Origin of the sequence: Escherichia sp. WS2035, assembly GCF_046487065.1 — a bacterium.
Classification (GTDB): domain Bacteria; phylum Pseudomonadota; class Gammaproteobacteria; order Enterobacterales; family Enterobacteriaceae; genus Escherichia; species Escherichia coli.
Map to the genome: position 1 here is coordinate 115343 of NZ_JBJQKD010000003.1, position 57192 is coordinate 172534.

Genomic DNA, 57192 nt, shown 5'->3' on the forward strand with positions numbered 1-57192 from the left:
CCGCGTGAATGAAAAAGATCTCGCTGAACTGGATCTTTCCTGCTGGCGCGTCGCTGGTATTGGCGCAGAACCGATCTCCGCAGAACAACTCCATCAATTCGCTGAATGTTTCCGCCAGGTTAACTTTGACGATAGCGCCTTTATGCCCTGCTACGGGCTGGCAGAAAACGCGCTGGCTGTCAGCTTCTCTGATGAAGCCTGCGGGGTTGTGGTTAACGAAGTGGATCGCGATATCCTCGAATACCAGGGTAAAGCCGTCGCGCCGGGTGCTGAAACACGCGCCGTATCGACTTTCGTCAACTGCGGTAAAGCGTTGCCGGAACATGGCATTGAAATCCGCAATGAAGCAGATATACCTGTCGCGGAACGTGTGGTAGGCCATATTTGCATCTCCGGCCCCAGCCTGATGAGCGGGTACTTTGGCGACCAGGTTTCGCAAGACGAGATTGCCGCGACGGGCTGGTTAGACACCGGCGACCTTGGTTATCTGCTGGACGGTTATCTGTATGTCACCGGACGCATTAAAGATCTGATTATTATTCGTGGCCGTAATATCTGGCCGCAGGATATTGAATACATTGCGGAACAGGAGCCGGAAATTCATTCTGGCGATGCGATTGCTTTTGTTACCGCCCAGGAAAAAATCATTTTGCAGATCCAGTGTCGGATCAGCGACGAAGAACGTCGGGGGCAGCTTATCCACGCGCTGGCAGCTCGGATCCAAAGCGAATTTGGCGTTACCGCGGATATCGATCTGTTGCCGCCCCACAGTATTCCCCGAACATCCTCCGGCAAGCCTGCCCGTGCGGAAGCGAAAAAACGTTATCAGAAGGCTTATGCTGCCAGTCTTCATGTGCAGGAATCCATGGCATGAATCAAACTGTCGCGGTGACGGGCGCTACCGGGTTTATCGGTAAATATATTATTGATAACCTGCTCGCCCGCGGCTTTCACGTTCGCGCATTGACGCGTACTGCCCGCGCTCACGTCAATGATAATCTCACTTGGGTGCGCGGTTCGCTGGAAGATACACATTCGCTTAGCGAACTGGTTGCCGGAGCCAGCGCGGTGGTCCATTGCGCCGGGCAAGTGCGCGGGCACAAAGAAGAGATTTTTACCCGCTGCAACGTTGACGGCAGCCTGCGCCTGATGCAAGCGGCAAAAGAGAGCGGCTTTTGCCAACGTTTTCTGTTTATCTCTTCGCTGGCGGCGCGCCATCCCGAACTCTCCTGGTACGCAAATTCCAAACACGTCGCCGAACAACGGCTGACTGCAATGGCTGACGAAATTACGTTGGGCGTTTTTCGCCCGACAGCCGTGTATGGTCCCGGCGATAAAGAGTTAAAACCGCTGTTTGACTGGATGCTGCGCGGTCTGCTGCCACGACTTGGCACGCCAGAGACACAGCTCTCTTTTCTTCACGTCACCGATTTTGCGCAAGCAGTGGGTCAGTGGTTAAGCGCCGAAACTGTACAGACGCAAACCTATGAATTATGCGATGGCGTCGCCGGAGGTTATGACTGGCAACGTGTCCAACAGCTTGTTGCCGATGTCCGCTGTGGTTCCGTGCGGATGGTCGGTATTCCTCTGCCGCTACTCACCTGCCTTGCGGATATCAGTACCGCGTTGAGCCGTCTGGCGGGTAAAGAACCGATGCTGACTCGTTCGAAAATCCGTGAATTAACTCATGCCGACTGGTCGGCAAGTAATAACCGTATTTCTGAAGATATTAATTGGTTTCCCGGGATTAGCCTGGAACACGCATTACGCAACGGGCTATTTTGATTGTCTTGTTTAAAGGTGTGTTAACGTTTCTATGGTAAATCGTGAAATAGTAATGGATTACATCCTTTCCTGTTTACAGGATTTGGTCGAAAACGGTGTGGAAATTAAGCCCGACAGCGATCTCGTCAACGATCTTGGCCTGGAGTCGATCAAAGTGATGGATCTCTTAATGATGCTGGAAGACAGATTCGATATTTCCATTCCTATTAATATTCTGCTGGATGTCAAAACCCCTGCGCAATTAATGGAAACTCTACTTCCATGGCTGGAGAATAAATAATGGGGCTATACGATAAATATGCGCGCCTTGCTGGTGAGCGCCTGCAATTTAGTGACAACGGGTTAACACCATTTGGCACCTGTATTGATGAAGTGTATTCCGCCACCGAAGGCCGGATCGGCAATAAAAAAGTGATTCTGGCCGGGACCAATAATTATCTCGGTTTAACCTTTAATCATGATGCTATCCGCGAAGGTCAGGCAGCGTTAGCGGCCCAAGGCACTGGCACCACCGGTTCTCGTATGGCAAACGGCAGTTATGCACCGCATCTGATGTTAGAGAAAGAGATTGCCGAGTTTTTCAATCGCCCTACCGCTATCGTTTTTTCAACCGGTTATACCGCTAATTTAGGTGTCATCAGCGCACTTGCCGACCATAACGCCGTGGTGTTACTGGATGCCGACAGCCACGCCAGTATTTATGACGCCTGTTCTCTCGGCGGCGCGGAGATTATTCGTTTCCGCCATAATGACGTCAACGATCTGGAACGGCGCATGGTCCGCCTCGGTGAACGGGCGAAAGAGGCGATTATTATCGTTGAAGGCATCTACAGTATGCTCGGTGACGTTGCGCCGCTGGCAGAAATTGTTGATATCAAACGTCGTCTCGGTGGTTATTTGATTGTCGATGAAGCACATTCGTTTGGCGTGTTAGGCGCAACGGGGCGCGGACTGGCCGAAGCTGTCGGCGTTGAAGATGATGTGGATATTATCGTTGGCACCTTCAGTAAAAGTCTGGCCTCGATTGGCGGTTTTGCTGTCGGTTCGGAAGCGATGGAAGTGCTGCGCTACGGCAGCCGCCCGTATATTTTTACCGCCTCTCCTTCTCCGTCCTGCATTGCGACCGTGCGCTCGTCGTTAAGAACCATTGCCTCACAACCAGAGCTGCGGCAAAAGCTGATGGATAACGCCAACCATCTGTATGACGGTCTGCAAAAACTGGGTTACGAGTTAAGTTCACATATTAGCCCGGTAGTGCCAGTAATAATCGGTTCGAAAGAGGAAGGTTTACGCATCTGGCGCGAGCTTATTTCGCTGGGCGTTTATGTGAATCTTATCCTGCCACCTGCCGCGCCTGCAGGCATCACGCTGCTGCGCTGTAGCGTAAACGCGGCCCACAGTCGTGAGCAAATCGATGCCATCATTCAGGCATTTGCTACTCTGAAGCAGTAATGTGAACCCGCCGTGGTGTTGCGCCACGGCGGGTTTAATGTTGTCTGTCATACCAATACACCAGGCTCAACGCCACCAGCACAAACGCTACCGGTAAACCGAGCGCGGTAACAGGTGCGCTCAACGCAAATAGCAATCCCAGATTGACCATGATTTGATAGCTGATCCAGGTGAGTAAACCAACGATGACCCCTACAGCGAGACGGCTACCCATCCCCGGCGAGCGCGGGGCACTAAAGGTAAACGGCACAGCCAGCAAAATCATCGCCAGGGTTAAGATGGGTTGCCCCAGTTTTTCCCACAGTGCAAGGCGGTATTCGCTGCTGGGTTGCCCGGTTTCCTGCAAATAATGGATGTAATGATTAAGCTGACGGACAGAAAAAGTATTCCCCGGCATCGATAACTCTTCAAGATTCATACTGGTGAAGGTCGATTGCCAGGCAAGATTATCAGATGTTTCCAGCGTTTCTTTGCCATTCAGCCATTTTTTATGATTCACACCATGCAGGATCCACGTTTTGTCATCTTCAATGGTGGCACTGCGCGCATAAATGTAGGATTCGAGCGAGAGATCGTCGCGGTAATGAAAAATCTCCACGCCCACCGGCTGGCCCTGCTCGTTCAGCGATTTCACCGTCACAAATTCATTACCGCGCCTGGCCCAAAGCATATTGCCGGTAATGTCATCGTCCTCCCCTAACGCAGTGGCGGTCGATTTGATTTGCAGCGCCTGTTGCTGCAATGGCGACGCCCCCCACTCATCTATCGCGCCTAACGAAACAGTCCACAGTATCCCGGCAACCAGCGCCACCAGTGCAATACGGAAGATAGAAAACCCCGTGCTGCGAATGGCGGTAAGCTCACTGTTTTTCGATAGCTGCCCGAGACCGACAATACCTCCCAATAAAGCGATAAACGGCGAAAGTTCGACCAGTGTGCGCGGTAAGGTCATCAGCACCACCAGCACCGCCTGGGTCCAGCGATAACCGCCCGGGCTGACATCATCCAGTTCGTTAATCAGGTTGAAGGTGGTAAAAAGCGGCAGTAATAGCCCTGCGGCGGCGGCAAAACCGAGAAAGAGGTGACGGATTAAATAGCGACTGAAAACATTCATCGGGAAAATTTCTGCAGCAAAGAGAAGTCGCGTGCGACCAGCATCAGCAGGCCCATTAGCATGAGTCCGGGTACTAACCACAAACCAGGAATGAGGGGAATCGCGCCGTTAGCCACCAGCGTACGGCAGACGTCGCCGCCATAAAAAATGGCAACAAACAGCAACGTCAGTGGCAATAACGTTGAAAATCGCCCCTGCCGCGGTTTTACCCGACTTAATGAAATGGCCAGCAGCGCCATCAACAATGCTGTCAGGCCACGGCTTTGTCGCCATTGCAGTTCGGCATGATCGGCTGGAAAGACGGAGCGCGCCAGCTCTGTGACCGATTTTGCTTTGCGTTTGACGTTGGCACTTTGATCCAGCGGATTGAGATGCAATTGCAGATTACGGTAGATCTGTTCGTTGTCGTCACGCCCCTGATGATCGAGAAGATAGGCGGTACCGTTATGCAACATAACGGTCGGTTTCTCGGGTGATGGGTCAACCACATCAACCGAACGGGCGCGGAAAATGCGGGTTCGATTGGCAGTAGAAGTATAAATCAGCGCGTCAGTCAGGCGATTATTATCCTGATCAACCGTCTGCGAAAGAATCATTCGTCCGTTATCGTTAGTGTTAAATTTCTTTGCCCGCAACTGGCGAACATCCAGCTCCGACTGCGACTGTTGCTCCAGTTGATAAATCTGCGCATAAGCCCACGGACGACCATACATCGACAGAAGGGTGACAAAAATACTTAGCGGTATCGCCAGATAAAGAACGGCTTTGTACAAACGTCCCGGACTGCCCCCCGCCGCGGAGATAGCGGTAATTTCCGAGTCGGTATACATTTGCCCTAGCGTCACGCCAACTGACGCATACAGTCCAACAGGTAACAGCATCTCCAGTGCAATCAGCACTTTGTAGAAAACGATATCCAGCACAACATCAAGAGCTAATGTCCCATTTGCCGCTTCGGTCAGATAACGCTGTGCGGAGTAGCTGGCGAAAATAAAGATCAGAAAACCGACGATAATCAGCACCAGACGGCGCGTACCACGCATGATGTAGTGTTCAACCAGCTTCATCTCGCTAACGCCCTCAATCCTTTGAATTTTTTATTCATTGATCAGTTTCTGCGCCAGCGCAATGACATGATCTACCTCTTCCGGTGTCAGGCTGCCGTCCTTTGCCCACTGAATTCGCCCGGCTTTATTCAATACCAGAATGGTTGAACTCTGCTCCGGCAATTGCCAGGCAACGCGTCCCAGACCATTGCCGTCAATAACGAATTGCGCCCACGGATAGCGGCGTTTATTTTTTTCGATTTTGCCAACGACAAAATAGCCAGTACCAAAGATGGCATCATCGGTGTTCACAATGGTGGTGGGCTGAAAACGATCCTGCGAAAAGTTTGCCGCTTCAACCGCTTTAATTAACAGTGAGTTCTTTTTCTTCGCAGACTTACGTCCGGCGATATACTGAATAATGCGGACTTTTCCCGCCAATTGTGTGCTGTTCCACTTTTGGTAGTGAATTTCGTCGTCGCTATTCAGAAGCAGCTCACCACCTTCCTGGATATAAACAGGGGTAACCGTTTTGCCAGTGACGAAATTGTGTGCCGCCGCGCCTGGCGCTAAGAGTGCGATGATCAGAGCGAAAATCCAACGAGATGGCATTATTGCTCCGGATAGAGTGGGAAACGCGAAATAAGCAGTTCTAAACGCTGGCGAATATCGCTATCCAGCGCCACCGGTGCATCATATGACCGGCGGTTCTCCATATCATCCGCCACCATGTCGTCGTGCTTATCCCCCATCAGACCATTAATGGCGGCGAGAAAACGGGAAATCAGTAACGCCTCTTTATTTTCAGGATCAAGCGATCTTAAGGTGTCGTAATAAGAAACCTGCTGGCTGATGATTTTTCGCACATCATGAAATTCCCTGCCAGTTAGTTGCGGTTTAGCAATAATCTCTTTCAGGATGTACATTTGCTTCTGGCGGTAGGCGATAAAACCGTTCACGGTTTCTAACTGGCTATGGCGCAATGAATAGTTCACCAGCCACCAGACAGGGGAGCTCAAATAAACACGTAACAGGTTACCGTAAAACGACACAATATTTTTCTTACCGTTACGAAAGCCATCCTGAAAATGCCCAAGAAAAACGGTCGTTTTGCCGAATAAAAATCCTGCCTGATGCTTCTTTAAATACAGCCGTTGCGCAAAACGCAGATGCTTGTAGCGCGCTCGCATGTATTTAAACTGTTTGCGCTCGTCTGTCGTCAGCTCATCGCCTTTCGCCTGTTTGCGGATTAAACGCAGTAACTCCTGACGATTAACACCATCCAGCCAGAATTTCAGGCATAACGCGTAATTATCATGGATGATTTCGGTGGTACAACTTAGTGCGATAATCGGCGGCAAACTGACCTGTGCATCAACAACATCATCTTCTTCAATCGCAACAAATAGACGCTCGCTCGCCTCAAGCGGGAAATATTTTCTCATCATCAGGATTTCTCTCCGGCTGAGTTATAAAGCAAGGAATGGCGCTGAAAAAATGCCTTTAAGGTCGGAATTAGCGAGAACACCACATCCAGACATTGCCCACCGAAGTAAGCAAATGCAGCCCCCAGCACGCCAAACAGATGACAGAACATGAACAGCAATACGATGTAGCCGATTGAGGCGATGGTTTGCGCCACGAGAAAAGCGCGCTGTTTTCCCGCCATCAATAGCAATGACTCCTGTGGGAAGCCCAGCATCGAAATCACAATTGCGCCCAGCATCACCTGAATCAGGTCATACGCTTCGAGATACTTAACGCCAAACACCAGCGAAATGAGCGGCTTGCCGACGATCAACACCGCGAGCGCCACCAGAATACCGATTCCGCCCGCCAGTAAAGCGGACTTCACGCCTAACAACCACGGTCTGGTGGTGCGTGGATCTAAACGCATCACCTCTGGGTAAAAACTTTTGCCCAGTAAACCCGCTGGCGTTCCGGCGGCATCGAAGAATGTCATGGCGATTTTAAATAACCCGGCGGCAGCGGGTCCTAACACGATCCCCACCAACACTGTGCTGCACGAGTTACGCGCCGACCAGATGGAGTGCGCAATGTTGGTTGACCAGACAAAACTCCACGCACCTTTAATGTGACGGGCAGACTCAAACAGATTCAATTTGAAGGCGTTATGGATATTTCTGCGGCGTAATTCGCGCGCGGCAAACCACCAGTACATGGTGCCGCCAACCAGATTCGACACATACCAGGCAATAACAAAACCCGCAAAACCAAAGTCAAAATACCAGGCTACGACGCTCCCCGCTGCGCGCAGAAAAGGTTTCGTCGCCTGCTGTACAGCAATCAAATCAAAGCGATCTACCGCACGCAGAATGCCGGTCGGCGTGGAGGAAGCCATTGAAGGAATGAGCGTGCAATAGAGCGCCGCCAGCCAAAAGCTTTGGTCATCCAGACCTAATGAATGGGAAAGGAATGGCAGTAAGGCAATGCCGCCGACAATCGCCACCGCGCCGCTGACGATATCCAGCGAGAAGGAAAATGAGACAACATTGCGAAATTGCTGCGGATTATTGTTGGTCAAGGCCGGCGTTCCGTACTGAACCACCAGTTGCCATGTCTGAAACTTAATAAAATCGCTGATCGATTTGGCGTACGATTGCACAATTACCAGTACGCCAAACATGGCGGGCGTCATCCCTTTACCGGCACACGAGAGCGCCAACAGCCCCAGCAAAGCGCTCACAACATTACTGGAGCCTAACCAGGCGCTATTGCGAATAATGGTGCGAAACGCGCCATCTGCAAACCAATGTTTGATGTTAAAAACCGCCAATTCAGCCTGACCTTATCGTTGATAGTAAAAAGTATCCCGCCTGCCTTAAGTTAAACTTCGGCGGTCAGAAACGATGGCAACCAGAGAAACCGCCTTTTGTGCCTGTTCCAGCACCTCGCTGTAAGGCGCTCTGGAATCAATCTCAAGAATTTTTGTGCCGTTATAACCAATCGTCGACATGACGCCGATTTTGTCCTGCAGCTCGGCATAGTCATGGTCAGGCTTGCGGGAGATGGCAGTATCAATATCAATCCCCAAGCGAATGATTAATTCAGGACGGTATTGCGCCATTTTTTGGTATAAACGCCGTTCACGCTGCGCCAGAAACCTGCTGATTTTCCCGGTCGCACGTTCGACGCCAATCCCCGGTCCGTCATAATAAAATCCCGAAATTTCAGCCTGCGGGAAGCGATCGCTAACCACCAGAACGCCACTTTGCGCCAGTCGCTGAACCTTGCGTAGATTCGCCATTCTTCGCAGCGAGAAGCAGTACATAATCACCGCCGCCCATAGCGCCGGAGATTTGGTTTTCATGCTTTGGGTTTTCGAGGATTTGGCCGCCAGTCGCCGTTCGAGCCAGACACCAACCAACGGCAATCGTTTGATTTTGTCGCCGTCTTCGCCGGAGAGCAGCCCCAGATAGCGCCGCTCGGTTTGCCAGTGTTGTTGCAGCGATTTCACCAGGTCATTGGTCAGTGTGGATTTACCGGTGCCATCACACCCGACCACCGCAATCAGCCCCGGAATGTAGTTGGGCTGCGGCGCGGTTGTACTCTTAACAGTTTGTGTTTGTAGTGCATCCATTCGTTTAATCATCCCCTATCCATTTTGGTGATCAGGAAAGCGCGGCGTGAATTGCGCGTAGTGACGCTTGCAGAATTTCATCGGCTGGTTGCCGACCATCCAGTTCAAGGATCCTGGCGCCATTGAATGTCAGTTGCGGCGTAACGGCGATTTTTTCCTGTAACGCTGCCAGTTGGTGGTCAGGTTTACGCGCAAACGCGGTTTGTTCATCAATGCCAAGACGAATCAACAATACGGGCAAATAAGACGCCATCCATTGGTACAGCTTCAGCTCGCGCTGCCTTAACATTTTTATCCAACCGTTACCGCCCGTGGTTTTTGCCAATTGCGGGCCATCAAAGCGGAAACCCGGCACTTCAACCTGCGGGTAGCGGTCGGTGATGAGCAGATAGCCTTGCTGGTTTTTACACAACATTTTGCGAAACTTGTACGCCCGCCAGCAGGAAAGCAGATAGATAACCAGCGCAGTAATATTGCCAGGCGGTGTTGAGGGCTTTTCGTGCACATGTGCCGCTTTACTTCGCAAATAACGCCCAAAAGGTGCGCCAATAACAGGTAGCTGTGAAATCCATTCGCCAATTCGCCCGGACGATTGCCCGAGATAAATGTGTTCTGTTGGCATTCTTGATGCCAGTTCATTTACCAGGCTTGCCGTGAGGGTCGATTTACCTGAACCATCACATCCTACAATGGCAATAACACGCACTGGCGTGGAATTAATTATTGACATATTACGTTGATTCACGAAAAACCCGGCAGCAAATAATGTATTGAATATTACGTGGTCCGTGCTCAGAATATCCGTTCAACCTTATTGTGACAATGGTTAATTGTGACATTGACCTGAATTACGCTTTCATCAAAAACATATTAGCCAAATAAATATTTTGGATGGATATTTAAATTTAAGGATATATTCATGCAGTCAATAATACCTCCATTAATTGCCGTTATTGGTAGCGATGGTTCAGGCAAGTCAACGGTGTGTGAACATCTTATTACCGTTGTCGAAAAATATGGTGCTGCCGAAAGGGTTCATTTAGGAAAACAGGCCGGAAATGTCGGTCGTGCAGTGACAAAATTACCGTTGATGGGAAAATCCTTACATAAAACAATTGAACGAAATCAGGTGAAAACAGCAAAAAAATTGCCTGGACCAGTTCCGGCGCTGGTAATTACAGCGTTTGTCGCCCGTCGCTTACTGCGCTTTCGTCATATGCTTGCCTGTCGTCGTCGCGGGTTAATTGTTTTAACCGACCGTTATCCGCAGGACCAGATTCCGGGCGCTTATGATGGTACGGTGTTCCCGCCTAACGTTGAAGGTGGTCGTTTTGTCTCATGGCTGGCAAGCCAGGAACGTAAAGCGTTTCACTGGATGGCGAGCCACAAGCCTGATCTGGTCATCAAACTCAATGTTGACCTTGAAGTTGCCTGCGCGCGTAAACCTGACCATAAACGGGAATCGCTGGCGAGGAAGATTGCCATAACGCCACAGTTAACCTTTGGTGGTGCACAACTGGTTGATATCGACGCCAATCAGCCACTGGAAAAGGTGCTGGTTGATGCAGAAAAAGCGATTACGGATTTTATGACCGCGCGTGGTTATCACTAGTGAAAAATGGAAATGCCCGATCGCCAGGACCGGGCATTTTCAGGAAGGTTAAATCAACTGCAATGCTATCCAGTACAACCCACCAGAAAGAAAAATCGCCGCCGGTAAAGTAAACACCCACGCCATCAGGATGCTGGTTACCGTTTTACGCTGTAACCCACCGCCGTCCACCACCATCGTCCCTGCTACTGCAGACGAGAGTACATGTGTTGTGGAGACGGGCATCCCAATATAACTGGCAAGGCCGATAGACACTGCCGCCGTCATTTGTGCCGCCATGCCTTGCGCATACGTCATGCCGCGCTTACCAATCTTCTCACCGATGGTCATCGCCACGCGACGCCAGCCAATCATGGTGCCAATACCGAGTGCTAAAGCCACTGCCATGATGATCCATACCGGTGCGTACTCAATGGTGCTTAACATATCGCTGCGCAGTTTTTTCAGCAGGTTCTGGTCTTCTTTACTGACGCCTGGCAGTTTCGCCAGCTTCGCGGAGGTATCAGAGATGCACAGCATAATGCGGCGCAGCTGGCTGCGCTGACTCACGCTTAACGGCTCGTAACTTTCCATATTGCCTGGCAGCATCGTTTTAACGCGCGCAATCGCATCAAAGGTATTTGCCGGATGACAGTGAAACTCCGTTACTTGTGTGCCATCAGTCGATGTCGCAGGCAATGGAGGTTCCATCGTAATCAACTTCTGCGGCAGTTCAGGATGCTGTTGCAGGTAGTGTTCGAAGTTGGTGACGGCATCGCGGGTACGGGTAATTTCATAGCCGGACGCGTTCATATTGACGACAAACCCGGCGGGAGCAATCCCCACCAGCACCAGCATCACCAGACCAATTCCTTTCTGCCCGTCATTCGCACCATGTGAAAACGCCACGTCCGCAGCGGAAACAATCAGGGCAATACGCGTCCAGAATGGCGGCTTACGTTTGCCTTTTTTCTTTTTGCGATCTTCCGGAATACGATGAATACGGTCACGCTTTTTCGTCCCGCTCCAGTAGCGACGCAGCAGGAAAATCAAGCCTCCCGCAATGACCAGACCGACAATTGGGGAGACAATCAGCGAGGAGAAAATCTTGGTCACTTCACGCAGGTTTAACGCATCCATCACCGATGAGCCGGTTAACAGCGCGTTGGTTAAACCGATGCCGATAATCGCACCAATCAAGGTGTGCGAACTGGAGGCCGGTAAACCAAAGAACCACGTTCCCAGGTTCCAGATAATCGCCGCCAGCAGCATGGAAAAGACCATCGCCAGGCCGTGAGTTGACCCCATATTCAGCAACAAATCGGTTGGCAACATATGGACAATGGCATAGGCAACGCTAAGTCCGCCTAGCAATACGCCAAAAAAGTTAAAAAATGCCGCCATCACCACGGCAAGCTGTGGCTGCATGGCACGAGTATAAATAACGGTTGCCACCGCATTCGCCGTATCATGAAAACCATTGATTGCTTCGTAGAACAACACAAATGCCAGAGCAAGTAATAACAAAAGCCCTGTGTATATATCAAGGCCAACAAATAAATTTAGCATATATTAGATTACGCCATTTTGAATTTACGAACGGACGCATTATCAGTGACTTTAACGGCGTGGGCAAAGTGAAATATCATTTTTTAACGATAAAAAGAGTGTTATTTCTTGTGTATCAGACAATAAGCCTTCATTCAAAACCTTTAGAAATAATCAAAACACAGGTATTCTACTTGTTAATATATTCATATATGAAATGAATAAATATTGAAATATATAAATATTGAATATTTTGATTAATCCCCGTACTGATTATTCTTCATAATCAGTACGGGGTTGCTACAACATGTATTACTCTTTCACCACAATTAACGGTTCAATATCACTCTCTTTTTTGATGACCAGTGATTCATCACCGCGCAAACACGTCCCACCGTAGTTGCCACCAACGGTGAAGGTACATACCTGAATGTATTTACCGTCCACTTTCGGCAAACACCACAGTTGCTGATAGATGTTTTTCTGCTCGGCAAATTTACCGCTGGTTTTGTCCAGCACCTCTTCATGATGGCTGACGAGGTCGATGTTACTGCCACAGCGACCGGCGATCGGTTTCACTGCGTAACCGGTTTTCACCAGTTCATCATTCACGGTGAAATCAGTATCCAACAGATAGCGGTGGTGCGGAAACAGCGACCAGAGGATCGGCAGAATCGCTTTGTTGCCAGGGATCACCGTCCACAGCGGCTCAAAGACCAGCACTTCCGGTCGCAACAGAACGTCTATCAGTCGCACTTCATTTTGCGGATGACCGGTACGAATCGGCACTGCGGCAAACTCACGGTCGCTGACTTCGCGAATCTGATCAAACGCCGTCTCCCACGCCCAGGTTTTCCACACGCAGTTAACCAGTCGCCCTTCCCCATCAATCAGTTGCCCGGCAGCATCCCAGCCCAGTTCATCTAGCCCGCGCAAGATACGCGTTTCAAAGCCCGCCTGTTGCAGCGCCTGCTCCATAAACTGCGCGTGATAGTTTTCCTCGATATCTTTGTCCTGCATGATATGGACAAACGGACGCGCGCGACTGTGTTTCCAGGCACCAGCCAGTTCGTTAATCAGCCCTTCCGCAGGATTGAAGCCGTTGCCTTTATAGCCCTGCTCCGCCCAACGTTCGAGGATCAAGCCCGCTTCGGTATGACAGGAGGCAGAATCGGCGTTGTATTCGTAGACTTTCAGGCCACGTTCATCCATGCAGAAATCCATACGACCGGTGATCATATGGTGACGGCGACGCTGCCAGGAGAGACGCAAACGTGGCCAGAGGATTTTCGGAATGTCGAACAACGCCAGCAGGTTGTCATCTTTCAGCACCTTGTCGGTGGCGTGAAGATACATCAGGTGCAGCTCGTTGGTGGCTTTAATCAGCTCCTGCTCGGCGCTCTCGGTAATGGTGTAGTAATGATACGGATCCTGATTGATCACCTGACCGTTGGCCTGTACATAGGCGTTTTGCAGCGGATCTTTTTCATCCAGCCATTTACCGTCAAACTGGCCTTTGTTTTCCAGACGCGCCCCGCTGATTTTCAGCAGTTCGCCTGCAATTTCCGGCTGTGGCAAGCTGTATTCGGTATCTTCCGTCTGGATCATCCAGCCCAGAATAGTGGTGTCATCGAAGGTGTCTTTCAGGATATAGCCGCCGTTTTCGACCACCATCTCCAGCTCGCGTGTCCACTGTTGCCCTTGCGGCAACGGGGTATGAATCACGTTCTGTTCCGCAATACGGACTTTGTTGCCATGCAATTGGGTAATGATGGCGACATGGCCAGTGTCTTTAAATTCACCGCCTTTATCCCAGATAAGAAGCGCCCCCGCTACCGGTGCACGCGGCGAACCGTTAGGAAATGCCTGCAATGGCAGGATGTTGTCATTGACCACTTCACGCAGGAAGCGCAGTGAGAAAATCTCCCATGCCATACCCACGTCAGTGAAGACTACACCGTAGTTCAGAAAGAGAAAACGGCGAGCAAATTCAACGCATTGCCATTTGTGGCCCATATATTCATCGTCGATATAGCTACGGAATACGGCGTCATCTTCGTATTCCTGCGGATCGAGAGAACTGTAATCTGAAGAGTAGATTGCTACCCCACCTGGGGCGTAGCCCAATAATGTCCCGAACGGGGCATCCTGGCTGGTCGTTCCTTTGCTCATCACTTTACCTTTAACAATACAACCTAAGCAGTTGGCGTAATTGTTGTGCTCTGATTACCTGCTCAGCGACATTAACCGGACAGAGGTCAGACTAATCATACACCTCATCGCAGCGGCTGGCGCAAAGGGTTAAAAAATTCACATTCTGTACAGCAAGTGACCTGCTACACTGCTTCAACACTACCACTCAGAAGGCAACTCACTATGACAGACAATACTTATCAGCCCGCGAAAGTCTGGACGTGGGATAAATCCGCTGGCGGCGCGTTCGCCAATATCAATCGCCCGGTTTCTGGTCCGACGCATGAAAAAACGCTGCCGGTGGGCAAACATCCATTGCAACTTTATTCGCTGGGAACGCCGAACGGTCAGAAAGTAACGATTATGCTTGAGGAGCTGCTGGCACTGGGCGTTACTGGTGCAGAGTACGACGCCTGGCTGATTCGCATTGGCGATGGCGATCAATTCTCCAGCGGCTTTGTCGAAGTGAACCCGAATTCGAAGATCCCGGCATTGCGCGATCATACCCATAATCCGCCGATCCGCGTGTTTGAGTCAGGCTCGATTCTGCTTTATCTGGCGGAGAAATTTGGCTACTTCTTGCCGCAGGATCTGGCAAAGCGTACTGAAACGATGAGCTGGCTGTTCTGGTTACAGGGCGCGGCACCGTTCCTCGGCGGTGGTTTTGGTCACTTTTACCATTACGCGCCGGTGAAAATTGAGTACGCCATCAACCGCTTTACTATGGAAGCCAAGCGCCTTCTCGACGTGCTGGATAAGCAACTGGCGCAGCATAAGTTTGTTGCGGGCGATGAGTACACCATTGCGGATATGGCGATTTGGCCGTGGTTTGGCAATGTGGTGTTAGGCGGCGTATATGATGCCGCAGAGTTTCTTGATGCGGGCAGTTATAAGCATGTACAACGCTGGGCGAAAGAAGTAGGCGAACGTCCGGCAGTGAAGCGTGGGCGTATTGTTAACCGCATCAACGGACCGCTGAACGAGCAGTTGCATGAACGCCATGACGCCAGTGATTTCGAGACGAATACGGAAGATAAGCGTCAGGGGTAATGGTTGGTATTCGTCGCAGCAAGCCATCCAGGCCGGATAAGGCGTTCACGCCGCATCCGGCAATCGAGCACAATGCCTGATGCGACGCTGCCGCGTCTTATCAGGCCTACAAAAGCTAATCATCACGCGCTGGTAATGTCGTAATCCATTTGGCGCAGTGCGTCTAATGTGGCTTTGGCTTCGTCTTCATCGATAATGCTCATGGCAAATCCGACGTGTACCAGTACCCACTGGCCCAGCAGATCGGCAGGGTTACCTTCACAAATCAGGGCGATATTCACGTCGCGCTTGATACCACATACTTCAACCTGCGCAAGCTGGTGAATATCTTCACCGACAGCCAGCACCTGGCCTGGAACGCCAATACACATTGTTAACTCCGGTTATTCAACTTCAATACTTTTGACGATTAGCGAATCGCCGGTATCGACACGCAACCGCTCGCCGTGACAGATCGGACACTGCGCATCGTGCTGATGAATCTCCACCACCTGGCTGCAATCCCAACACCAGGCCTGGGCGGGTTTATAGACGATATGTAAATCGCACCCTTGCGCTACCGTTCCGTGGCAGACAATTTCAAAACTAAAACGGACGGCGCTCTCCTCAACGCAGGAGAGTGCGCCAATTTCCAGCCACACGGCGGTGACGCGCTTAACATCGTGCTGCTCCGCCTGCCGTTGGATAATTTCAACGGCGCTCTGGCAAAGCGACAACTCATGCATTTTCGCCACTCCTGCGGCCAAATAGCAGGGCACGACGCCCTGCGTGTGGTACATCCGGATTGGTGACAGGCAGCGAAAGGATCATTCGGGCGCAGTCATCCGTCAGCCGTTGGCCCTCTTCAATCGACATGCTGTGCGAAAGCGGCGACATCAGCGAGCAGGAGAGGTATTGCGAAACACCGTCCAGTTCACCAACAGTAAAGGTCATAGTGCCATACGGCAGTTGCAGACCAATTTTTTCACTCACTTTGCGCAGCGGCCAGAGTTGATCCGGGCCGGGGAAGATAACTGCACTCAGCATCCACGGGGTGATCACACACCCCGTCCACTGACCTTCGAACAGCGTAAAGTCAGAAACATACACCGGCATTGAAGGATGCAGAAAAGAGAGATCGTGCATCGAACGCCGGGCAATTTCTTCAAACGCTGCCTGTACTTGCGCCTTCGGGGAGGTCTGGAAACCTGCTATCTCTTCAGTCATGAATCGCCTCCCGTGGGATGGCTTCCACGCCTGATTCGCGCAGCGCAGCCAGAACCTGCTCAAGCGCAGGTTCAATCATTGCTTCAACCGTCGGCGTTAAGCCGATGTGTGGCTCCAGCGATTCCGGGATCACGCCGACCAGGGTCAGCTTTTTCGGAAACTCACCGGTGAAGCGCAGGGCCGACAATACGTCGGCCAGGCCAAGCTGATGCGGAGAGATTTTGTTGGTAAACAACGCCGGAACTTCTTCATCCCGCAGGATCATCATCGTTCCCGGCGCGCTCTTCTTCGACACAATGGCATCCGCAATAATCAGATGATCGCGATTTGCCATGTCACCAAGCAGCTCCATTCCCGCCGTGCCGCCATCGAGGATCTCAACATAATCCGGCAGAATGTATCGTTGCTCTAACGCTTCAACAATCCGCACACCGATGGCTTCATCGGTCAGCAAAATATTGCCGACCCCTAAGACTAAAATACGCATTACAGAACCTTCACTGAAACCACTTCGTTGCCGTCGGCATCCACTACGTGTACCGCACAGGCCATGCACGGGTCGAAGGAGTGAATGGTACGCACCACTTCCAGCGGTTTATTCGGATCAGCAACCGGTGTACCCACCAGCGACTGCTCGTAAGGACCGACGTCATCATTGAAGTTACGCGGGCCAGAGTTCCAGGTTGATGGAACAACCGCCTGGTAGTTACTGATAATACCGTCTTTGATCACCATCCAGTGAGAGAGCATACCGCGCGGTGCTTCGAGGAAGCCAACGCCTTTGAACTCGCCCGTTGCCGGAATGTTCGGCTTCACGAACGTGGTGTGATCGCCTTTGCCGATATTGGTGATCAGTGCACTGTATTGATTTTGCAGGATATCCTGCAATTCGCAGCAGTGAACGGTACGACCAATAATACGGCCCAGCGTGGAGTGCAGTTGCGCCACTTCCAGCGTGTTGCCGGTCAATTTCTGATAAATCGCAACGATTTCATTCAGTTTGTTCTGGGTAGACTCGCGACCTGCCGCCAGTTTCACCAGCATATTAGCCAGTGGACCCACTTCTACCGTTTTGCCGTAGAAAGTCGGCGATTTCACCCAGGAGTATTTACCGTCGTCAGACCAACCGTCGTAAGCCGGAATGGTGGTACCTTCCCACGGTGCCTGCGGCGCTTCGTCTTTATACCAGGAATGCTTTGCGCTTTCCTGAATTCCTTTGATCAGGTATTCATCGGAATGAGAAGTGATCGGACGATACGAGGACAGATCCGCATTCTCAATGTAGCCGCCCGGGAACAGGAAGCTGCCGTTTTTACTGTCGGTCGGGAATTCCGGCACGCTCAGGTAGTTCACCGCACCTTTACCGCGCGTCAGCCATTCCGGGTAGAACGCAGCGATAACTGCAGTATCAACCTTGTAAACCTGCTCAACAAAGTCGCTCAGCTTGTCGATGAAGGACTTGATGTACATCAGGCGCTCAAGGTTCAGCACACCCAGACCGTCGAGGTTGATCGGGTTCGCGACACCACCTACCGCCAGGTTCTGAATATGCGGCGTTTTACCGCCCAGCAGCGCCACAACGCGGTTAGCGTCACGCTGGCACTCCAGCGCCTGCAGGTAGTGCGCTACCGCAATCAGGTTCACTTCCGGCGGCAGTTTCATTGCCGGGTGCCCCCAGTAGCCATTGGCGAAAATACCCAACTGACCGCTGGCAACCAGATCTTTGATCTTGTTCTGAACTTTGGTGAACTCTTCCGGGCTGTTCAGATGCCAGGTCGAAACACCTTTCAGCATTTCGGAGGCTTTGGTTGGATCAGCTTGCAGTGCAGAAGTGATGTCCACCCAGTCCAGCGCCGAAAGCTGATAGAAATGAACAATATGGTCATGCGTGGTGTGCGCAGCCAGAATGATGTTACGGATGTATTGCGCGTTAACCGGAACGTCGATATTCAGCGCACTTTCTGCCGCACGAACGGAAGACAGCGCGTGAGTGGTAGTACATACGCCACAGATACGTTGCACAATCATCCATGCATCGCGCGGATCGCGGTTTTTCACGATCTCTTCCATGCCGCGCCACATGGTACCGGAAGCCCATGCTTTCGAAACGACGCCATTTTCGATTTCGCAATCGATGCGTAAATGCCCTTCAATACGGGTTACCGGATCAATAGTAATTCTCTGGCTCATGCTTTGCTCGCCTCATGACGATTATGATCGTTTTGTTTTAAAGGAGGAAGTATCGGCAGTAGACGAATGAGTACGATATAAGCGCAAATCTCAATAGCCACAAAACCAATAGAAATCAACAGTTCTTCCCAGGTCGGGAAGTAGGCGTAACCGCCACCCGGGTTGAATGCCACCAGCGAATAGGTCAGACGCCAGGTTGCACAACCTAACAGTGCACTCAGTGCTGACAGGAACAGCATGCGGGAATCATTACGCAGCTTCGCCACACGCAGAACGACCAGCGGGAAGAGCATCAGCAGGACTTCAATCCAGAACATCACGGAGTAGAAGTCACCGGCAAACGCTAACGACAGCTTGTCGCGATAGATAAGCTCGCCAAAGCGCAGCACGATGAAAATCGCCAGCAACACACTGATGGTGTTGGTCAGCTTAACGAACAGACTCTTTTCATCCGGACCGTTGCCACGCAGACCCGCCTGCACCAACGAACCTTCAAAGATGACAATCGAGAAGCCCATGATGAACGCCGTCAGCAGCGAGAACAGCGGCAACATTTCATAGCTTTGCCACAGCGGATGCACCTTGTAGCCCGCCGAGATCATCAGCGATCCCATTGAAGACTGGTGCATAGTTGGCAGCAGCGCACCAAGCGCGATGATAAAGAACATCACCTTGTTCAGACGTTTGAGTGACAGCTTCCAGCCCAGACGTTCAAACAATGCCGGAGCAAACTCCAGTGCCATCACACCGATGTAGATGGTCATACAGACCGCCGTCTCGAACAGTACCGAGTTCACGTTGAAGTGACCCGGAATGTAGAAGTACGGCAGGTTCCAGTAGCGACCCACGTCGATAGTGATCGACAAGCCACCCAGTGAATAACCAAACAGACTCGCCAACAGCGCCGGACGCACCAGCGGATGGTATTGCCCACGGTTAAAGACGTATACTGCCCACGCCAGCGCCCAGCCGCCACAGGCAAAGCCGGTACCGATCAGCAGGTCAAACGCGATCCACACGCCCCACGGGAAGCCGCCGTTCAGGTCGGAGACAGAGCCCAGACCGAACACGAGACGCTTCACAATCAGGAGCATACAGATGACGATTAACGGTCCAAAAATCATGACCGGTTTACTGATGATTTTGCCGCCCAGCGGTTGTGGATCATGACTCATGATCGTCTCCTCCGTCGTGATGGTCGTTTTTAGTGTTGCGACGAACCAGCACGGTTAAGCCCGCCAGCACAGCCAGTGGTAGCATCATGCCTTTATACAGGGTGTGTTGGACATGTTCGGAACGCGCACCAGTAGAAAGATCGTCCAGTTTCGGCAGGTCGAGATTTTCATAAGGCACACCCGTCAGTACCAGAACCTGAGTACCGCCGCCCTCTTTCTCGCCGTACAGATGCGGATAATATTTCGGCACCGTATGCAGGTAAGTGTCGCCAGATTTCAGCGTCTGACGCGGATAGTGGTATTCGCTGCCCGGCTTCAGCGCCAGACGTTTTTTCGCCTCCGCCATCAGCTCTTCACGCGTACCAAAAATCACCGCGCCCGCCGGGCACACTTCTACGCAGCCAGGCAGACCGCCTTTATCGAGACGTTCCACACCTTTCTGGTTGCACAACTCGCACTTATGCAGCGCACCAAACGGGTTGTTGTAGTCGTACTTCGGCACGTTGTATGGGCAGGCGACCATGCAGTAACGGCAACCGGTGCACACATCTTTGTCGTAATGGACAATGCCGGTTTTCGGATCTTTTTTCAGCGCAGAGACCGGGCACACAGAGACACAGTTCGGATCGACGCAGTGCATACACTGTTTCTTAATGTACGCGTAGCCATTCTCCTCCTGGTCTTTGTTGACCCCTGTGCCGCTGGTCCACACCTGAATGATGTTATTGGTATACGGCGACAGTTTGTCGTTGTTCGACCAGGTCTGTTCCCCTTGCGGGTTACGTTCAGGGAAGTTGATATCCTGACACTTGGTGACGCAAGCCTGGCAGCCTACGCACAAGGTCGAGTCGTACAACATCCCCAGCGAACCCGGAATTGGCGGGCGGTTTTCAGCAGCCGCATGACTGACAGACGGCAGCGCGCCCGTCAGCAATGCCCCGCAGGAGGCTGCTTTAATAAAATTACGTCTGTTCACGGTTATTCTCCCCGTGAGTCAGCGTTATCTTTCTTTTGCTGACGACCCAGTTCACGCACCGCCATCACGCTGACACCGGCAACCAGCCCAACCACACCGCCGAGCAAACCAATAGCGCCTGCCGAGACGTTGCCGCCTTCTTTAGCGTTAACGTCCGGTTTCTGTGAACGCGGAGTCTGGTTTTCGACGTTGGCAAGCTGATGGATGCCTTTATGGAAGCCGATACCTTCTTCGTTACAGCCATAGCACGGGTGACCAATCGCTACCGGCCACACGCCGCCAACATCGCAGAATTGCAGCGTTGAGCAGTTGCCGTAAGTTTCTGGCCCTTTACAGCCGAGGTGGTACAGGCACCAGCCTTCGCGGTGGCCTTCATCACCGAACTCTTTGGCAAAACGACCAGCATCGAAGTGCGGGCGACGTTCACAGTGTTCGTGAATCAGACGACCATAGGCGAAAGTCGGACGGTTTTTGTCATCCAGTTTCGGCGGTTTGCCGTAAGTGATGATGTGCGCAACGGTCGCGAGGAAGTTGTGCGGGTTCGGCGGGCAGCCAGGAATATTGATAACGGTTTTGCCCGGTAGAACTTCTTGCAGGCTGACTGCGCCAGTTGGGTTAACTCCAGCTGCGGCAACACCGCCCCACGCAGAGCAGGAACCGATAGCGATAATGGCTGCTGCGCCTTCCGCCGCTTTGCGGATGTGATCCACAATCGGCTCACCGGCAACCATGCAATAAATACCATTATCTTTTAATGGGATGGAACCATCCACCACTAACACATACTGCCCTTTGTACTTCTCGAGAGCGTTATGTTTGTTCTCTTCGACCTGATGACCGAAGGCGGCGGAAAGCACTTCGTGATACTCCAGAGAGATAGTCTCCAGCACGAGGTTTTCTACCGTTGGATGCGTTGCACGAAGCAGAGATTCCGTACAACCGGTGCACTCCTGCGCGCCAATCCAGATAACTGGCGGACGCTGCGGGTTAGTAACCGATTCGGCCATCTCTGCAGCGGCTTTGCTACTTAACCCCATGGTGGCGGCTAATGCTGCACAAAGCTTCATGAAATCACGACGGTTAATGCCGTGAGAATGGATGAGGGTGTTATCTCCAGTCATTTATAGTTATTCCGTTGCGAAGACCTGGCATATATTTTGCCTCAATCGCAAAATCAATAATGCGATCGATGCGCCATTTACCACACATTTATTATGGTTATCGATATCATGATACTGCGGCGGGGCACTAAAACGAAGGGAAGAAGCATTAGTGTAATTAATTAAAGCAAGATAATACGTATGTTTGATCAATTTTCTAGGCGATAACCAGCCATAAAAAAGCGCAACGTAGAACAGGAATTATTCTCACGAAAGAAATCCATTACCATCTCTTTATCCAGTCCATAACGGCGCGTCAGAATACCCGCTTCCCAGGCGCTAAGCTGGCGATCTCCGGTCTTTTCGTACATCCGGTGTGAGTAACCTAATACAAAACCGCGTTTATAATCGGCACAGAATTTTGTCACATTAACCGCACTGTCGGCATGCGTTGCTTTTAATCCCGCCATTAAGCCTTTACCAAAATGGTTATTCATCGTTCACCTCATTCGCTATATATTGCCATATATAGCGATATTTTAGGCAAAGAACGACATTTGCGCACGCTATTTTTTCATGCTTGTTTAAGACGTAATCCTGTAAGAGATAAACCCATCAGGAGAGATATTTATCGAACCATTTCAGCGTCCTTTGCCAGGCAAGATCGGCGGCAGATTTGTCATAACGGGGCGTGGAATCATTATGGAATCCGTGATTAACCCCCGGATAGATATACGCCTCATAGACCTTATTATTGGCTTTCAACGCCGCCTCGTAAGCGGGCCAGCCCTCGTTGATTCGGGTGTCCAGTTCCGCGAAGTGGAGCAGTAAAGGCGCTTCAATCTTCGCCACATTGGCAGTGGGTGCCTGACGACCATAAAACGGCACCGCGCAGGCCAGTTCCGGATACGCGACAGCCGCCGCGTTCGATACGCCACCGCCATAGCAAAATCCGCTAATACCCACTTTGCCTGTCGCTTGCGGATAGCGTTGCATAAACTCAATTGCGGCAAAGAAATCATTCATCAGTTTGGTTGGATCAACCTGCTGTTGCTGCTCACGACCTTTATCATCATTTCCCGGATAACCTCCAACGGAACTTAAGCCGTCAGGTGCCAGGGCGATATACCCCGCCTTCGCCACTCGCCGTGCCACATCTTCGATATACGGATTCAGTCCACGATTCTCATGCACCACCACCACGGCTGGCGTTTTACCGCTCATTTTTGCGGGCTTCACCAGATAACCCCGTACCTCGCAGTGACCATTTGGCGAGGGATACGTGATGTACTCAGCAACAATTTCCGGGTCGGTAAACTCTACCTGAGTCGCCAGCGCATAATGTGGCTTGAGCAAATCAAACAGCGCTAATGCCGTCATCCCGCCCACCGCATACTTCGCCGCAAGGTTGAGGAACTCACGTTTCGAGATTTTCCCGTGAGCGTAATAGTCGTAGTAATCCAGCAACTCTTGTGGGAAATCTTTGGCGGTTAAACGCGGCATTGTTGCACTCCTCAACTGGTGTTTTTTTAAGCAAAGCATAAGCGCGTGTTTTTGCCCAGTTTTTCGTCACTCTGTGAGCCAGACTACGGGATACGCGCAGGCGAATCGCTAAACTAGAAACATTGTTTCGAAATTGAACGGTGGAAAGGAGAGGTCATGGTCTGGTTAGCGAATCCCGAACGTTACGGGCAGATGCAGTACCGCTATTGCGGAAAAAGTGGTTTACGCCTGCCCGCGTTATCGCTCGGTTTATGGCACAATTTCGGTCACGTTAACGCGCTGGAATCACAGCGTGCGATCCTGCGTAAAGCGTTTGATTTAGGCATTACGCACTTTGATTTAGCCAACAATTACGGGCCGCCTCCAGGAAGCGCAGAAGAGAACTTTGGTCGCCTGCTGCGCGAGGATTTTGCCGCTTATCGCGATGAACTGATTATCTCTACCAAAGCCGGATACGATATGTGGCCCGGCCCATACGGCTCTGGCGGCTCACGTAAATACCTGCTCGCCAGCCTCGACCAAAGCCTGAAGCGTATGGGGCTTGAGTATGTCGATATCTTTTACTCTCATCGCGTCGATGAAAATACGCCGATGGAAGAAACCGCCTCTGCGCTGGCTCATGCTGTACAAAGCGGTAAGGCGCTGTATGTCGGGATCTCCTCTTACTCGCCAGAGCGGACGCAAAAAATGGTCGAGTTGCTGCGCGAGTGGAAAATTCCGCTGTTAATTCATCAACCTTCGTACAATTTACTGAACCGCTGGGTGGATAAAAGCGGCCTGCTGGATACCCTGCAAAATAACGGCGTGGGCTGCATTGCCTTTACTCCACTGGCTCAGGGATTGCTGACCGGAAAATATCTCAACGGTATTCCGCAAGATTCACGGATGCATCGTGAAGGGAATAAAGTTCGTGGTCTGACGCCGAAAATGCTCACCGAAGCCAACCTCAACAGCCTGCGCTTATTGCATGAAATGGCACAGCAGCGTGGACAATCAATGGCGCAAATGGCGTTAAGCTGGTTGCTGAAAGATGAGCGAGTGACGTCGGTATTGATTGGTGCCAGCCGCGCGGAGCAACTTGAGGAGAACGTGCAGGCGCTGAATAATCTGACATTTAGCACCGAGGAGCTGGCGCAGATTGATCAGCATATCGCCGATGGCGAGCTGAATCTGTGGCAGGCGTCTTCCGATAAATGACCTGTTAATAACGGGCGCGAGAACCGCGCCCGAATCAGATCAGTGATTATGACGAGTCAGTCGGTCAAGATAGCCCATCACAAATGCAGAGAGCACAAACGTCAGATGGATAATGACGTACCACATCAGTTTGTTATCAGGGACATTTTTCGCATCCATAAAGACGCGCAGTAAGTGAATGGAAGAAATTGCCACAATCGACGCTGCTACTTTGTTTTTCAGCGACGTTGCATCCATTTTCCCCAGCCAGTTCAGCTTCTCTTTGTTCTCGGAGATATCCAGTTGTGAGACGAAATTCTCATAACCGGAAAACATCACCATCACCAGCAAACCGCCAACCAGTGTCATATCCACCAGCGACAGCAACACGAGGATCAAATCTGATTCCGCCATCGAGAAGATATTCGGCAGTACGTGAATAATCTCCTGGAAGAACTTCAGCGCCAGGGCAACTAACGCCAGCGAAAGGCCAAAGTACACGGGGGCAAGCAGCCAGCGAGAAGCATACATTGCATTTTCAAGAAAACGTTCCATACATTCCTGTCGTGTAGTTAAAACGGGCAACAGTATATCGCAATTGAGTAAACAGCACGCAACAGCAAATCAACATATACGTTAAACCTTTGTCGCATAATTCTGAGGGTTAGGGATCTTCCTGGTTCCCTTATCAACGCATCGAGAGCGTCTACCCTTAAAGGACGTTGAACCTGAAGGGAGAAAAATGATGTCTCATTTAAAAGACCCGACCACGCAGTATTACACTGGTGAATATCCCAAACAGAAACAACCGACGCCAGGCATCCAGGCGAAGATGACACCGGTACCGGATTGCGGCGAGAAAACCTATGTTGGTAGCGGTCGCCTGAAAGATCGTAAGGCACTGGTGACAGGGGGCGATTCCGGAATCGGTCGCGCTGCCGCCATTGCTTACGCGCGTGAAGGGGCTGACGTGGCGATCAGTTATCTTCCCGTGGAAGAAGAAGACGCTCAGGATGTGAAAAAGATCATTGAAGAATGCGGACGCAAAGCCGTTCTGCTGCCAGGCGATTTAAGCGATGAGAAATTCGCCCGTTCGCTGGTTCACGAAGCACACAAGGCGTTAGGCGGGCTGGATATTATGGCGCTGGTAGCCGGGAAACAGGTTGCCATTCCTGATATTGCAGACCTCACCAGCGAACAGTTTCAAAAGACCTTTGCCATTAACGTTTTCGCGTTGTTCTGGCTAACCCAGGAAGCGCTCCCCCTGCTACCGAAAGGTGCAAGTATCATCACCACTTCCTCAATCCAGGCATACCAGCCAAGCCCGCATTTACTGGACTATGCGGCTACGAAGGCGGCAATTCTGAACTACAGCCGTGGCCTGGCAAAACAGGTCGCGGAGAAAGGTATTCGGGTGAATATTGTCGCGCCAGGCCCGATCTGGACAGCACTGCAAATTTCTGGCGGACAAACGCAGGATAAGATCCCGCAGTTTGGTCAGCAAACGCCGATGAAGCGTGCGGGGCAACCGGCGGAGCTGGCCCCTGTATATGTTTACCTGGCAAGTCAGGAGTCGAGCTACGTCACCGCAGAAGTGCACGGTGTCTGCGGCGGCGAGCATTTAGGTTAAAAAAATGCCCGGTTGTGAAAAGCAACCGGGCATCATTTTTATTTCGCTTTCGCAGTTTCTTCGCCGACCAGACCTATTTTCAGGTAACCCGCCTGATGCAGCGTATCCATTACCTTCATCAACGTCTCGTAATCGACGGTTTTATCCGCACGGAAGAAGATGGTGGTGTCTTTCTTGCCTTCGGTTAACGCATTCAACGCCGTAATCATTGTTTCATCGGTGACCGGATCGTTACCAATAAACATCGAGTTGTCTGCTTTCACCGACAGATAAACCGGTTTTTCCGGGCGCGGCTGCGGCGTGCTGGTAGAAGCAGGCAAATTCACCTTCACATCTACCGTCGCTAACGGTGCCGCCACCATAAAGATAATCAGCAAAACCAACATCACGTCGATAAACGGCGTCACGTTGATATCATGCATTTCGCCGTTATCGTCGAGGTTTTCGTTAAGATGCATCGCCATCGGACATTATCCTGCACGTAATTTTTGTGCGACACGAACCGGATGCGCAGCGGCGCTGGCTTCCAGATCCAGGTCACGGCTTTGCAGCAACAATACCTGCGCTGCAACATCACCCAGCATCGCTTTAAAGCCGCCAATCTGGCGTGCAAATACGTTATAGATAACGACCGCAGGAATCGCTGCCACGAGGCCGATTGCCGTTGCTAACAGAGCTTCTGCAATACCCGGCGCAACGACTGCCAGGTTAGTGGTCTGCGTTTGCGCGATACCAATAAAGCTGTTCATGATGCCCCAGACCGTACCAAACAGACCAACGAACGGCGAAATCGCGCCGATGGTTGCCAGATAGCCGTTACCACGGCCCATTTGACGACCTACTGCGGCGACCCGACGCTCCAGACGGAAGCTGGTACGTTCTTTAATACCTTCGTTATCGTCGCTGCCTTCTGACAGTTCCAGCTCATTCTGCGCTTCATTGAGCAAATGCAGGCTCAAGCTTTTGCTACCAAAATCAGCAGCGATATCGTTGGCCTGGTTTAAGGAACGCGCTTCAGCCAGCAGTTGCTGCTCGCGCTTAAGACGACGCTTCTGATTGAAGAACTCCACGCTCTTACTGAAGAAGATTGCCCAGGTGACTACGGAGGCCAAAATAAGCCCAATCATCACGCACTTAACGACAATATCGGCGTGCTGATACATACCCCAGACGGAGAGGTCCGTCTGCATTAAATTATTACCCACTGTGTATCTCCAGGACGCAAGTCACAAAATCTGTGCATAATAATATCAAAACGACGTCGAATTGATAGTCGTTCTCATTACTATTTGCATACTGCCGTACCTTTGCTTTCTTTTCCTTGCGTTTACGCAGTAAAAAAGTCACCAGCACGCCATTTGCGAAAATTTTCTGCTTTATGCCAATTCTTCAGGATGCGCCCGCGAATATTCATGCTAGTTTAGACATCCAGACGTATAAAAACAGGAATCCCGACATGGCGGACAAAAAGCTTGATACTCAACTGGTGAATGCAGGACGCAGCAAAAAATACACGCTCGGTGCGGTAAATAGCGTGATTCAGCGCGCGTCTTCGCTGGTCTTTGACAGTGTAGAAGCCAAAAAACACGCGACACGTAATCGCGCCAATGGCGAGTTGTTCTATGGACGGCGTGGAACGTTAACCCATTTCTCCTTACAACAAGCGATGTGTGAACTGGAAGGTGGCGCAGGCTGTGTGCTATTTCCCTGCGGGGCGGCAGCGGTTGCTAATTCCATTCTTGCTTTTGTCGAACAGGGCGATCATGTGTTGATGACCAACACCGCTTATGAACCGAGTCAGGATTTCTGTAGCAAAATCCTCAGCAAACTGGGCGTAACGACATCGTGGTTTGATCCGCTGATTGGTGCCGATATCGTTAAGCATCTGCAGCCAAACACTAAAATCGTGTTTCTGGAATCGCCAGGTTCCATCACCATGGAAGTCCACGATGTTCCGGCGATTGTTGCCGCCGTACGCAGTGTGGTCCCGGATGCCATCATTATGATCGACAACACCTGGGCAGCCGGTGTGCTGTTTAAGGCGCTGGATTTTGGCATCGATGTTTCTATTCAGGCCGCCACCAAATATCTGGTTGGGCATTCAGATGCGATGATTGGCACTGCCGTGTGCAATGCCCGTTGCTGGGAGCAGCTGCGAGAGAATGCCTATCTGATGGGCCAGATGGTCGATGCCGATACCGCCTATATAACCAGCCGTGGCCTGCGCACATTAGGTGTGCGTTTGCGCCAACATCATGAAAGCAGTCTGAAAGTGGCTGAATGGCTGGCAGAACATCCCCAAGTAGCGCGAGTTAACCACCCTGCTCTGCCTGGCAGTAAAGGCCACGAATTCTGGAAACGAGACTTTACAGGCAGCAGCGGGCTATTTTCCTTTGTGCTTAAGAAAAAACTCAATAATGAAGAGCTGGCGAACTATCTGGATAACTTCAGTTTATTCAGCATGGCCTACTCGTGGGGCGGGTATGAATCGTTGATCCTGGCGAATCAACCAGAACATATCGCCGCCATTCGCCCACAAGGCGAGATCGATTTTAGCGGGACCTTGATTCGCCTGCATATTGGTCTGGAAGATGTCGACGATCTGATTGCCGATCTGGACGCCGGTTTTGCGCGAATTGTATAACATTGCCACTTTTGGACAATTTTGCAGACATTTTATTGTGAAAAGTCTTAAATTGTTGCGTCTGGGATCAAGGCGTCCCGGACGATTCAGGAGTACAATAGGCAGATAAAGGCTTAAACGCTGTTCCACAGGAAAGTCCATGGCTGTTATTCAAGATATCATCGCTGCGCTCTGGCAACACGACTTTGCCGCGCTGGCGGACCCTCATATTGTTAGCGTTGTTTACTTTGTTATGTTTGCCACGCTGTTTTTAGAAAACGGCTTGCTGCCCGCCTCATTTTTGCCAGGCGACAGCTTGTTGATATTGGCTGGCGCATTGATTGCCCAGGGGGTTATGGATTTTCTGCCTACGATTGCGATTCTGACCGCCGCAGCAAGTCTGGGCTGCTGGCTAAGTTATATTCAGGGGCGCTGGTTAGGGAATACCAAAACGGTGAAAGGCTGGCTGGCACAGCTTCCTGCTAAATATCACCAGCGCGCCACCTGCATGTTTGACCGCCACGGTCTGCTGGCGCTGCTGGCTGGACGTTTTCTTGCATTTGTCCGTACGCTGCTGCCAACCATGGCGGGAATTTCCGGTCTGCCAAACCGCCGCTTCCAGTTTTTCAACTGGTTAAGCGGATTGCTGTGGGTCAGCGTGGTAACCAGTTTCGGCTATGCCTTAAGTATGATTCCGTTCGTTAAACGCCATGAAGATCAGGTAATGACGTTCCTGATGATCCTGCCAATTGCCTTGTTAACCGCTGGCTTGTTGGGCACGCTGTTTGTGGTGATTAAAAAAAAATACTGTAACGCCTGACGATTTTCCCCGTTCCCGGTTGCTGTACCGGGAACGTATTTAATTCCCCTGCATCGCCCGCATTCTTGCCGCATCTTCCCCCGGCGTCACACCGAAGTAACGTTTAAACTCACGGCTAAATTGCGATGCGCTTTCATAGCCGACGCGCATCGCCGCCGCGCTGGCCTTCATGCCGTCGTGGATGATCATCATCCGCGCCTTATGCAGACGGTAATTCTTCAAATACTGCAACGGCGAGGTGCTGGTGACAGACTTAAAATTATGGTGGAACGCCGATACGCTCATGTTAGCTTCTGCCGCCAGTTGCTCGACGCTCAGGTTTTCGGTGTATTTATTCTCAATCCGTTTCAGCACGCGACTAATCAGGCTGAAGTGAGTCTGGCGGCTGACCAGTGCCAGTAACGCGCCGCCGCAAGGTCCGGTCAGCACGTAGTACAGAATTTCGCGGATGATCTGTTTGCCGAGAATACGCGCATCCAGCGGTCGCTCCATCACGTCGAGTAACCGCTCCGCCGCGCATAAAATCTCTTCTGATAACGTGGCAGAGTTAATCCCGCTGGCTGCCATCGACGGCTGGAAATGCTCATCTTCGCCAATGTCCATCAACAGTTCCTGTAACTGCAAAATATCGACATTGAGACGCAACCCTGCCAGCGGCACCTCTGACGTGGCATAGGTTTCGCACTCAAACGGCAACGGCACCGTCAGCAGCAGGTATTCATTGGCATCATAACGAAACACGCGTTCATTGATATAACCGATTTTATGCCCGGAAAAGAGAATTATGATGCCAGGCTCGTACATCACCGGTGTGCGTGCGAAAGGCGTCTCGCCATACAACAAACGCACATCGGGCAACAGCTCTGACAAACTATTTTCTTTATTTTTCAGTTTATTAACTTTATCCGCCAGCAAGCGGCAAATCTCTTCACGTTTCATATCGCGTAATTTCTTAGGAATAATGCGGCAATTTGATTGTGCGCAATTTTGTAGCATTTCTCCAGCACTCTGGAGAAATAGGCAAGACATTGGCAGAAATGAGCATTGAGAGGTACGGCGCTGGCGACCACAATGAAAAACATCAGGCAGACCGATCTCTGCCCTCATATTGACCCAGCAAAGGGAGCAAGTAATGAACAACTTTAATCTGCACACCCCAACCCGCATTCTGTTTGGTAAAGGCGCAATCGCTGGTTTACGCGAACAAATTCCTCACGATGCTCGCGTATTGATTACCTACGGCGGCGGCAGCGTGAAAAAAACCGGCGTTCTCGATCAAGTTCTGGATGCCCTGAAAGGCATGGACGTGCTGGAATTTGGCGGTATTGAACCAAACCCGGCTTATGAAACGCTGATGAACGCCGTGAAACTGGTTCGCGAACAAAAAGTGACTTTTCTGCTGGCGGTTGGCGGCGGTTCTGTACTGGACGGCACCAAATTTATCGCCGCAGCGGCTAACTATCCGGAAAATATCGATCCGTGGCACATTCTGCAAACGGGCGGCAAAGAGATTAAAAGCGCCATCCCGATGGGCTGTGTGCTGACGCTGCCAGCAACCGGTTCAGAATCCAACGCAGGCGCGGTGATCTCCCGTAAAACCACAGGCGACAAGCAGGCGTTCCATTCTGCCCATGTTCAGCCCGTATTTGCCGTGCTCGATCCGGTTTATACCTACACCCTGCCGCCGCGTCAGGTGGCTAACGGCGTAGTGGACGCCTTTGTACACACCGTGGAACAGTATGTTACCAAACCGGTTGATGCCAAAATTCAGGACCGTTTCGCAGAAGGCATTTTGCTGACGCTGATCGAAGATGGTCCGAAAGCCCTGAAAGAGCCAGAAAACTACGATGTGCGCGCCAACGTCATGTGGGCGGCGACTCAGGCGCTGAACGGTTTGATCGGCGCTGGCGTACCGCAGGACTGGGCAACGCATATGCTGGGCCACGAACTGACTGCGATGCACGGTCTGGATCACGCGCAAACACTGGCTATCGTCCTGCCTGCACTGTGGAATGAAAAACGCGATACCAAGCGCGCTAAGCTGCTGCAATATGCTGAACGCGTCTGGAATATCACTGAAGGTTCAGACGATGAGCGTATTGACGCCGCGATTGCCGCAACCCGCAATTTCTTTGAGCAATTAGGCGTGCCGACCCACCTCTCCGACTACGGTCTGGACGGCAGCTCCATCCCGGCTTTGCTGAAAAAACTGGAAGAGCACGGCATGACCCAACTGGGCGAAAATCATGACATTACGCTGGATGTCAGCCGCCGTATATACGAAGCCGCCCGCTAAGCTTTTTACGCCTCAAACTTTCGTTTTCGGGCATTTCGTCCAGACTTAAGTTCACAACACCTCACCGGAGCCTGCTCCGGTGAGTTCATATAAAGGAGGAACGTATGGCTAATCCAACCGTTATTAAGCTACAGGATGGCAATGTCATGCCCCAGCTGGGACTGGGCGTCTGGCAAGCAAGTAATGAGGAAGTAATCACCGCCATTCAAAAAGCGTTAGAAGTGGGTTATCGCTCGATTGATACCGCCGCGGCCTACAAGAACGAAGAAGGTGTCGGCAAAGCCCTGAAAAATGCCTCAGTCAACAGAGAAGAACTGTTCATCACCACTAAGCTGTGGAACGACGACCACAAGCGCCCCCGCGAAGCCCTGCTCGACAGCCTGAAAAAACTCCAGCTTGATTATATCGACCTCTACTTAATGCACTGGCCCGTTCCCGCTATCGACCATTATGTCGAAGCATGGAAGGGCATGATCGAATTGCAAAAAGAGGGATTAATCAAAAGCATTGGCGTGTGCAACTTCCAGATCCATCACCTGCAACGCCTGATTGATGAAACTGGCGTGACGCCTGTGATAAACCAGATCGAACTTCACCCGCTGATGCAACAACGCCAGCTACATGCCTGGAACGCGACACACAAAATCCAGACCGAATCCTGGAGTCCATTAGCGCAAGGTGGGAAAGGTGTTTTCGATCAGAAAGTCATTCGCGATCTGGCAGATAAATACGGCAAAACCCCTGCGCAGATTGTTATCCGCTGGCATCTGGATAGCGGCCTGGTGGTGATCCCAAAATCGGTCACACCTTCACGCATTGTCGAAAACTTTGATGTCTGGGATTTCCGTCTCGACAAAGACGAACTTGGCGAAATTGCAAAACTCGATCAGGGCAAGCGTCTCGGTCCCGATCCTGACCAGTTCGGCGGCTAACGTGCAAATTCTCCCGGTGGCGGTAATGTTCCGCTACCGGACTTTTCAGAAATCATTTATTCCCCTCGCGTCCCGCCCGTTGCTACTCTTCCTTGTTCAGGAATGCCAAATATAAGGACATCATCATGCAGAGCCGGAAGCTCTTAAAAGAACAACTCATCTATATCCGGGATAAACGCAACGGAGAGGTGAAAAACAGATGAAAATAATACTTCTGTTTTTAGCAGCCCTGGCAAGTTTTACCGTACACGCACAGCCCCCCTCACAGACCGTAGAACAAACAGTCCGGCATATTTATCAGAACTATAAATCAGATGCCACTGCCCCTTATTTTGGTGAAACCGGAGAGCGAGCGATAACTTCTGCGCGTATTCAACAGGCGCTTATCCTGAACGACAATCTTACGCTGCCGGGCAATATTGGCTGGCTGGATTATGATCCGGTTTGTGATTGTCAGGATTTTGGCAATCTGGTGTTAGAAAGCGTAGCGATAACCCAAACTGACGCCGATCATGCCGATGCCGCTGTGCGCTTTCGTATCTTTCAAGACGATAAAGAAAAGACCTCGCAGACACTGAAAATGGTGGCGGAAAATGGTCGTTGGGTCATTGACGATATTGTCAGCAATCATGGCAGCGTCTTACAAGCGGTTAATAGCGAGAATGAAAAAACGCTGGCCACTATAGCTTCGTTGCAAAAAGAACAGCCGGAAGCCTTTGTTGCCGAACTCTTTGAACATATTGCTGATTATAGCTGGCCGTGGACGTGGGTGGTTTCCGACTCTTACCGCCAGGCGGTCAATGCCTTCTATAAAACCACCTTCAAGACGGCCAACAATCCCGATGAAGATATGCAAATAGAACGGCAATTTATTTACGACAATCCGATCTGTTTTGGCGAAGAGTCGTTATTTTCCCGCGTTGATGAAATTCGAGTCCTGGAGAAAACCACCGATTCCGCCCGCATTCATGTTCGCTTTACGCTGACCAATGGCAACAACGAAGAGCAAGAACTGATTTTACAGCGGCGCGAAGGTAAGTGGGAAATCGCTGATTTTATCCGCCCGAACAGCGGCAGCCTACTTAAGCAGATTGAGGCAAAAACCGCCGCCAGATTAAAACAATGAGCTGAATTAAATAACAATTAGCCGGAACAATAAATAAAAGGGAACACTATATGAAAACGATTTTCACCGTGGGAGCTGTTGTTCTGGCAACCTGCTTGCTCAGTGGCTGCGTCAATGAGCAAAAGGTCAATCAACTGGCGAGCAATGTGCAAACATTAAATGCAAAAATCGCCCGGCTTGAGCAGGATATGAAAGCATTACGCCCACAAATCTATGCTGCCAAATCCGAAGCTAACAGAGCCAATACGCGTCTTGATGCACAGGACTATTTCGACTGCCTGCGCTGCTTGCGTATGTACGCAGAATGATAAAAAAATCCCCGGCAGCATTCTGTTACCGGGGATATTTTTTAACGTCCAACCGCCGCTTTAGGGCGTTTCTTCGCACCAGCATTCTGCAGGCGAGATTGCGTAGACGACGCTTTTTTTGCCGTAGCAGGCGTCTGACGCTGGGTCGCCATCGGCGTATGTTTAGTCAACGCCGGACGGGTATTGCGGTTCTGGCGACGAGCCTCACGCATCTCTTCAATAGTTGGCGCAGGCACTAAGCAATCGCGACGGCTGCCAATCAGATGCTTTTTGCCCATCGCTTCCAGCGCCTGGCGGATTAACGGCCAGTTTGCCGGATCGTGGTAACGCAACAACGCTTTATGCAAACGACGCTGTTTGTCGCCCTTCGGCACGAAGACGTCTTCACTCTTATAACCAATCTTCGCCAGCGGGTTTTTGCCGGTGTAATACATGGTGGTCGAGTTAGCCAGCGGCGACGGATAGAAGTTCTGCACCTGGTCGAGGCGGAAGCGATGCTTTTTCAGCCATAGCGCCAGATTCACCATATCTTCATCACGCGTACCCGGGTGCGCGGAGATGAAATACGGGATCAGATACTGTTCTTTACCTGCCTGTTTCGAGTAAGTATCGAACAGCTCTTTAAAGCGGTCATAGCTGCCCATGCCCGGCTTCATCATCTTCGATAACGGCCCTTCTTCGGTATGTTCCGGGGCAATCTTCAGATAACCGCCAACGTGATGGGTCGCCAGCTCTTTGATATAGCGCGGATCTTCTACAGCGATGTCATAACGCACACCAGAGGCAATCAGGATCTTTTTAATGCCTTTCAGATCACGCGCACGGCGATAGAGATTGATGGTCGGTTCATGATTAGTGTCCATGTGCGAACAAATATCCGGATAAACGCACGACAAACGACGGCAGGTTTGCTCAGCGCGTGGCGATTTGCAGCGCAACATATACATGTTGGCAGTAGGCCCACCGAGATCGGAAATCACGCCCGTAAAACCTGGAACAGTGTCGCGGATCGCTTCGATCTCATTAATAATCGAATCTTCGGAACGGCTCTGAATAATGCGCCCTTCGTGCTCGGTAATAGAACAGAAAGAGCAGCCGCCAAAGCAGCCACGCATAATGTTGACCGAGAAACGAATCATTTCGTAAGCCGGAATTCGGGCATTACCGTAAGCCGGATGCGGCACGCGCTTGTACGGCAGCGCAAAGACGCTATCCATCTCTTCGGTAGAAAGCGGAATAGCAGGCGGGTTGATCCATACATAGCGGTCGCCATGTTTTTGCATCAATGCGCGGGCGCAGCCTGGGTTAGTTTCGTGGTGCAGAATGCGCGAAGCATGGGCGTACAGCACTTTATCGCCCTTCACTTTCTCGAAAGAAGGCAGCAACACGTAGGTTTTTTCCCACGGTTTCGGGCGTGGTGGCTGCACGGTTACAGATTTGGCTTCCTGCTTTTTCGGAGCTACCGGTTTGTTATCCGCGCACGGCAAATCTTCGCCATACGGATGCGGGATTGGGTCGATTTTCCCAGGGGTATCAAGACGGGTGGAATCCACACCGCTCCAGCCTGGCAACGCCTCTTTTACGATAATCGCGGTATTACGCACATCGCGGATTTCACTAATCGGCTCGCCCATCGCCAGACGGTGCGCCACTTCCACCAGCGGACGCTCACCGTTACCAAACATCAGCATGTCGGCTTTCGAATCCACCAGCACGGAACGGCGCACGGTATCCGACCAGTAATCATAGTGCGCGGTACGGCGCAGGCTGGCCTCAATACCGCCGAGGATCACCGGCACATCTTTCCACGCCTCTTTACAACGTTGGGTATAAACCAGTGTGGCGCGATCCGGACGCTTACCCGCGACATTATCTGGCGTGTAGGCATCGTCATGACGTAAACGGCGATCGGCGGTATAGCGGTTGATCATCGAGTCCATGTTGCCAGCAGTAACACCGAAAAACAGATTCGGTTTACCCAGACGCATAAAGTCGTCTTTGCTGCTCCAGTCTGGCTGGGCGATGATCCCGACGCGAAAGCCCTGCGCTTCCAGCATACGACCGCAAATCGCCATCCCGAAGCTTGGGTGATCGACATACGCGTCGCCAGTAACCAAAATGATGTCGCAGCTATCCCAGCCAAGTTGATCCATCTCTTCACGTGACATCGGCAAAAACGGTGCCGGTCCAAAACAGGCGGCCCAGTACTGCGGCCAGGAGAACAGGTCGCGATCCGGTTGGATCAGGGAGATAGAGCTCATTTTGCTTCCAGAAATGGTAAAAAAATAATCAAAGGCCGGGGATTATACGCTGTATCACGCGCGGAAATGAAGTGATGTTGATGAACGGTGGCGAAATACCCTGGTGAGGTTTTTCACTGCCCGACTTGGGCAAGCACATTTAAGGCTGGCGGTATCGTGGCAACTGCCGCTACTATTTATGCCGATCAGCAACGTTCAAATCATATTGCACGACGATCGGCTATCCGAGGACACCCACAGTAAGGCAAGGTATGGAACAGGTTATTACAAAGCGCCGCTATTACGATATTGGTCTACAGATTGAAGAGCTGCTGTATTCAGGCGTATTCAAAGCCGGAGAACGCTTACCTTCAGAACGTGAACTGAGCGAGCGGTTTAATACCAGCCGAACTACCATTCGTGAAGCCATCATTATGCTGGAACTGAAAGGCGTATTGAATGTGAAGCAAGGGTCAGGGATTTTTTTTGTCGACTCCACCGATAAGCTCAACCAGAAATCATTAATGCCCTATTCAGAAATTGGCCCGTTTGAACTGTTGCAGGCGCGTCAGGTGATTGAGAGCAATATTACTGGTTTTGCAGCCAGCCAGATTAGCTTTAACGAGTTACAAGAGTTAAAGAAAATCATTAGTTTGCAGGAAAACGCTATCGCTGCGGAAAGTGATAGATTTGAAGACCTGGATCATCGTTTTCATAGCATTATTGCCGAAGCGACGCAAAATCGGGTACTCATCAAACAAGCCGCTGAATTATGGCGGGCAGTGCGTACAGAAAACCCCCGCTGGAAGAAACTTAACTACAAGTACCTGCATGAAAAGCATTTGCGTCTGCAATGGCTGGAAGATCACCGGGCTATTTTCCTGGCTCTGCAACAGAAAGATTCAGAGCTCGCCAGGGAAGCGTCCTGGAGACATCTGGAAAACAGCAAAAATGAACTGATCAAAATCTTCAAACAAGACGCTTCCATCAGCGATTTTGATGACTTTTTCTTCGCTCGTTAACCTTCATTAGTCCAGAGCTGGCGGGAAAAATAACGCCGGCTCTGCCTTTCGCCCTCCACTGGTACACGCTCTCTTTTTAATTGGTCTAATAAATCGACTATCATCAGATATCTTAGATTAGCGGCAATTATCCTAAAAACTGACCTCTAAAAAACTTTCCTTTCATTTTATTCATATAACTCATTGATACAGATATAAATAACGCCTTGTTGTTCTGTTTCGTACTTTTACCTTTCTCTGCAAGCGTGATGCATCTCTCTGTTTTTGGTCTAGTGAATTATGTAAATTGGTCTACAAACAAGTCGTCAGGAGTAAGAGCATAATGTCAGGGAACGAAAGTATCGCTGCCGCCCACTATGATCAGGTAACCACCTGGCCTCGGGACGGGTTACAGGCAGATATTGTCCATATTGGTTTTGGCGCTTTTCATCGCGGACACCAGGCTGTCTACACGGATCTCACTAATCAACTTTCGGACACCCGCTGGGGGATCTTTGAGATCAACCTGTTTGGTGATGCTCAACTGATCGAAAACTTAAATGCGCAAAATGGGCTGTTTTCGGTTGTGGAAACATCTGCATCGCAATCTACCTCACGCCTTGTGCGTTCGGTGGCTGGCGGTATTCATACCCCCAGAGATGGCATTGCCGCAGCAATCCATAAACTGGCTGAACCTCAGGTAAAAATCGTTTCATTAACCATCACCGAGAAAGGTTATTGCCTCGATCCGCAAACACGTTCACTTGATCTCACCAATGGATTAATCCAACACGATCTACAAAACCCGGATGCGCCTCTGTCAGCTATTGGCGTGATCGTCTGTGCTTTGCAACAACGTAAAGCGGCAGGACTCGCCGCTTTTAGTGTGCTCTCCTGTGACAACTTGCCAGACAATGGGCATCTGACGCGCAATGCCGTTCTCGGTTTTGCCCGACAACTGGACCAGCCCCTGGCTCAGTGGATCGAAGAAAATGTCTCATTTCCAGGCACGATGGTAGATCGCATTGTTCCGGCAATGACTGAATCGCAATTCGCCTTACTGGAAACGAAAACCGGTTATGCCGATCCCTGCGGGATCGTCTGCGAATCATTTCGTCAGTGGGTGATCGAAGATAATTTTGTGCGCGGACGACCGGAATGGGATAAAGCCGGCGCGATGTTTGTCAGCAATGTTCAGCCTTATGAAGAGATGAAGTTACGCATGTTAAATGGTAGCCATTCATTTCTGGCTTATAACGGCTCTTTGGCAGGCTATGAGTTTATCTGGCAATGCATGGAAGACGCTAATTTTCGTTCCATTACCCACCAACTGATGATTAATGAACAAGCCCGAACACTTAATCCAGACTTAAATATCAACATCCAGGAATACGCCGACCTGTTAATTGAACGCTTTAGCAACCGTAACGTTGCACACCGTACCGGGCAAATAGCCATGGACGGTTCACAAAAGCTTCCCCAGCGTGCACTGACGCCCTGGCTGAAATTACATCAGCAAAAGCAAAACAATGCTGTTCTGTCACTGCTCGTTGCTGGTTGGTTGCATTATGTCATTGATGTTGTTGAGAAAAGCCAGTCTGTCGCTGATCCAATGAATGACCAATTTCAGGCGCTAATAAAGGAACAACAAGACGCATGGCAACAGGCGCTCGCATTACTGCACCTTAGCGCCATATTTGGTGATTTAAGCAACCATCAGCCATTTATAAATGAAATAAAAATCGCCTTTGCAAATATAAAAAACAAAGGCATCAAGGCCACCATCAGCCAATTATTATCGGATGAGCAGAAATGAAAACATTAATTTGTCAGCAGCCTGGCGTTATGGAATATGTGGAAAAGGATATTCCCACACCAGCAGATAATGAAGTGCTGTTAAAAATCAAAGCTGTGGGTATTTGTGGTACTGATATTCACGCTTTTGCCGGCAGACAGCCTTTTTTTAGCTACCCACGTGTATTAGGTCATGAAATATGCGCCGAAGCGGTTTCGCGAGGCAGCCAGTGCCAAACAGCACAATCAGGCCAGCGCTATTCCGTCATCCCATGCATTCCATGTGGCGAGTGCGCAGCCTGTCGGGAAAAGAAAACGAACTGCTGCGAACGTGTTTCGCTGTATGGCGTGCATCAGGATGGGGGCTTTAGTGAGTACCTTGCGGTACGTGAAGACAACCTTGTGCCTCTCCCTGACGAGGTCAGCGACAGTGCCGGAGCATTGGTTGAATGTTTCGCCATTGGTGCACATGCCGTTCGTCGGGCAGAGATCAAGGCTGAACAAAACGTACTGGTGATTGGCGCTGGGCCAATCGGTCTGGCTACCGCAGCCATCGCCAGGGCTAAAGGGGCGCATGTTGTTGTTGCTGATATTGACTGTCAACGTCGCCAGCACGTTGTGGATCATCTGGCAATTAATGTCTTCGACCCAACACAGGAAGGTTTTATTGCCGCGCTTAGTGAAGTATTTGGCGGCGAACTGGCTTGCGTAGTCCTGGATGCGACGGGAAATAAAGCTTCAATGAGTCATGATGTAAATCTTATTCGTCATGGCGGCAAAATTGTTTTCATCGGTTTGTACATTGGTGAACTTGTTATTGACGATCCGACCTTCCATAAAAAAGAGACAACGTTACTCAGCAGCCGCAATGCCACACGGGAAGATTTTGCGTTGGTGATTGAACTGATGCGCAGCAATAAAATTCACGAAAATTTAATGAAAAACCAGGCGTTCAATTTCTTTAGTGTTGGCGAAGATTACCAGCGTAACGTTGTAGAAAATAAAAATATGGTCAAGGGTGTGATCACTTTTTAAGGGAACATATATGACAACTGTTTATGTCAGTGAAGAAAATTTAAAATCACTGGTGCACCACAAATTACATACCGCCGGGCTGGATGCCGACACTGCACAACAGGTGACAGATGTTTTAATACATGCCGATATTACAGGTGTGCATTCACATGGAGTTATGCGTGTCGAACATTATTGTACCCGCCTTGCTGCCGGAGGGTTAAATAAAGCCCCGCAGTTTAGTATTGAGCAAATTTCACCGTCAGTGGCCATTCTCGACTCTGACGACGGAATGGGGCATTCGGCATTAATTAGCGCCACTGAGCACGCTATTAAACTGGCCCTGGAAGAGGGTCTCGGTTTTGTTAGCGTTAAAAATACGTCTCACTGTGGCGCGTTATCTTATTTTGCAGAGATGGTCACCAACAAAGGGTTGGTTGCTATCGTAATGACGCAAACCGATACCTGCGTGGCTCCCCATGGCGGCGCCGAGCGCTTTTTGGGTACTAACCCCATCGCCTTTGGTTTCCCGGTGGAAAACAGCCATCCGATGATTGTTGATATGGCAACCAGTGCCACGGCTTTTGGCAAAATACTTCATGCAAAGGAAACAGGAAAACATATTGGTGAAGGGCTGGCGATAGATAAAGACGGTTATGGCACCACTGATCCGCATAAGATTGAAAACCTGCTACCTTTCGGCCAACACAAAGGTTCAGGCATTGCGCTGGCTATTGATGCACTGACTGGCATGCTGATGAATGCGAATTTTGGCAACCATATTGTTCGCATGTATGGTGATTATGACAAGATGCGTAAGCTGGCAAGTTTGGTTATTGCCATCGATCCGAAAAAGCTCGGCAATCCTGTTTTTGCAAAAACCATGGCGCAAATGGTCACGGAGTTGCATGCCGTTAAACCGGCTCCCGGTATCGAAAAAGTGTTAGCGCCGAACGATCCGCAAATGCACTACAAAGAAAAATGCCAACAGGAAGGTATTCCGGTTCCAGCAGGAATATTCCATTATCTGGCAGAGAATTAATCACTACTTTTTATTATAACGATAGAAAAGCGCTGTATTTATCGTTTCTGTTATATTAACCAGGAGCAGGATATGAAAGCACTTCGTCCTCTGACGGCATCGCTTATGCTGTTAACCAGTTGTTTATTAATATCTAATACCACACTGGCAAAAACAACATTAAAACTGAGTCATAATCAGGATAAAAGCCATGCTGTCCATAAAGCATTAAGCTATTTAGCGGATAAAACCAAAGAGTATTCTAATGGTGAATTAGTTATTCGCATTTACCCAAATGCGACATTAGGCAATGAGCGTGAATCACTGGAATTAATGAACTCCGGTGCATTACAGATGGTTAAGGTTAATGCTGCATCACTAGAATCATTTGCCCCGGATTACAGCCTTTTCAGTCTGCCGTTCTTATTCCGCGACCGTGATCACTATTATCGTGTTCTGCAAAGTGATTTAGGTAAAAAAATACTTAAGTCATCAGAAAGCAAAGGTTTTGTTGGTATTACGTACTATGACGGCGGTGCGAGAAGTTTTTATTCCAATAAACCGATTACAAAACCCGAAGATTTAGCGGGAATGAAAATCAGGGTTCAACAAAGCCCCAGCGCCATTGCAATGATGAAAGCACTCGGTGGTGTCGCTACCCCGATGGCGCAAGGCGAACTCTACACCGCACTTCAGCAAGGAGTGGTTGATGGCGGAGAGAACAATACCGTTGTCTATTCCGATATGCGTCACGCCGAAGTCGCAAAAGTCTATTCACGTGATGAACACACCATGGTACCTGATGTGTTAATTATCAGCACCGACGTGTTGAATAAACTTGGTGATAAAGAGCGCACGGCATTATTAAAAGCAGCCGATGAGTCAATGATGCAGATGAAGGACGTCATCTGGCCTGCGGCTGAAAAAGAAGCCTACGACAAAATGAAAGGGATGAACGCAACAGTTGTTGATGTTGATAAATCCGCTTTCAAAGAACGCGTCAAACCGTTATACGATGAATTCAAGGCGAAAGATGCACAATCAGCCAAAAACCTTGAGCTAGTAGAAAGTATGTAACCCTAATGGGCAGGTAATTCCTGCCTTTTCATGGAAGACTTATGCGAACACTCACTCATATTCTTAATAAGATCCTTGCCGGATGTTGCTGCATTATTCTCGCCATTATGGTGTTCTGCGTAACCTGGCAAGTTATTGCACGTTTTATTTTTAACGCTCCCAGCACTGTGCTTGATGAGTTCACCCAGATTTTATTTATGTGGATGATTTTACTTGGCGGTGTATATACTGCGGGGTTAAAAAAACATCTGGCCATTGATTTGTTGGCTCAAAAACTTCCGGCTGCATCTGTTCTGACGCTTGACAGTTTTATCCAAATTATTATTACGGTCTTTGCGGTTATTTTCATGATCTATGGCGGGAATATTGTTGTTGAAAAAGCACAACATGTTGGACAAATCTCTCCAGTATTAAAATGGCCAATGGATAAAGTATATTGGGTTATGCCTGTCAGTGGGCTTATTCTGGTCTGGTATTCAGTAATGAATATTATTGACAACTATCGTAAACGGAATTTTCATTAACGAGGGAAATATGGACTTTGAATATATCTACCCCGTCTTAATTTTATTTGGCAGTTTTGCCGTCATGCTGGCAATAGGTGTGCCAATTACTTTTGCGATTGGTCTTTCTTCGCTGTTATCTATTATTACTGCCTTACCACCCGATGCCGCCATTTCTGTGATTTCGCAAAAGATGACTGTGGGGCTGGATGGCTTTACGCTATTAGCCATTCCCTTCTTCGTGTTAGCCGGAAACATTATGAATACCGGTGGTATAGCCAGACGACTGGTTAACCTGGCGCAAGCATTAGTTGGGCGTCTTCCTGGCTCACTGGCTCATTGTAATATCCTCGCGAATACACTGTTTGGTGCGATTTCAGGTTCAGCCGTTGCGTCAGCCGCCGCGGTAGGTGGGATTATGTCACCACTGCAAGAAAAAGAGGGATATGATCCGGCGTTTTCAGCAGCGGTTAATATTGCCTCTGCCCCCATTGGCCTGATGATCCCACCGAGCAATGTGTTGATTGTTTATTCCCTTGCCAGTGGCGGGACTTCTGTCGCTGCGTTGTTCTTAGCTGGATATCTGCCGGGCATCCTCACCGCTGTTGCCTTAATGTTTGTAGCTGCACTTTATGCCCGACGTCACCATTATCCGGTGGCCGAGCGCATTAATTACCGTCAGTTTTTACAGGTATTCCGCGAATCAATTCCTAGCCTGATGCTTATTTTTATCATTATTGGCGGTATTATCGCGGGGGTATTTACGCCTACAGAAGCATCGGCAATTGCGGTAATTTATAGTTTAGCCCTGGCGATGATTTACCGGGAAATCACTCTTAAGAAGCTCAATGATATTCTGTTAGATTCGGTAGTAACCAGTTCAATTGTTCTGTTACTGGTAGGCTGCTCGATGGGGATGTCATGGGCCATGACGAATGCTGATGTTCCTGAGTTGATCAACGAACTGATTACCCGCGTTTCGGATAACAAATGGGTCATTCTGTTTATTATCAATATCATTCTGTTGATCGTTGGTACCTTTATGGATATCACGCCGGCGATCCTGATATTTACACCTATTTTCCTGCCGATCGCCCAGCATCTGGGGATTGATCCGATTCACTTCGGCATCATTATGGTTTTCAACTTAACCATTGGCCTTTGCACACCACCTGTCGGCACCATTCTGTTTGTGGGATGCAGCATTGGTAAGGTCAGTATCGACAGGGCAATAAAACCATTACTGCCGATGTTTCTGGCATTGTTTGTAGTAATGGCAATTATTTGTTATTTCCCGCAGCTTAGTCTGATGCTGCCAGGATTATTTTCGACCTGATACACAATGAAGACTGCATACTGAGTAATTTTCAATGCCCCACCACTCTGTGGGGCATTGAATTGGTCCATTACGGTACCGGATTGACCAACAGTTGCCCAATCGAGCCACGGTCCGCCATTTCCAGCGTCTGACTGTTGAAGTAGAACGGGAAGTGCGCCCAGGAAGGCTGACCGAAATAAACAAGCAGCTCCACTTGTCCGTCAACCCAAACGGTATCTTTCCAGCCTCTGTCTTCCGGGAACGGCATCGCGCCATTCACGTTACGGATCTGGAACATCACGCCTTCAATATGGAACGCTTGCGGCTCGTCCGCGCGCACCGTCCAGCGTTCCCACGTTCCTTGCTGCGCAGTAACATCAATACGGTTGACGTCCCACAACTGCCCATTAATCCCCGGGTCATCACCCAGACTGATATCACGACTTCGAATCGGCGAACCGGCCATGATTTCAGTTGGCAGCAAGCGCATCGGAAGACTGTCTGTGACCAGCGGCAGAAGGCCGGTTGGGCGCAGCGTTAGCACCAGCGTAGAAACCAGAATGCTGGATGGCTCAAAGAAGCCACGAATACGATCAACAATGCTCGCCGCTTCGCCACAGGTAATCGACACTTCATCACCGTTGCTCATATCCACCAGAATCTCACGACGCTCGCCCGGTGCCAGCGAAAGTTGCTTCACCGATACAGGAGCGGGCAGGAATCCCTGATCGCCAGAAATCACATGTAACGGGCGACCATCGCTCATCTGTAGTTGATAGCGACGAGAGTTCGACGCGTTCAACAGACGCAAGCGCACCCAGCCACGCGAGACTTCAACGTACGGGCTTTGTACACCGTTAACCAGTAGCGTATCGCCAACAAAGCCGCCGCTTCCAGGTTCGTTATATTCTGGCGTACCAAAGTTATCCAGCCGTTTATCCTGAATAATGACAGGAAAATCATCCACACCATAATGGTTGGGGATAGGCAGCGATTTACTGACTTCATCTTCCACCAGCCACATTCCGGCAAGGCCGTTATAGACCTGCTGAGCCGTGCGGTTGGGAGTATTGGCGTGATACCACAGAGTAGCTGCGTTCTGGCGAATGGGCAGTACGGGTGCCCAGTCAGCGTTTGGCGACATCATCCGTGCCGGACCGCCCATCAGCGGGCCAGGTACCTGTAGCCCGGCCACCGTCATTGAGACATTTTCTGTCAGGCGGTTGCTGTAAATAAGCTTAACATCGTCGCCCTTCCAGACGCGGATAGTCGGCCCCAGGTAACGACCATTGATTCCCCAAACCGACGCGCGTGTCCCTGGCGTAAATGACCAGTGCGCACGTTGTACAGTCATAAACAGCGGTTGCCCACGGCGAGATTCAAGCAGCGGCGGAACGGGTAGCGGTTGCTGTTGCCCGGCTGCGCTGGCCTTCAGGGGAACAGCGCCTGCACAAAGTGCAATCCCCGATGCCTGAATGAACTGACGCCGACTGAGTGACATATTTGCTCCATGTAAAACTGGCTAAAGTAATACCGTGCAGGAAAGTGTTCCCCGCAAAAATACAGATTGCCGACTTAAACTTTTCCGGCGGCTTCGCGTTCTGCGACTTCTTTATCGAGCTCGGCGATTTTTTGTTCCATTATCGAACGACAATGGGCAGCCAACTCGCGAACCTGATCTTTGCCATACTGACTGACGTCAATTGGCGGCAGCATTTCGACAATCACCAGACCGTTGTGTAGCCGATTAAGATTAATCTTATTCGAAGTTGTAGAGACGCACACGGGTATAATCGGGACGCCCGCCGCAATTGCCGCGTGAAATGCCCCGGTCTTGAACGGCAGCAGGCCGCGACCACGGCTGCGGGTTCCTTCCGGGAACATCCAGATGGAAATACGGCGTTTTTTGAAGTGATTCACTACTTCCGCAATAGTGCCGTGAGCTTTAGTGCGATTGTTTCTGTCGATCAATAAGTTGCCGGTTAACCAATACAACTGCCCGAAGAAGGGGATCCACAGCAAACTCTTTTTACCTACCGTCACTGTCGGCGGCTGCACAATGTTCGATGCCGTCACCATGTCATAATTGTTCTGGTGGTTAGCAATATAGATAGCATTGCCGTAGTTTTCAGCGTCTGCAGGTTTGCGGCACTCCACTTTCAGGCCGAAAAGCGGCGCAAGACGACCAAACATATGCCCAAAGGTGGCCACATGTTTCGGATTACGCGGGCTGAAAAGGCAGTAAATGGAGCCGAATACACAGACTAAGATGCTGTAAATCACGGTAATAATAAGACGAAAGATATATAGCATAACACCCTCTGAAGGTCTGAGAGACTGGCATTGTACGTCACCTGAAAATCAGGTTAGGGCATTGTTAAAAGCCGCTCTCTGGAAAAGCGTATTGTTAATCGCAACGCATGAATAAACAACGGTTTCAAGGGAATTTTTATCGTTTCCGGGGGTTGAATACGCTGCCGGATGACGACTTAACGTTTCATCCGGCGTTCCTTGCAAGCGGGAGGAAACAGCGCCCTCCCCGGCATATTACTCTTCGCTATCACCGCTGCTGGCACGGCGAGGAGAGTCGATCTCAACACGATCGATACGCTGCAAACCGCGCATCAACGTACCGCGGCGTCCACGTTCGCCAGTGACTTTCTGTAGCTCTTCCGGACGCAGTTTAATTTTGCGTTTCCCAACATGAATGGTTAGCGTGCTTTGCGGCGGCAGAACGTACAGTTGCGCCAGGCCATCCTCGCCACGCGCGGCTTCTGCCGATGGAATGTTGATAATCTTGTTGCCTTTGCCCTTCGACAGCTGCGGCAGATCGCTTACCGGGAACATCAACATACGGCCTGCCTGAGTGATTGCCAGCAGCATATCGGAAGCATCTTCAATCACCACCGGCGGCATAACATGGGCATTTTCCGGTAAGGTGATCAAAGCCTTACCTGCACGGTTACGCGCCACCAGATCGTTAAAGGTGCAGACGAAACCGTAACCCGCATCGGAAGCCATCAGCAGTTTCTGATCGTCGCTTTCCATCAGCATATGGTCAACGGTCGCCCCAGGCGGCAACGTTAATTTGCCGGTGAGCGGTTCGCCCTGACCACGCGCCGACGGCAGCGTAATCGGGTCGATGGCATAACTACGACCGGTGGAATCAACAAAAACTACCGGTTGGTTGCTCTTACCTTTCACCGCCGCTTTGAAGCTATCACCCGCTTTATAATTCAGGCCCGGCGCGTCGATATCATGTCCTTTAGCGCTGCGTACCCAGCCCATCTGCGACAGCACAATGGTGACAGGTTCAGACGGCAGCATGTCGTGCTCGCTCATCGCTTTCGCTTCTTCGCGTTCCTGCAACGGCGAACGACGTTCGTCACCGTAGGCTTGAGCGTCTGCCTGCAGTTCTTTCTTCAGCAGGCTATTCATTTTATGCTCGGAAGCCAAAATGCCCTGCAACTGGTCGCGCTCTTTTTCCAGCTCACTCTGCTCACCGCGAATCTTCATCTCTTCCAGTTTGGCAAGATGACGCAGTTTCAGTTCGAGGATCGCTTCCGCCTGGGTTTCAGTAAGGCCAAACCGCGACATCAGCGCCGGTTTCGGTTCATCTTCATTACGAATGATCTCAATCACTTCGTCGATATTGAGAAACGCCACCAGCAAACCTTCGAGGATATGCAGGCGCTTGAGGACTTTCTCCAGACGATAATTCAGTCGGCGGCGCACGGTATCGCGGCGGAACACCAGCCATTCGGAGAGGATTTCCAGCAGGTTTTTCACCGCCGGACGACCATCCAGACCGATCATATTGAGGTTAATGCGATAGCTCTTTTCCAGATCGGTGGTAGCAAAGAGGTGGTTCATCACCTGATCCATATCCACACGGTTGGAACGCGGCACAATCACCAGACGGGTCGGGTTCTCGTGGTCAGATTCATCGCGCAGATCGTCAACCATCGGCAGCTTTTTGTTGCGCATTTGCGCAGCAATTTGCTCCAGTACGCGCGCACCTGAAACCTGATGCGGCAATGCGCTGATAACCACCGCGCCATCTTCTTTCTTCCACACCGCGCGCATACGCACTGAACCACGTCCGTTCTCGTAGATTTTACGAATCTCGGCGCGCGAAGTGATAATTTCTGCTTCAGTCGGATAATCCGGCCCCTGCACGATATCCAGCAGCTGATCGAGCGTGGTTTTCGGCTGGTCGATTAATGCGATTGCCGCCTGAGCCACTTCACGCAGGTTATGCGGTGGAATATCGGTCGCCATGCCGACGGCAATACCGGTGGTGCCGTTAAGCAAAATGTTTGGCAGACGGGCAGGCAGCATTTTCGGCTCCTGCAAAGTGCCGTCGAAGTTTGGCACCCAGTCAGCCGTCCCCTGCCCCAGCTCGCTCAATAGCAGCTCGGAATATTTCGACAACCGGGATTCGGTGTAACGCATTGCCGCGAACGATTTCGGATCGTCCGGCGCGCCCCAGTTCCCCTGACCATCAACCAGCGGATAACGGTAAGAGAACGGCTGCGCCATCAGGACCATCGCTTCATAACAGGCACTATCGCCGTGCGGATGGTATTTACCCAGTACGTCACCGACGGTACGGGCCGATTTTTTAAATTTGGCGCTGGCATTCAGGCCCAGCTCAGACATCGCATACACAATGCGGCGCTGAACAGGTTTCAGACCATCACCAATAAACGGCAACGCACGGTCCATGATCACGTACATGGAGTAGTTTAAGTAGGCGTTTTCCGTAAATTCATGTAGCGCAAGGCGCTCTGCCATATCGCTCATTAATTCTGATTCCTCAACTTATTCGCCAGCCTTCAAAGGGGCAATATTGCCGGAGATACTACATTATCTGCCGCGTCGAGTCACAGGAGATCAGCGTGAATAGCGCCGCCGGACGTGCTCCGACGGCGATAAAGGCATCAATGTGCCTTGATATACAACTCTTTGCTGTAGACATAATCCTGGGGATTATGCAGCGGAAAACCGCCAACGTAGGGTTTAAGCAGTTTGATTAACGGCTGATAGTAGATGGGAATCAGCGGTGCCTGCTGGTTGATGATCACTTCTGCCTGCTGATACAACGCATTACGCTTTGTCGCATCAGTGATCTGCGTGGCCTGGTTTAGTAAGGCGTCATACTGCGCATTTTTCCAGTGACCGACGTTTTCTTCACTATCGCTTTTGAGCGTGTTCAGGAAGCTGGAAGCATCATTGTACGTCGCATCCCACGACTGCCGAGACAACATGAAATCACCGGCTCGTCGGGCATCAAGATAAGTTTTCCACTCCATTGTGCGCAGCGTCACCTGTGCACCCAGCCATTTTTTCCATTCGGAAGACAACGCTATCGCGGTCTTTTCATGCAGATCGTACTTGTTGTAGAACAGCTCAAAGCGTAGCGGATGAGAGGCGTCGTATCCCGCCTGTTTCAGCAAGGCTTTTGCCATCGCGACACGCTCACTCATTGGCTTTTGCAGTTCATCGAACGTCGTCGCGCTAAAGCCTTTTACCTCTGGCGGCGTCAGCGTGGTTGCGGGCGTTCTCAACCCCAGTACCTTTTGCGCAATAAGCTGTCGATCAACCGTAAGATATAGCGCCCGACGCACCCGCACATCGTTAAATGGCGGTTTCTCAAGGTTAAAGTTGTAATATTCGCTGTTCAGACGCGGGATAATTCGTAGCTCGCCAGGCAGTGATTTTTCAATGGCGGGAATTTGCTGCGCCGGAACCCAGGTGAGATCGACCTCTCCCGCGCGATAGCGGTTATAGCCGGTGACCGAATTATCCAGCGCCAGATACTCAACCTGTTGCAATACTGTATGTTGCGCATCGCGGTACTTTGGATTTTTGCGTGCAGTAATCTTTTCGTTAACTACCCATTTATCAAGCACAAAGGCACCGTTGTAAACCATGTTCTCTGGCTTACTCCAGCTATCGCCATGTTTAGCGATGACATGATGAGGAACCGGGAACAGCGTCGGCCAGGCGAGCATCGTCGTGAACCAAGGAACTGGCTGCTCAAGCGTAACTTCAAGAGTACGATCATCCATCGCTTTGACACCCAGCGATGTAACATCTGCTTTACCCGCAACAATAGCCGCGGCATTGTTAATGTGCGCCTGTGCCAGATAGCCAGCAAAAGGGCTTGCCGTTTTCGGGTCAACCGCACGTTGCCAGCCGAGGACAAAATCCTCTGCCGTCAGGGGCTGACCGTCTGACCACTGCAAACCGCTACGCAGATGGAAAATATAGCGCTTGCCGCCGTCCAGTATCTCCCAGCGTTCAGCCTGAGCGGGCTGCACCTGGCCTTCACCGTCCATCCATACCAGACCTTCAAACAGATCCAGCACAATCTGCGCGGCAGTATTCTCCTCTACCTTTTGCGGGTCGAGCGTGCCTGGGTCGCTATGATTGTTGTAACGAAAGACTTGTTGCGGGGCGAGCGGTGTGTTGGCGGGAACGTCAGCAGCGTAGAGAGGAGCCGCACTTACCAGGCTGACCAGCCATAATAAATTTCGCGTATACATGGTATTCCTTACCGGAGAAATTATAAGCCCGACAACAATACGCCTGTAGCATTGTTAGCTCAAACTGATAGCGAGTGATTTAGCTCACACTCCGGTAAAGATTCCCCATCACATCAACGGCACATAAACATCCGTTTCCAGTCGCTGCTCTATTATCCCTTCGGCCAGATTGGTGTAGTGAAACAGAATCGGTGCTTTACGCATTTTCTCGCCGCTTGCCGGAAGCCAGTGGCGAATGATGCCCCATATCGTGTGTGAAATATCGTCCAGCTCGCCAACATGGCGGGCAACAGCATAACGCCCACCGGTAAGTTCGCCATTACTCACGCCATAACGATTATCGGGAACAGGTTCGTTAACGCTGCCACAAATATCAAAGCGAAACGCATCTGGTGCGGTGGTGGCAGGATCGTCCCAGGCGACGCCAAAAGTCTGGCTTTGGTTAACAGGTGAAAGCCCCGTCTCTTTACGCCACATGATAAATTTCGCCACGCTGTAGTTGAGCAACTCAGGGCTACAGCGGTGCGGCAACATCGCCACAGGGATTGATGGGAAATCGATAATATTTACATCCAGTGTCAGGTTTGTCATTTTGCCTCCCTGCGAAATTATTCCCGGGAACGCGTCCCGGGAGCGGTAACAATTACGGATTTACTTTGCGGATCTGTTTGACGTCAATTTCAACAGAGTTCCAGTCTTTATCGACTTCCCCCTGAATCTCAACCGTATCTTTCGGCGTCACCGTCACGCCGTTCCAGCGTTTGTGGTCGATATCAACATTGATAGTACCGCTGGCATCTTTGAACACGTAGAGATCGTCAGAGATGCGTTCAACGATATTGCCGCGCAGGGTTACCCAGGTGTCGTCACGCAGGGATTTTGCGCTTTCTACGGTCGTTACGCTGCCGTTCGGCCCCTGGAATCCTCCGGCCTGACTTTGCGTTGCCGATGGGCCAGAAAAACCGCCCTGCTCTGCTGCCATAACCGGTGCACTGCACAGGGCCATTACTGCGATTACTGCTGCGAATTTTTTCATGTTTATTACTCCCTTTAATGTCTGTTTCCGAGCATTTAACAAGATAGTCCTTAACAACTTCTTAAGGGAAAAAAATAAAATTTAATGCTGTACAGAGCGCGTTACAACACGGTTTACTGGCAGCAAATACGGTTATCGCAGGGATGAAAAAATGCGAATTTTACTGATAGAAGATGACATGCTGATTGGCGACGGCATCAAAACGGGCCTTAGTAAAATGGGTTTTAGCGTCGACTGGTTTACACAAGGTCGTCAGGGAAAAGAGGCGCTATATAGCGCACCTTATGATGCGGTGATCCTGGATTTAACCTTACCGGGCATGGATGGTCGCGATATTTTGCGCGAATGGCGAGAAAAAGGTCAGCGTGAGCCGGTATTGATCCTGACTGCGCGCGATGCGCTGGCGGAACGTGTAGAAGGGCTGCGTCTGGGAGCTGACGATTATCTGTGTAAACCTTTTGCGTTGATAGAAGTCGCCGCCAGGCTGGAAGCTCTGATGCGCCGAACCAACGGCCAGGCCAGCAACGAGCTGCTCCGCGGCAACGTCATGCTCGACCCCGGCAAACGTATCGCCACGCTGGCTGGCGAACCCTTAACGCTGAAACCAAAAGAATTTGCCCTGCTGGAATTACTGATGCGTAACGCTGGTCGGGTACTGCCGCGCAAACTGATTGAAGAGAAACTGTATACCTGGGACGAAGAGGTCACCAGTAATGCCGTTGAAGTGCATGTGCATCATCTGCGACGCAAACTCGGCAGTGATTTTATTCGTACCGTTCATGGTATTGGCTACACATTAGGTGAGAAATGAAATTTACCCAACGTCTTAGTCTGCGAGTCAGGCTGACGCTAATCTTTTTAATTCTGGCCTCGGTGACCTGGCTGCTTTCCAGCTTTGTCGCCTGGAAACAAACAACGGATAACGTCGATGAGTTGTTCGACACCCAACTGATGCTGTTTGCCAAACGGTTAAGTACGCTCGATCTCAACGAAATCAACGCGGCGGATCGCATGGCACAGACGCCAAATAAATTAAAACACGGTCATGTTGATGACGATGCGCTGACCTTTGCCATCTTTACCCACGACGGCAGAATGGTCCTTAACGATGGCGATAACGGAGAAGATATTCCCTATAGCTATCAGCGGGAAGGTTTTGCTGACGGGCAACTGGTCGGTGAAGACGATCCCTGGCGTTTTGTCTGGATGACCTCACCTGATGGCAAATATCGCATCGTTGTGGGTCAGGAATGGGAATACCGTGAAGACATGGCGCTGGCGATTGTTGCCGGACAATTGATCCCGTGGCTGGTCGCACTGCCGATTATGTTAATCATCATGATGGTACTACTGGGTCGTGAACTCGCGCCGCTGAACAAACTGGCGCTGGCACTACGTATGCGTGACCCAGACTCGGAAAAACCACTAAACGCGACGGGCGTACCCAGCGAAGTGCGCCCACTGGTTGAGTCGCTAAATCAACTGTTCGCCCGCACACATACGATGATGGTTCGTGAACGACGCTTTACCTCCGACGCAGCTCACGAACTTCGTAGCCCGTTAACGGCGCTGAAAGTGCAAACCGAAGTTGCTCAGCTCTCTGACGATGATCCGCAGGCGCGGAAAAAAGCGCTGCTCCAATTACATTCCGGGATCGATCGCGCTACTCGTCTGGTTGATCAACTGCTCACGCTATCGCGGCTGGACTCACTGGATAACCTTCAGGACGTCGCGGAGATCCCGCTTGAAGATCTCCTGCAATCGTCGGTGATGGATATTTACCACACGGCGCAGCAGGCGAAAATTGACGTGCGACTGACACTCAAAGCCAACGGCATCAAACGCACCGGACAACCGCTATTGCTAAGTTTGTTGGTGCGAAATTTGCTGGATAACGCCGTGCGCTACAGTCCACAAGGTAGCGTGGTAGACGTCACGCTGAATGCCGATAATTTCATCGTGAGGGATAACGGCCCCGGTGTGACGCCAGAGGCACTGGCGCGAATTGGCGAACGCTTCTATCGCCCACCCGGACAAACCGCTACCGGCAGTGGACTTGGGCTATCGATTGTCCAGCGAATCGCCAAGCTGCATGACATGAATGTTGAATTTGGGAATGCGAAACAAGGTGGATTTGAAGCGAAGGTAAGCTGGTAACTTCTCTGTCTATGAGAGCCGTTAAAACGACTCTCATAGACTTTACTAATAGCAAAATATAAACCGTCCCCAAAAAAGCCACCAACCACAACCCAGACAAATAACGAGCGAGAATACATATAACCAAAACTCGAACATTTCCCGCATAAAGAGTTTTCTTAAGATAAGAATAATAAGTGGTGTCAGAAGAAAAAATGCTGCAATCATTGCTTGCAATATACGATCTTCGCCTGAAACAGAAGGTATACTGCAAATATTGTCTCCCGACTCAAGCATCCAGTCATACTTATTGAAAGCAAAAAAAGAATCTATTAACCAATAAGTAAGCATTATATATAATAGTGCTTCAAATATTGATAGTAGTTGTTTTTTTAACATATCTGATTACTCATTAATCAATTTTTTGATATGTTCTCTAATCTCTAACAACCTCATACCATAAGAGATGAATTTATAATCATCTGTATCACGCGCAGGCAAATTATTAATTAAATAAATAAAAAAACCCAAATCTCGTTCAACACCACGATTATATCTAATACCAGCCATAATATACTGCTCATTCGTCATATACAGTGTTGCCGAAGAGGGATAATCAAAAAGGACAAGATCTCTTAAATAAGTAGCAGCAATTTGAAAGGTAAAATCATCCTCCATTAGGCATGTCGCTAACTCTAACTGATTTCTGGTAGTTAATTCTGAAGGGTCTAGACCTAGAGTAATCGCTGCGGTTCGTATTTGTATACCCATTGAGCCAAATGATGTTTTATTTTCAGGCATATCTAACAATCCGATCATTCTTTTTGTTTCATATATCTGAAACTTATAATTTTCAGGCATACCTCCTGACTCAATCCAGGCCACGCCGCCCAGTAACTCTGGACGAATTCCAGCGGCGTATGCATGTTTAATTATTTTGTCTCTATTATATTGTACATATGCATCTTTATAAGCATTTAAATAATATACTCCTGAACGGCGACGCGAATCATTTTTTCCTAACTTCCAGAGTAAAACGTCCATTTCATCCCATTTACGGAACTTCGCTTGTGGAATTGTACAATATCTATTTTTTATAGTGAGATCGCTTTTCATATTTAAAAAATCCTTTCTTCCCAACAACTATATGATTCCGTACTCGCGATATGGTGCTTCCATGTTATATTTTTATAATTAAGAACAATGACCTCTTCCGGCTGATTACCCGCATGTGTAATTGAGTGTGGATAACATGTCAGAATATTCGATAAATGTGCTCCTTGCAATTCAATTGTGTAAAACCTTTCAATACAACCGCCAGAATTAATTCTATAAAAATTAAATACAGCTGATAACTCTTCATTTTCAGAAAGAGCGGCATTTAATAAAGGGGAGGATTTATCTATTGGCTTGTAAAATTTTATGGGGTGATGCACTACATTATACTCTCGACTTAAAGAATGGTCGAACTGTAAAACAAAAATTTCATCCACATTATTTATTTGATATTTATTACCAATAGATGCATACGAACCACAACCCTCAGAGATCAAACCTTGTATTTTCCCTTTAATTGATAAGTATATGATATTTGACATATATATTCTCCATAATCATTTTTTCCGAAAAACTCCTGTATCATTTGCATAATACATCTCTCCTGTGGGAGCTTATGGGAAGTTGATTTAAGTATTGTCATTTTCAGAAAATATTTATCCCGCATCGGTGAATCAGAGAAAGATCAGACTTTTGCTAAATTCGCAAAAGACTTTGCACATTTTGCTAATTTCACCATACCGCTCTGTGACGTACTATAGTCGGCAAACGTCTCACCTTGAGGTTAAAAAATGAGCAACATCCTGATTATCAACGGCGCGAAAAAATTCGCCCACTCCAATGGTCAACTGAACGACACCCTGACCGAAGTCGCGGATGGCACACTGCGCGACCTCGGGCATGATGTCCGCATTGTTCGCGCCGACAGCGACTACGATGTCAAAGCGGAAGTACAAAACTTTCTCTGGGCTGATGTGGTGATCTGGCAGATGCCAGGCTGGTGGATGGGCGCGCCGTGGACAGTGAAAAAATATATTGATGATGTATTCACCGAAGGTCACGGGACTCTGTATGCCAGCGATGGTCGTACCCGCAAAGATCCATCAAAAAAATACGGTTCCGGCGGCCTGGTACAGGGCAAAAAATATATGCTTTCACTGACCTGGAACGCACCAATGGAAGCCTTCACCGAAAAAGATCAGTTCTTCCACGGCGTTGGTGTTGACGGTGTGTACCTGCCGTTCCATAAAGCAAACCAGTTCCTTGGCATGGAACCGCTGCCGACATTTATCGCTAATGACGTGATAAAAATGCCTGATGTTCCCCGCTATACTGAAGAATATCGCAAGCATCTTGTGGAAATTTTTGGTTAACTAGAGCTCTGGCTTTAGAAGGAGTTAACCATGATTACAGTAATCGCAGAAATCCGTACTCGTCCTGGTCAACATCACCGTCAGGCAGTGTTGGATCAGTTTGCTAAAATCGTTCCAACCGTACTGAAAGAAGAAGGTTGCCACGGCTATGCGCCAATGGTGGATTGCGCTGCTGGCGTGAGTTTCCAGTCTATGGCACCGGATTCTATCGTGATGATTGAGCAGTGGGAAAGCATCGCGCATCTTGAAGCGCATCTGCAAACCCCGCACATGAAAGCATATAGCGAAGCCGTAAAAGGTGACGTGCTGGAGATGAATATTCGTATCCTGCAGCCGGGGCTTTGACATTTCTAAAAAGAGGCCGGTGCTGCTACCGGTCTCAGCCCAGATTAGCCATTCTTTCTTCCCGTTTTCAGTCCTCGATGGAAATCGTTAATTCGCTTAATGGTTTTAACCGCACGCTGCGGCACTGCGGAAGCTACCGACCAGACAATCATTTCCAGACACAACAATACCGTACCATGTAGCGGCGTTTTCCCTTTTTCATCCCCGCGCGGAACATGAATCACGATACTGGCGTCTTTGCTAAAACGCGAATCCAGCGCGTTTGTCAGCAAAATAACAGGGATCC

The 57192-nt window shown here is 50.1% G+C and carries 59 protein-coding genes (2 of these 59 only partly in view); 25 read left to right on the forward strand and 34 right to left on the reverse strand.

Annotation, left to right across the window (positions count from 1 at the left end):
• The 4 genes in view from ACJHX4_RS07440 to spt are tightly spaced (at most 31 nt apart) and all read left to right on the forward strand, a layout consistent with a single transcriptional unit that may run on beyond the window.
• Positions 1-874 carry the 3' portion of a fatty acyl-AMP ligase gene (locus ACJHX4_RS07440; RefSeq protein ID WP_001531964.1) on the forward strand. It extends 851 nt beyond the left edge of the window, so 874 of the gene's 1725 nt are visible here — the last part of the coding sequence; the start codon falls outside the window, past its left edge; the stop codon is at positions 872-874.
• Entirely contained in the window at positions 871-1785 is a 915-nt protein-coding gene (locus ACJHX4_RS07445) for an NAD-dependent epimerase/dehydratase family protein (RefSeq protein WP_001077156.1), read from the forward strand. The genes ACJHX4_RS07440 and ACJHX4_RS07445 overlap by 4 nt, the downstream gene beginning before the upstream one ends.
• Before the next feature lie 31 nt (positions 1786-1816).
• A complete protein-coding gene (locus ACJHX4_RS07450; RefSeq protein ID WP_000248097.1) occupies positions 1817-2065 on the forward strand; it encodes an acyl carrier protein in 249 nt (82 codons plus the stop codon).
• Positions 2065-3237 carry a serine palmitoyltransferase gene (gene spt / locus ACJHX4_RS07455; protein ID WP_000524961.1) on the forward strand — a complete coding sequence of 391 codons (1173 nt, stop codon included), beginning with the start codon at positions 2065-2067 and terminating at the stop codon, positions 3235-3237. The genes ACJHX4_RS07450 and spt overlap by 1 nt, the downstream gene beginning before the upstream one ends.
• A gap of 34 nt (positions 3238-3271) precedes the next feature.
• Here spt and lptG read toward each other — a convergent pair whose 3' ends face one another.
• The 7 genes from lptG to ACJHX4_RS07490 are packed head-to-tail and all read right to left on the reverse strand — an operon-like array spanning position 3272 to position 9743.
• Complete coding sequence (gene lptG / locus ACJHX4_RS07460; RefSeq protein ID WP_001385484.1) at positions 3272-4351, reverse strand: LPS export ABC transporter permease LptG; 1080 nt, start codon at positions 4349-4351, stop codon at positions 3272-3274.
• Positions 4348-5418: an LPS export ABC transporter permease LptF gene (gene lptF / locus ACJHX4_RS07465; RefSeq protein WP_000779624.1), complete on the reverse strand. Its 1071-nt coding sequence runs from the start codon at positions 5416-5418 to the stop codon at positions 4348-4350. The genes lptG and lptF overlap by 4 nt, the downstream gene beginning before the upstream one ends.
• 30 nt (positions 5419-5448) lie before the next feature.
• Complete coding sequence (locus ACJHX4_RS07470; RefSeq protein ID WP_001141144.1) at positions 5449-6009, reverse strand: YtfJ family protein; 561 nt, start codon at positions 6007-6009, stop codon at positions 5449-5451.
• Positions 6009-6845 (reverse strand): hypothetical protein, encoded by an 837-nt coding sequence (locus tag ACJHX4_RS07475; protein ID WP_000984958.1) that lies wholly within the window; start codon positions 6843-6845, stop codon positions 6009-6011. Before ACJHX4_RS07475 ends, ACJHX4_RS07470 begins: the two co-directional genes overlap by 1 nt.
• Positions 6845-8194, reverse strand: coding sequence for a lipopolysaccharide biosynthesis protein (locus ACJHX4_RS07480; protein WP_000257923.1), 1350 nt, complete (start codon positions 8192-8194; stop codon positions 6845-6847). Before ACJHX4_RS07480 ends, ACJHX4_RS07475 begins: the two co-directional genes overlap by 1 nt.
• Before the next feature lie 45 nt (positions 8195-8239).
• Positions 8240-8998, reverse strand: coding sequence for a hypothetical protein (locus ACJHX4_RS07485; RefSeq protein WP_001445422.1), 759 nt, complete (start codon positions 8996-8998; stop codon positions 8240-8242).
• 31 nt (positions 8999-9029) lie between these two features.
• Positions 9030-9743 carry a dTMP kinase gene (locus ACJHX4_RS07490; protein ID WP_001076282.1) on the reverse strand — a complete coding sequence of 238 codons (714 nt, stop codon included), beginning with the start codon at positions 9741-9743 and terminating at the stop codon, positions 9030-9032.
• A gap of 174 nt (positions 9744-9917) precedes the next feature.
• Here ACJHX4_RS07490 and ACJHX4_RS07495 point away from each other — a divergent pair, with 174 nt between their 5' ends.
• Entirely contained in the window at positions 9918-10610 is a 693-nt protein-coding gene (locus ACJHX4_RS07495; protein ID WP_001190683.1) for a dTMP kinase, read from the forward strand.
• 48 nt (positions 10611-10658) lie between these two features.
• On the opposite strand, the gene pitB is transcribed toward ACJHX4_RS07495, so the two are convergent.
• Positions 10659-12158: an inorganic phosphate transporter PitB gene (gene pitB, locus ACJHX4_RS07500; RefSeq protein WP_001531966.1), complete on the reverse strand. Its 1500-nt coding sequence runs from the start codon at positions 12156-12158 to the stop codon at positions 10659-10661.
• Positions 12159-12449: 291 nt separating this feature from the next.
• Complete coding sequence (gene gss, locus ACJHX4_RS07505) at positions 12450-14309, reverse strand: bifunctional glutathionylspermidine amidase/synthase (protein ID WP_001531967.1); 1860 nt, start codon at positions 14307-14309, stop codon at positions 12450-12452.
• 204 nt (positions 14310-14513) lie between these two features.
• Here gss and yghU point away from each other — a divergent pair, with 204 nt between their 5' ends.
• Complete coding sequence (gene yghU, locus ACJHX4_RS07510; RefSeq protein ID WP_001331683.1) at positions 14514-15380, forward strand: glutathione-dependent disulfide-bond oxidoreductase; 867 nt, start codon at positions 14514-14516, stop codon at positions 15378-15380.
• Positions 15381-15502: 122 nt separating this feature from the next.
• Here the strand turns inward: yghU and hybG are convergent, their stop codons facing one another.
• The 10 genes from hybG to yghX all read right to left on the reverse strand — a co-directional run bounded on the left by hybG (position 15503) and on the right by yghX (position 23530).
• Positions 15503-15751, reverse strand: coding sequence for a hydrogenase maturation factor HybG (gene hybG / locus ACJHX4_RS07515; RefSeq protein ID WP_000334896.1), 249 nt, complete (start codon positions 15749-15751; stop codon positions 15503-15505).
• A 12-nt stretch (positions 15752-15763) separates the two neighbouring features.
• Entirely contained in the window at positions 15764-16105 is a 342-nt protein-coding gene (gene hypA / locus ACJHX4_RS07520; protein WP_000544952.1) for a hydrogenase maturation nickel metallochaperone HypA, read from the reverse strand.
• The gene (gene hybE / locus ACJHX4_RS07525; RefSeq protein ID WP_000134014.1) at positions 16098-16586 is read right to left on the reverse strand and encodes a hydrogenase-2 assembly chaperone; all 489 of its coding nucleotides are present in this window, start codon (positions 16584-16586) and stop codon (positions 16098-16100) included. Before hybE ends, hypA begins: the two co-directional genes overlap by 8 nt.
• A complete protein-coding gene (locus ACJHX4_RS07530; RefSeq protein ID WP_001221953.1) occupies positions 16579-17073 on the reverse strand; it encodes a HyaD/HybD family hydrogenase maturation endopeptidase in 495 nt (164 codons plus the stop codon). Before ACJHX4_RS07530 ends, hybE begins: the two co-directional genes overlap by 8 nt.
• Positions 17073-18776, reverse strand: a complete 1704-nt coding sequence (gene hybC, locus ACJHX4_RS07535; protein ID WP_000083065.1) for a hydrogenase 2 large subunit — start codon at positions 18774-18776, stop codon at positions 17073-17075. Before hybC ends, ACJHX4_RS07530 begins: the two co-directional genes overlap by 1 nt.
• On the reverse strand, positions 18773-19951 hold the full coding sequence (gene hybB, locus ACJHX4_RS07540; protein WP_000017687.1) for a Ni/Fe-hydrogenase cytochrome b subunit: 1179 nt from the start codon (positions 19949-19951) through the stop codon (positions 18773-18775). The genes hybC and hybB overlap by 4 nt, the downstream gene beginning before the upstream one ends.
• A complete protein-coding gene (gene hybA / locus ACJHX4_RS07545) occupies positions 19941-20927 on the reverse strand; it encodes a hydrogenase 2 operon protein HybA (RefSeq protein ID WP_001081868.1) in 987 nt (328 codons plus the stop codon). Before hybA ends, hybB begins: the two co-directional genes overlap by 11 nt.
• A gap of 2 nt (positions 20928-20929) precedes the next feature.
• On the reverse strand, positions 20930-22048 hold the full coding sequence (hybO, locus tag ACJHX4_RS07550) for a hydrogenase 2 small subunit (protein WP_000145410.1): 1119 nt from the start codon (positions 22046-22048) through the stop codon (positions 20930-20932).
• Between the two features lie 188 nt (positions 22049-22236).
• Positions 22237-22524, reverse strand: a complete 288-nt coding sequence (gene yghW / locus ACJHX4_RS07555) for a DUF2623 family protein YghW (protein WP_001059136.1) — start codon at positions 22522-22524, stop codon at positions 22237-22239.
• Positions 22525-22642: 118 nt separating this feature from the next.
• Complete coding sequence (yghX, locus tag ACJHX4_RS07560; RefSeq protein ID WP_124831077.1) at positions 22643-23530, reverse strand: YghX family hydrolase; 888 nt, start codon at positions 23528-23530, stop codon at positions 22643-22645.
• A 156-nt stretch (positions 23531-23686) separates the two neighbouring features.
• Here yghX and gpr point away from each other — a divergent pair, with 156 nt between their 5' ends.
• The gene (gpr, locus tag ACJHX4_RS07565; protein ID WP_000262170.1) at positions 23687-24727 is read left to right on the forward strand and encodes an L-glyceraldehyde 3-phosphate reductase; all 1041 of its coding nucleotides are present in this window, start codon (positions 23687-23689) and stop codon (positions 24725-24727) included.
• 39 nt (positions 24728-24766) lie between these two features.
• On the opposite strand, the gene ACJHX4_RS07570 is transcribed toward gpr, so the two are convergent.
• The gene (locus tag ACJHX4_RS07570) at positions 24767-25261 is read right to left on the reverse strand and encodes a TIGR00645 family protein (RefSeq protein ID WP_000439331.1); all 495 of its coding nucleotides are present in this window, start codon (positions 25259-25261) and stop codon (positions 24767-24769) included.
• Positions 25262-25451: 190 nt separating this feature from the next.
• On the opposite strand from ACJHX4_RS07570, the gene yghA reads away from it, so the two are divergent.
• Positions 25452-26336 (forward strand): NADP(+)-dependent aldehyde reductase, encoded by an 885-nt coding sequence (gene yghA, locus ACJHX4_RS07575; RefSeq protein WP_001531969.1) that lies wholly within the window; start codon positions 25452-25454, stop codon positions 26334-26336.
• 38 nt (positions 26337-26374) lie between these two features.
• Here yghA and exbD read toward each other — a convergent pair whose 3' ends face one another.
• A complete protein-coding gene (gene exbD / locus ACJHX4_RS07580; protein ID WP_001240712.1) occupies positions 26375-26800 on the reverse strand; it encodes a TonB system transport protein ExbD in 426 nt (141 codons plus the stop codon).
• Between the two features lie 6 nt (positions 26801-26806).
• Positions 26807-27541, reverse strand: coding sequence for a tol-pal system-associated acyl-CoA thioesterase (gene exbB / locus ACJHX4_RS07585; RefSeq protein WP_000527844.1), 735 nt, complete (start codon positions 27539-27541; stop codon positions 26807-26809).
• 251 nt (positions 27542-27792) lie between these two features.
• Here exbB and metC point away from each other — a divergent pair, with 251 nt between their 5' ends.
• Entirely contained in the window at positions 27793-28980 is a 1188-nt protein-coding gene (gene metC / locus ACJHX4_RS07590) for a cystathionine beta-lyase (RefSeq protein WP_001299407.1), read from the forward strand.
• A 139-nt stretch (positions 28981-29119) separates the two neighbouring features.
• The gene (yghB, locus tag ACJHX4_RS07595) at positions 29120-29779 is read left to right on the forward strand and encodes a DedA family general envelope maintenance protein YghB (protein ID WP_000268419.1); all 660 of its coding nucleotides are present in this window, start codon (positions 29120-29122) and stop codon (positions 29777-29779) included.
• A gap of 39 nt (positions 29780-29818) precedes the next feature.
• Here yghB and yqhC read toward each other — a convergent pair whose 3' ends face one another.
• A complete protein-coding gene (yqhC, locus tag ACJHX4_RS07600; RefSeq protein WP_001298382.1) occupies positions 29819-30718 on the reverse strand; it encodes a DNA-binding transcriptional regulator YqhC in 900 nt (299 codons plus the stop codon).
• 193 nt (positions 30719-30911) lie between these two features.
• On the opposite strand from yqhC, the gene yqhD reads away from it, so the two are divergent.
• The 4 genes from yqhD to yqhH all read left to right on the forward strand — a co-directional run bounded on the left by yqhD (position 30912) and on the right by yqhH (position 34441).
• On the forward strand, positions 30912-32075 hold the full coding sequence (gene yqhD, locus ACJHX4_RS07605) for an alcohol dehydrogenase (protein ID WP_001058802.1): 1164 nt from the start codon (positions 30912-30914) through the stop codon (positions 32073-32075).
• Positions 32076-32179: 104 nt separating this feature from the next.
• Complete coding sequence (dkgA, locus tag ACJHX4_RS07610) at positions 32180-33007, forward strand: 2,5-didehydrogluconate reductase DkgA (protein WP_000013152.1); 828 nt, start codon at positions 32180-32182, stop codon at positions 33005-33007.
• A 199-nt stretch (positions 33008-33206) separates the two neighbouring features.
• Positions 33207-34133 carry a YbjP/YqhG family protein gene (locus ACJHX4_RS07615; protein ID WP_000691604.1) on the forward strand — a complete coding sequence of 309 codons (927 nt, stop codon included), beginning with the start codon at positions 33207-33209 and terminating at the stop codon, positions 34131-34133.
• Between the two features lie 50 nt (positions 34134-34183).
• A complete protein-coding gene (yqhH, locus tag ACJHX4_RS07620; protein WP_000848528.1) occupies positions 34184-34441 on the forward strand; it encodes a lipoprotein YqhH in 258 nt (85 codons plus the stop codon).
• Positions 34442-34482: 41 nt separating this feature from the next.
• On the opposite strand, the gene ACJHX4_RS07625 is transcribed toward yqhH, so the two are convergent.
• Positions 34483-36702 carry a YgiQ family radical SAM protein gene (locus ACJHX4_RS07625; RefSeq protein WP_000095204.1) on the reverse strand — a complete coding sequence of 740 codons (2220 nt, stop codon included), beginning with the start codon at positions 36700-36702 and terminating at the stop codon, positions 34483-34485.
• 251 nt (positions 36703-36953) lie between these two features.
• On the opposite strand from ACJHX4_RS07625, the gene ACJHX4_RS07630 reads away from it, so the two are divergent.
• The 7 genes from ACJHX4_RS07630 to ACJHX4_RS07660 all read left to right on the forward strand — a co-directional run bounded on the left by ACJHX4_RS07630 (position 36954) and on the right by ACJHX4_RS07660 (position 44427).
• Entirely contained in the window at positions 36954-37703 is a 750-nt protein-coding gene (locus ACJHX4_RS07630; protein ID WP_000438655.1) for a FadR/GntR family transcriptional regulator, read from the forward strand.
• Positions 37704-38025: 322 nt separating this feature from the next.
• Positions 38026-39498 (forward strand): mannitol dehydrogenase family protein, encoded by a 1473-nt coding sequence (locus tag ACJHX4_RS07635; protein WP_001296416.1) that lies wholly within the window; start codon positions 38026-38028, stop codon positions 39496-39498.
• Positions 39495-40511, forward strand: coding sequence for a zinc-binding alcohol dehydrogenase family protein (locus ACJHX4_RS07640; protein WP_000853930.1), 1017 nt, complete (start codon positions 39495-39497; stop codon positions 40509-40511). Before ACJHX4_RS07635 ends, ACJHX4_RS07640 begins: the two co-directional genes overlap by 4 nt.
• Before the next feature lie 10 nt (positions 40512-40521).
• Positions 40522-41532, forward strand: coding sequence for an Ldh family oxidoreductase (locus tag ACJHX4_RS07645; protein WP_000214530.1), 1011 nt, complete (start codon positions 40522-40524; stop codon positions 41530-41532).
• 72 nt (positions 41533-41604) lie between these two features.
• Positions 41605-42588, forward strand: coding sequence for a TRAP transporter substrate-binding protein (locus ACJHX4_RS07650; RefSeq protein ID WP_000645958.1), 984 nt, complete (start codon positions 41605-41607; stop codon positions 42586-42588).
• Between the two features lie 41 nt (positions 42589-42629).
• Positions 42630-43112, forward strand: a complete 483-nt coding sequence (locus ACJHX4_RS07655; protein ID WP_001259753.1) for a TRAP transporter small permease — start codon at positions 42630-42632, stop codon at positions 43110-43112.
• Positions 43113-43122: 10 nt separating this feature from the next.
• Positions 43123-44427 carry a TRAP transporter large permease gene (locus ACJHX4_RS07660; RefSeq protein ID WP_000345269.1) on the forward strand — a complete coding sequence of 435 codons (1305 nt, stop codon included), beginning with the start codon at positions 43123-43125 and terminating at the stop codon, positions 44425-44427.
• Positions 44428-44497: 70 nt separating this feature from the next.
• Here ACJHX4_RS07660 and ftsP read toward each other — a convergent pair whose 3' ends face one another.
• From ftsP to ygiW, 6 genes are all read right to left on the reverse strand, one after another.
• Positions 44498-45910: a cell division protein FtsP gene (ftsP, locus tag ACJHX4_RS07665; protein ID WP_000059395.1), complete on the reverse strand. Its 1413-nt coding sequence runs from the start codon at positions 45908-45910 to the stop codon at positions 44498-44500.
• Positions 45911-45984: 74 nt separating this feature from the next.
• The gene (gene plsC / locus ACJHX4_RS07670; RefSeq protein ID WP_000965706.1) at positions 45985-46722 is read right to left on the reverse strand and encodes a 1-acylglycerol-3-phosphate O-acyltransferase; all 738 of its coding nucleotides are present in this window, start codon (positions 46720-46722) and stop codon (positions 45985-45987) included.
• Between the two features lie 234 nt (positions 46723-46956).
• A complete protein-coding gene (gene parC / locus ACJHX4_RS07675) occupies positions 46957-49215 on the reverse strand; it encodes a DNA topoisomerase IV subunit A (protein ID WP_001281875.1) in 2259 nt (752 codons plus the stop codon).
• Positions 49216-49352: 137 nt separating this feature from the next.
• Positions 49353-50960 (reverse strand): ABC transporter substrate-binding protein, encoded by a 1608-nt coding sequence (locus tag ACJHX4_RS07680; protein ID WP_000288656.1) that lies wholly within the window; start codon positions 50958-50960, stop codon positions 49353-49355.
• Positions 50961-51068: 108 nt separating this feature from the next.
• Complete coding sequence (locus ACJHX4_RS07685) at positions 51069-51551, reverse strand: GyrI-like domain-containing protein (RefSeq protein ID WP_000183484.1); 483 nt, start codon at positions 51549-51551, stop codon at positions 51069-51071.
• A 52-nt stretch (positions 51552-51603) separates the two neighbouring features.
• Positions 51604-51996 carry an OB fold stress tolerance protein YgiW gene (ygiW, locus tag ACJHX4_RS07690; protein ID WP_000712658.1) on the reverse strand — a complete coding sequence of 131 codons (393 nt, stop codon included), beginning with the start codon at positions 51994-51996 and terminating at the stop codon, positions 51604-51606.
• Between the two features lie 151 nt (positions 51997-52147).
• On the opposite strand from ygiW, the gene qseB reads away from it, so the two are divergent.
• Positions 52148-52807 (forward strand): quorum sensing response regulator transcription factor QseB, encoded by a 660-nt coding sequence (qseB, locus tag ACJHX4_RS07695; RefSeq protein WP_001221490.1) that lies wholly within the window; start codon positions 52148-52150, stop codon positions 52805-52807.
• A complete protein-coding gene (gene qseC / locus ACJHX4_RS07700; protein WP_000673389.1) occupies positions 52804-54153 on the forward strand; it encodes a quorum sensing histidine kinase QseC in 1350 nt (449 codons plus the stop codon). Before qseB ends, qseC begins: the two co-directional genes overlap by 4 nt.
• Positions 54154-54198: 45 nt before the next feature.
• Here the strand turns inward: qseC and ACJHX4_RS07705 are convergent, their stop codons facing one another.
• Genes ACJHX4_RS07705 through ACJHX4_RS07715 form a run of 3 tightly spaced genes read right to left on the reverse strand, consistent with a single transcriptional unit; the run spans position 54199 to position 55730 of the window.
• On the reverse strand, positions 54199-54531 hold the full coding sequence (locus ACJHX4_RS07705) for a DUF2645 family protein (RefSeq protein WP_000914696.1): 333 nt from the start codon (positions 54529-54531) through the stop codon (positions 54199-54201).
• Positions 54532-54537: 6 nt separating this feature from the next.
• Positions 54538-55248, reverse strand: a complete 711-nt coding sequence (locus tag ACJHX4_RS07710; protein ID WP_000834022.1) for a hypothetical protein — start codon at positions 55246-55248, stop codon at positions 54538-54540.
• A gap of 2 nt (positions 55249-55250) precedes the next feature.
• Positions 55251-55730 (reverse strand): Hcp family type VI secretion system effector, encoded by a 480-nt coding sequence (locus tag ACJHX4_RS07715; RefSeq protein WP_000065331.1) that lies wholly within the window; start codon positions 55728-55730, stop codon positions 55251-55253.
• A gap of 249 nt (positions 55731-55979) precedes the next feature.
• Here ACJHX4_RS07715 and mdaB point away from each other — a divergent pair, with 249 nt between their 5' ends.
• Positions 55980-56561 (forward strand): NADPH:quinone oxidoreductase MdaB, encoded by a 582-nt coding sequence (gene mdaB / locus ACJHX4_RS07720; RefSeq protein ID WP_000065430.1) that lies wholly within the window; start codon positions 55980-55982, stop codon positions 56559-56561.
• 30 nt (positions 56562-56591) lie between these two features.
• Positions 56592-56906, forward strand: coding sequence for a putative quinol monooxygenase (locus ACJHX4_RS07725; RefSeq protein WP_000633738.1), 315 nt, complete (start codon positions 56592-56594; stop codon positions 56904-56906).
• Positions 56907-56950: 44 nt separating this feature from the next.
• Here the strand turns inward: ACJHX4_RS07725 and ACJHX4_RS07730 are convergent, their stop codons facing one another.
• A protein-coding gene (locus ACJHX4_RS07730) for a MurR/RpiR family transcriptional regulator (RefSeq protein WP_000614945.1) crosses the window boundary here: on the reverse strand, positions 56951-57192 show its 3' end. Its footprint extends 646 nt past the window's final position; 242 of the gene's 888 nt are visible here — the last part of the coding sequence; its start codon lies beyond the right edge, outside the window; it ends in the stop codon at positions 56951-56953.

Bases quoted from the DNA above. Each gene is read 5' to 3' on its own strand.
- ACJHX4_RS07445 (WP_001077156.1), top strand. From the start codon at position 871: ATGAATCAAACTGTCGCGGTGACGGGCGCTACCGGGTTTATCGGTAAA.
- ACJHX4_RS07450 (WP_000248097.1), top strand. From the start codon at position 1,817: ATGGTAAATCGTGAAATAGTAATGGATTACATCCTTTCCTGTTTACAG.
- spt (WP_000524961.1), top strand. From the start codon at position 2,065: ATGGGGCTATACGATAAATATGCGCGCCTTGCTGGTGAGCGCCTGCAA.
- lptG (WP_001385484.1), bottom strand. From the start codon at position 4,351: ATGAATGTTTTCAGTCGCTATTTAATCCGTCACCTCTTTCTCGGTTTT.
- lptF (WP_000779624.1), bottom strand. From the start codon at position 5,418: ATGAAGCTGGTTGAACACTACATCATGCGTGGTACGCGCCGTCTGGTG.
- ACJHX4_RS07470 (WP_001141144.1), bottom strand. From the start codon at position 6,009: ATGCCATCTCGTTGGATTTTCGCTCTGATCATCGCACTCTTAGCGCCA.
- ACJHX4_RS07475 (WP_000984958.1), bottom strand. From the start codon at position 6,845: ATGATGAGAAAATATTTCCCGCTTGAGGCGAGCGAGCGTCTATTTGTT.
- ACJHX4_RS07485 (WP_001445422.1), bottom strand. From the start codon at position 8,998: ATGGATGCACTACAAACACAAACTGTTAAGAGTACAACCGCGCCGCAG.
- ACJHX4_RS07495 (WP_001190683.1), top strand. From the start codon at position 9,918: ATGCAGTCAATAATACCTCCATTAATTGCCGTTATTGGTAGCGATGGT.
- pitB (WP_001531966.1), bottom strand. From the start codon at position 12,158: ATGCTAAATTTATTTGTTGGCCTTGATATATACACAGGGCTTTTGTTA.
- gss (WP_001531967.1), bottom strand. From the start codon at position 14,309: ATGAGCAAAGGAACGACCAGCCAGGATGCCCCGTTCGGGACATTATTG.
- yghU (WP_001331683.1), top strand. From the start codon at position 14,514: ATGACAGACAATACTTATCAGCCCGCGAAAGTCTGGACGTGGGATAAA.
- hybG (WP_000334896.1), bottom strand. From the start codon at position 15,751: ATGTGTATTGGCGTTCCAGGCCAGGTGCTGGCTGTCGGTGAAGATATT.
- hypA (WP_000544952.1), bottom strand. From the start codon at position 16,105: ATGCATGAGTTGTCGCTTTGCCAGAGCGCCGTTGAAATTATCCAACGG.
- hybE (WP_000134014.1), bottom strand. From the start codon at position 16,586: ATGACTGAAGAGATAGCAGGTTTCCAGACCTCCCCGAAGGCGCAAGTA.
- ACJHX4_RS07530 (WP_001221953.1), bottom strand. From the start codon at position 17,073: ATGCGTATTTTAGTCTTAGGGGTCGGCAATATTTTGCTGACCGATGAA.
- hybC (WP_000083065.1), bottom strand. From the start codon at position 18,776: ATGAGCCAGAGAATTACTATTGATCCGGTAACCCGTATTGAAGGGCAT.
- hybB (WP_000017687.1), bottom strand. From the start codon at position 19,951: ATGAGTCATGATCCACAACCGCTGGGCGGCAAAATCATCAGTAAACCG.
- hybO (WP_000145410.1), bottom strand. From the start codon at position 22,048: ATGACTGGAGATAACACCCTCATCCATTCTCACGGCATTAACCGTCGT.
- yghW (WP_001059136.1), bottom strand. From the start codon at position 22,524: ATGAATAACCATTTTGGTAAAGGCTTAATGGCGGGATTAAAAGCAACG.
- yghX (WP_124831077.1), bottom strand. From the start codon at position 23,530: ATGCCGCGTTTAACCGCCAAAGATTTCCCACAAGAGTTGCTGGATTAC.
- gpr (WP_000262170.1), top strand. From the start codon at position 23,687: ATGGTCTGGTTAGCGAATCCCGAACGTTACGGGCAGATGCAGTACCGC.
- ACJHX4_RS07570 (WP_000439331.1), bottom strand. From the start codon at position 25,261: ATGGAACGTTTTCTTGAAAATGCAATGTATGCTTCTCGCTGGCTGCTT.
- yghA (WP_001531969.1), top strand. From the start codon at position 25,452: ATGTCTCATTTAAAAGACCCGACCACGCAGTATTACACTGGTGAATAT.
- exbD (WP_001240712.1), bottom strand. From the start codon at position 26,800: ATGGCGATGCATCTTAACGAAAACCTCGACGATAACGGCGAAATGCAT.
- metC (WP_001299407.1), top strand. From the start codon at position 27,793: ATGGCGGACAAAAAGCTTGATACTCAACTGGTGAATGCAGGACGCAGC.
- yghB (WP_000268419.1), top strand. From the start codon at position 29,120: ATGGCTGTTATTCAAGATATCATCGCTGCGCTCTGGCAACACGACTTT.
- yqhC (WP_001298382.1), bottom strand. From the start codon at position 30,718: ATGAAACGTGAAGAGATTTGCCGCTTGCTGGCGGATAAAGTTAATAAA.
- yqhD (WP_001058802.1), top strand. From the start codon at position 30,912: ATGAACAACTTTAATCTGCACACCCCAACCCGCATTCTGTTTGGTAAA.
- dkgA (WP_000013152.1), top strand. From the start codon at position 32,180: ATGGCTAATCCAACCGTTATTAAGCTACAGGATGGCAATGTCATGCCC.
- ACJHX4_RS07615 (WP_000691604.1), top strand. From the start codon at position 33,207: ATGAAAATAATACTTCTGTTTTTAGCAGCCCTGGCAAGTTTTACCGTA.
- yqhH (WP_000848528.1), top strand. From the start codon at position 34,184: ATGAAAACGATTTTCACCGTGGGAGCTGTTGTTCTGGCAACCTGCTTG.
- ACJHX4_RS07625 (WP_000095204.1), bottom strand. From the start codon at position 36,702: ATGAGCTCTATCTCCCTGATCCAACCGGATCGCGACCTGTTCTCCTGG.
- ACJHX4_RS07630 (WP_000438655.1), top strand. From the start codon at position 36,954: ATGGAACAGGTTATTACAAAGCGCCGCTATTACGATATTGGTCTACAG.
- ACJHX4_RS07635 (WP_001296416.1), top strand. From the start codon at position 38,026: ATGTCAGGGAACGAAAGTATCGCTGCCGCCCACTATGATCAGGTAACC.
- ACJHX4_RS07640 (WP_000853930.1), top strand. From the start codon at position 39,495: ATGAAAACATTAATTTGTCAGCAGCCTGGCGTTATGGAATATGTGGAA.
- ACJHX4_RS07645 (WP_000214530.1), top strand. From the start codon at position 40,522: ATGACAACTGTTTATGTCAGTGAAGAAAATTTAAAATCACTGGTGCAC.
- ACJHX4_RS07650 (WP_000645958.1), top strand. From the start codon at position 41,605: ATGAAAGCACTTCGTCCTCTGACGGCATCGCTTATGCTGTTAACCAGT.
- ACJHX4_RS07655 (WP_001259753.1), top strand. From the start codon at position 42,630: ATGCGAACACTCACTCATATTCTTAATAAGATCCTTGCCGGATGTTGC.
- ACJHX4_RS07660 (WP_000345269.1), top strand. From the start codon at position 43,123: ATGGACTTTGAATATATCTACCCCGTCTTAATTTTATTTGGCAGTTTT.
- ftsP (WP_000059395.1), bottom strand. From the start codon at position 45,910: ATGTCACTCAGTCGGCGTCAGTTCATTCAGGCATCGGGGATTGCACTT.
- plsC (WP_000965706.1), bottom strand. From the start codon at position 46,722: ATGCTATATATCTTTCGTCTTATTATTACCGTGATTTACAGCATCTTA.
- parC (WP_001281875.1), bottom strand. From the start codon at position 49,215: ATGAGCGATATGGCAGAGCGCCTTGCGCTACATGAATTTACGGAAAAC.
- ACJHX4_RS07680 (WP_000288656.1), bottom strand. From the start codon at position 50,960: ATGTATACGCGAAATTTATTATGGCTGGTCAGCCTGGTAAGTGCGGCT.
- ACJHX4_RS07685 (WP_000183484.1), bottom strand. From the start codon at position 51,551: ATGACAAACCTGACACTGGATGTAAATATTATCGATTTCCCATCAATC.
- ygiW (WP_000712658.1), bottom strand. From the start codon at position 51,996: ATGAAAAAATTCGCAGCAGTAATCGCAGTAATGGCCCTGTGCAGTGCA.
- qseB (WP_001221490.1), top strand. From the start codon at position 52,148: ATGCGAATTTTACTGATAGAAGATGACATGCTGATTGGCGACGGCATC.
- qseC (WP_000673389.1), top strand. From the start codon at position 52,804: ATGAAATTTACCCAACGTCTTAGTCTGCGAGTCAGGCTGACGCTAATC.
- ACJHX4_RS07705 (WP_000914696.1), bottom strand. From the start codon at position 54,531: ATGTTAAAAAAACAACTACTATCAATATTTGAAGCACTATTATATATA.
- ACJHX4_RS07710 (WP_000834022.1), bottom strand. From the start codon at position 55,248: ATGAAAAGCGATCTCACTATAAAAAATAGATATTGTACAATTCCACAA.
- ACJHX4_RS07715 (WP_000065331.1), bottom strand. From the start codon at position 55,730: ATGTCAAATATCATATACTTATCAATTAAAGGGAAAATACAAGGTTTG.
- mdaB (WP_000065430.1), top strand. From the start codon at position 55,980: ATGAGCAACATCCTGATTATCAACGGCGCGAAAAAATTCGCCCACTCC.
- ACJHX4_RS07725 (WP_000633738.1), top strand. From the start codon at position 56,592: ATGATTACAGTAATCGCAGAAATCCGTACTCGTCCTGGTCAACATCAC.